Genomic DNA, 56,896 nt, shown 5'->3' on the forward strand with positions numbered 1-56,896 from the left:
CCACGGACGGACTTTTTGCGATTCGATCAAGACTAGAGATACTTCATCATCCCCATGGCCATCGGATGGGGGAGATCCTCATGGGTGGGGTAGATGCGGAAGCGCAGCTCGTAATCCCCGCTGTCTTCGGGAGTGATATCTCCGGCGAAGATCCCCTCCCCGACGTGGGCGCAGGGGATGGTGCCGTGGTGGCGCAGACCGGAGAGCTTGTGCAGCGAAGGGCGCAGCAGGATGGCGTCGACCCGGACATCCTCCGGATCGAGCCCATCCAGATGGGCCCGGATGCGGAAGGTGATCGACTCCCCATGGCGCCACACCGTCTCGCGCGGCATCGCATCGGCCGGCTCGATCGCGACCTGCGGCCAGCTGGCCCGCACCTTCCGCTTCCAGGCGGCCAGCGCCCGTGCTCGGGCGAACGCCCCCTCGACCATCTCCCGCCCGTGGCGCGAGGCGGGGATGTAGAACCGCTCGGTATACTCGGCGACCATGCGATGGGTGTTGAAGCGTGGAATACTCTCGATCATCGCCCGCTTGCAGGTGTAGACCCACTTCTCCGAGTAGCCCTGCTCGTTGCGCTGGTAGTAGGTGGGGATCACCTCATGCTGCAACACGTGGTAGAGCGAGCGTGAATCCTCGGCGTCGTGCAGCTCGGGATCCTCGATGTCGCGTTCGCTGCCGATGACCCAGCCATTGTCCCCGGCATACCCCTCCGGCCACCAGCCGTCGAGCACGCTCAGGTTGGGCGCGCCGTTCATCGCCGCCTTCATTCCGGAGGTGCCGGAGGCCTCCATCGGCCGGCGCGGGTTGTTGAGCCACATGTCGACACCGGAGAGGAGGTAGCGCGCCAGGGTCATGTCGTAACCTTCGAGCATCAGGATCTTGCCGAGGAACTCCGGCTTGCGCGACAACTGGTGGATCCGCCGGATCAGCGCCTGGCCGGGCTCGTCCGCCGGATGGGCCTTGCCGGCGAAGAGGAAGAGCACCGGCCGGCTCTCGTCGCTCAGAATCTCGGCCAGACGGGCCTCGTCGTGGAAGAGCAGCGTCGCCCGCTTGTAGGTGGCAAACCGCCGGGCGAAGCCGATGACCAGCGCCCGACCGTCGAAGTGGCGGGTCATCTCCTGCACCAGTTGCGCGCTCTCGCCGTTGCGTTCCGCCTGCCGGCGCAACAGCTCGTGGATGTAGTTGAGCATCCGCTGCTTGTTGGTGTTCTGGATCCCCCAGAACATCGAATCGGGAATCTCGTGGATGCAGTCCCAGAACTCCCGGTCCATGAAGTGGCTGCGCCATCGGCCGCCGAACTGCAGATCGAAGGCGTTGATCCACTCCTGGGCCAGCCAGGTGGTGAGATGGACGCCGTTGGTCACCGAGGTGACCGGGTTCTCCTTCGGGGTGATCTCCGGCCAGACCTGCTGGAACATCCGTGAGGCGACCTCGCCGTGGAGCCTGGCCACGCCGTTCTGGAAGGCCGAAGTGTGGATGGCCAGCGCCGTCTGGTTGAAGCCATAGTCGCCGTGGCCGAAATCACCCGAGCCGAGCGCGCGCAGCCGCTCGATGGTGATGCCCATCTTCTCGGCGTAGTGGCCCATGTAGGTGTCGAACAGCTCCGGCGGGAAGATGTCGTGCCCGGCCGGCACCGGCGTGTGGGTGGTGAAGATGGTGGAGGCGGCCACCGCCTCCAGCGCGACATCGAACTCCAACCCGGACTCGGCGTGCAGCTCGCGGATCCGTTCGAGCGAGACGAAGGCGGCATGCCCCTCGTTGAGGTGCCACACCGTCGGCGCGATCCCCATCCTGCGCAGCGCACGCACCCCGCCGACGCCCAGGCAGATCTCCTGACGGATGCGGTTCTCGATCCCTCCGCCGTAGAGCTGGTAGGTAATGGCGCGATCCTCGTCGCTGTTGGCCGGAATGTCGGCATCGAGCAGCAGCATGCGGATGTGCCCCACCCGCACCTGCCACACCTTGAGATGGAGCGTCCGCCCGGGAAGCTCGACCGGAACGAAGAGCGTGTCCCCCTGCTCGTCCCGCGCCGGCTCGATGCAGAGATCTTCGAAGCGGGAGGGGAGATCGATGGCGATCTGGTTGCCGTGGATGTCGATCTCCTGGGTGAAGTAGCCCTTGCGGTAGAGCAGACCGACGGCGGTGAAGGGGAGCCCCAGATCGCTGGCCGACTTGCAGTGGTCCCCGGCGAGAATCCCCAACCCGCCGGAGTAGATGGGCAGCGACTCGTGCAGGCCGAACTCGGCGGAGAAGTAGGCGATGCAGTAATGAATCCCGTCACCGTTGTACTGCCGGTTGAACCACTGATGCTCGACATGACGGTAGGAGTCGTAGTCGGCCAACACGCTGTGGAACTGCGACAGGAAGGCGCGATCGGCGGCCACCTCGTCGAGACGCCGCTGGCTCACCCTGCGCAGGAAGAGGCGGGGGTTGTGGCCGGTCAGGTTCCACAACACGTGATCGATCTGGTGGAACAGCGCCCGTGCCTTGTGGTTCCAGGAGAACCACATGTCGTCGGCGATCTCCTCCATACGGGAGAGCGCCTCGGGAATGCGCGGACGGATCTGCAGGTGGTAGCTGGTGCTCTGCGCCTTGTTCAATGTTCGAATCGCAAAAGGTCCCTCCATGGACGTGTGGTCCGGGCGGATCGAAGGGCGCCCCCCTTCTCCTCACCGACCGGATCCACCGGTTGCACTGGAAACTTCCGGATGTGCGCGGCCCTCCCCGGCCACGATGGAGCTCCCTGCTCACCGTCAAACCGCGCCCCGCCCGCCGGAGCGAGCCCCGCTCCGGACACGCACCCGAGCGGGAAACTAGCCGGCGGGCCGCCCCACGTCACCAGCCGCATCCCGCTGCAGGGCCAGAAGCAGCGCGGTCAACGTCCGGTTGACCGGGGCATCGAGCCCGCATGCCCGGGCAGAACGCACCACCTCGCCGTTGAGATCGGCCACTTCGGTCGGGCGGCCACGCTCCAGATCCTGCCAGGCGCTGGGCTTGACCGGCCCCATCTCCCGGGTCACCGCCATGTTGCGCGCCACATCCTCCCCGGTCAGCGCGATGCCCTGCGCATTGGCCACGCGCACCAACTCACCCATCGCCGCCTCGGCGACGGCGGCCAGCTCCGAATCCTCGGCCACCGCGCGGGCGTAGCGCCGGGTGATGGCGCAAATGGCGTTGAAGCCGCAGTTCCACACCATCTTGCGCCACAGCATCAGCCGGCCGTCGGCGACCAGCCGCGCCTCGGTGCCCGCCGCCCGCCAGCAGGCGAGCAACGGCCCGATCGCCGGATGGTCGCCCTGCCAGCGGGCCAGGGAGATATGGCCGGCGGCGGAGTGGAGCACCACGCCGGGGCGCTCGATGCGCGCACCGATGAAGGCGCTGGCCACCGCCACCGCCCAGCCGGGGAAGCGTCCGGCGGTGATCTCGCCGGCACGCACCCCGTTCTGCAGCGTCACCAACAGGGCGTCGCGGTCGACGAAGGGGGCGATCTGATCGAGCAGCGCCGCCAGCCCGGTGGTCTTGCAGCAAAGCAGCCAGACGGAGCAATCGGCCAGCGCCTCGGGTGTGCCGACCGCCTCCACCCGGTAATGGCGCTCCTCCCCGCCAGTACGATGGATCAGCCCGTCGCGCTTGAGCGCCTGCAACTGCGCACCACGGGCGAGGAAACGCACCTTGGCACCGCCGCGCAGCAACTGCGCGCCGTAGTGGCAGCCGACCGCCCCTGCCCCGGCGACGGCCACCGCACCGGGAACCGCTGAGCCCATATTCATCCCCACATACTCATCCCAACTGCAACGCCTCCCCACGCAGGCCGTTGCAGAACGCGGCCGCATCCATCGCCGCCCGTCCCTCCGGCTGCAGCCGGGTGATGCGAAACACCCCACCGCCGCCGCAGCCCACCTCCAGCGCCCCCTCCCTGGTCGGCACGGCCCTCCCAGCAGGCCGCCCCCCCTCTCCGGGAAGGCCGTCGAGCACCTTCAGCCACCTGCCGGCGGAGGGCCCTCCGACGATGCGGCAGCGCGCACCCGGACTCAAGGCGAAACAGCGCACCACCCGATCGACCATACGGGCCGGGCCGCTCCAGTCGATGTTGCGCTCCTCCGGACGGATCCGGGCGGCGTAGCAGACCCCCTCCTCCGGCTGCGGCTCGGGGGTGCGCCCACCCGAAAGCAGACCATCCAGCTCGTCGGCGAGCAACCCGGCGGCGAGCCCGGCCAGCCGTCGGCGCAGCGCCTCCCCGGTGGTCCGCCCGGTGATGGGACAACGTCGCCGGGCGTAGACCGGACCGGTATCGAGCCCCTGCTCCATGCGCATCAGCGAGACACCGGTGGTGCGATCACCGGCCAGCAGCGCCCGCTCGATGGGGGCAGCACCCCGCCAGCGCGGCAGCAGCGAGGCGTGGAGGTTGACCGGCGCGATCGCCGGCGCCTCCAGCCACGGACGGGGAAGCAGCATGCCGAAGGCGACCACCACCAGCAGATCCGGCCGCTTCGCCCGCAACCAGGCGAGCGACGCCTCGTCGTCACGCAGGGCGGCGGGGGTGATGCAATCGATGCCTGCCTTGCATGCCGCCTGCTTGACCGGCGACGGCGACAGACGCATCCCCCGCCCCCGACGCCGGTCGGGCTGGCTGACCACACCGACCAGATCGACCGACGGATGGCGCAACAGCATCTCCAGCGTCGGCAGGGCGAACTGGGGCGTACCGGCGAAGACCACCCGCGCACGCCCTCTCAATGGCGTCCCTCGCGTTGCGCCCGCTTCTTCAATCTCCGCTTGAGCAGCTTCTGCTTCACCGGTTTGATCAGATCGATGAAAAGCCGCCCATCGAGATGGTCGAACTCATGCTGAAGCGCGGTGGCCATCATGCCGTCGTATTCCGCCTCGTGGGTGGCCCCCTGCAGATCCTGCCAACGCACGGCGACCGCCGCCGGACGGAGCACCTCGACAAAGGTGTCCGGAATCGAGAGACACCCCTCTTCGAAGGGACGCTCCTCGCTGCTCCGCCAGAGGATCTCGGGGTTGATCCAGACATGGAGATCGCGCTCCGCCCCCTCCTCCCGCCAGGCGATGTCGGTCACCACGATGCGTCGGTGGACCCCGATCTGGGGGGCGGCCAGGCCGACGCCGGGGGCGTCGTACATCGTCTCGGCCAGATCGTCGGCCAGTCGCCGCACGTCGGGCGCCGTCGGATCGGCGATGGGGGCGCTCACCTTGCGCAGCGCGGGATGGGGATAGATCAGAATGGGACGGACGGCCATGGGCCAATCCTAGGCGGAAGGGCCTCCCGGTCCATCCACCGATGCCGCATCGAGGCGGCCATGGAGGGAGCCTTTGCGACGGGATCACCCCCGCCCTCCCGAACCGCCACTCCGGGCCGGAGCTCCCGCACAGCCTGCCGGTCCCCCTTGATTTTCACCGGAAGTGTCCCTATAGAGTGGATGAACCCGCAAGAGGGCGATATCCACTGCGGCCACCCACCGCAGAGATCCGGTCCTGCAAGGCAGGTACCGGAGATACAAGGAGATTGGGAGTACCCGCCCAACTCTCCTGGAAGCGACAAACGATGCAAGGAGGTAGGAAACGATGACGCTGTTGCGCAGAACACCATGGCAGGAGCTGGAACAACTCAACCGTCAACTCAGCAGCCTGTTCGACGGAACGCCGTTCGCGACGATGACCCATGAGTCCGATGTATGGGTGCCGGCGGTCGATATCCGCGAAACCGACGATGCGCTGCTGGTGCAGGCCGAACTGCCCGGATTGGAGAAAAAGGAGGTCAACCTCGAGATCAAGGAAGGGGTGTTGACCATCTCCGGCGAGCGGCGCTATGAGAAGGACGTCAACGAGGACAACGTCCACCGCATCGAGCGCAGCTACGGCAGATTCTCCCGCAGCTTCAGCCTGCCCAACAACATCGACACCGACAAGGTGCATGCCACGATGAAGAACGGCGTACTGGAGATCCGGCTGCCCAAGCGTGAGAGCGCCAAGGCGCGGGCCATCACCATCCATTGATCCCGGCTTCTCGCGAAAGCCGACATCGTGGCGCAGCCGCGCCGCGCCGACATGGGCGTGGGGATCCACGCCCATGTTTTTTGCGCTCCGCCGATCTATTGCCATGATCCAGCCCCGACCGGAGATGAGAGCGCTGAACACTGAACAATGACGACTTCGCAAGAAGTCGGCATCCGCGGCCAGGACGGCCGCGCAAAGCCGAAGCTTGCGTATGCAAGCGAAGGATTTGTAAGGCAATCGAAGACCGCGCTCTTCGATTGCCGTCAAGCAAAAAGTCCACGGATGGACTTTTTGCGATTCCATCAACAATGACGGCTTCGCATGAAGCCGGCATCCGCGGCCAGGAGAGCCGCGCAAATCAAGAGCCTTCGTAAGCAACCGATTGATTTGTAATGGGATCGAAGACCACGCTCTTCGATCCCCGTCAAGCAAAAAGTCCACGGACGGACTTTTTGCGATTCCACCATTTGCGATTCCATCAACAATTGCACCGCACCGCACTCGAGATCATTCGGGGTGACATCACCACCCTGCATGTGGATGCGATCGTCAACGCCGCCAACACAACGCTGCTCGGAGGAGGCGGCGTAGACGGCGCCATCCACCGGCGGGCCGGCCCCGGGTTGCTGGAGGAGTGCCGTAGAGTGGGCGGATGTCCCACCGGCGAGGCAAGGATCACCAGCGGCCATCGCCTTCCGGCGCGATACGTGATCCACACCGTCGGCCCGGTCTGGCACGGCGGTATGCGGGGAGAGGCGGGGCTGCTCGCCGACTGCTACCGCAACTGCATGGCCCTGGCGGATGCGCACGGCATCCGCTCGATCGCCTTTCCGGCCATCTCTTGCGGTGTCTACCGCTTCCCCGTCGACCGGGCGGCGAAGATCGCGGTGGAGAGTGTGCGCGCCTTCCTGCGCGGGCACCCCTCCTGCGCCGTCGAGCGGGTGTTCTTCGTCGCCTTCGACGACGCGGTGGAGGCGGCGTTGCAGCGGGCGATGATGCAGAGCTGAAGAGACCGCCCCTCCTCCGCGCAGCCGGTCACGACAACCGCAGCAGCCAGCGCACCAGCCGCTGCGTGGTCGGCGAGAAGAGCTTGTCGCTGAAGAAGCTGCCGGCGACCCGCTTGCTCGCCTCCGACCGGGTCGGATAGGGGGCGATCGCCGAGGCCATCGCGCCGATCTTCATCCCCCGGGCCACCGCCACCACCCACGGCTGAAGCAGCTCGCCGGCGTGCTGGCCGACGATGGTGGCGCCGAGGATGCGGCCGCCGCGCGTGGCCACCACCTTGATCAGCCCCTCGCTGCGCCGCTCGGCCTGCGCCCGGTCGTTCTCGGCCAGCGGCAGCCGCAGCACGCGGGCGTCGATCCCCCGATCCCGGGCATCGGCCTCCCGCATGCCGACATGGGCCAGCTCGGGATCGGTGTAGGTGACCCACGGCACCGCGCGGTAGTCGACCTTCGCCGGCAGCTTGAACAGGATGTTGCGCAGGACGATCCCCGCCTGATAGGCGGCCATGTGGGTGAACTGGTAGGGGCCGGCGACATCGCCGACGGCGTAGATGCGCGCATTGCTGCTGCGCAGCCGTCCATCGACGGTGATGCCGCGTCCATCGTAGGCCACACCCGCCGCCTCCAGATTGAGCCCGGCAACATTGGCCCGGCGGCCGGTGGCGATCAGCAGGTGGGAGCCGGTGACGCAGACCTCGCCCGCCTCCGCCGCGCAGCGCACCTCGATCGCCCCCTCCCCGCTCCGCGCCAGCCGCAGATCGCGCCCTCCCTCGTAGAAGACGATCCCCTCACGGCGCAGCCGCTCGATCACCACCTGCGCGCACTCACGGTCGTCCTTCATCAACAGCCGCGCCGCCTCCAGCACCGTCACCCGCGCCCCCAGCCGCCGATGGGCCTGGGCCAGTTCGATGCCGATCGGCCCGCCGCCGACGACCAGCAGGTGGTCGATCGGCTCCCGGTTGTCGAAGATGTTCTCGTTGGTGAAGAAGGCCACCTCCTCCAGCCCCTCGATCGGCGGCACGAAGGGGGCGGAGCCGGTGGCCACGACGAAGTACTTCGCCCGCACCCGCGCCTCCCCCGCCGCCACGGTACGCCCGTCGACGAAGGAGGCATCAGCCTGGAGCACCCGCACCCCCAGCCGTTCGAACCGCTCGACCGAATCGTTGGGGGCGATGGCGGCGATCACCTCGTGGACATGGTCGTGCACCCGCCCCCAGTCGGTGCGCGGCTCCCCCGCCTCGATGCCGAACCGCCCCGCATCGCGCACGCTCTGCGCCGTATGGGCGGCGGCAAGCAGCGCCTTCGACGGCACACAACCGGTGTTGAGGCAGTCGCCCCCCATGGCACCGCGCTCGATCAGCACCACCCGCGCCCCCATCTGCACGGCGCCGGCGGCGACCGACAGCCCGCCGGAGCCGCCGCCGATGACGCAGATGTCGGTCTCGATCGTCTCTGTGCTCATTGTACCCTCCATCTGCGATAGGCGACCGGCAGCAGCGCCAGCACGGCCAACCCGCACAGGGCGGCGATCATCTGCGGGGTGAGCACCGAGGCGGGCGAAAAGGACCCGCCGCGATCGAACACCGCCCCCAGCCCGCTGCCGGCGGTGGCGAAGATGAAGGTCGCAGGGGTGATGCCGATCAGCGTCGCCCAGAAGTAGGTGCGCAGCGGCACCCCGAGGAAGGCCGGCACCAGATTGACCAGCACGAAGGGAAAGAGCGGCACCAGCCGCAGCACCAGCAGGTAGTGGAAGGCGTTCCCGGCGAAGCCGCGCCGCATCCGCTCCACCGCCGGCCCCGCCCGCTCCTGCAGCAGCACCCCGAGCGAGCTGCGGGCGACGAGGAAGATCACCGTCGCGCCGAGTGTCGCCCCGGTCACGGCCAGCGCCCCGCCGAGCCAGGCGCCGAAGAGGAAACCGCCGCCGATGGTCATCACCAGCCCGCCGGGGAGGGAGAGCGCCACCAGCGCAATGTAGAGCAGCAGATAACAGGCGGCGGAAAGCAGCGGTCGCGCGGCGATCCAGTCGAGCAGCAGCCGGCGGTGTTCGGCCAGCGACTGGAAGGTGAGCAGCCGGAGCAGATCGAAGTGGACGGCGAGCAGGGCGGTGCCGATCAGCAGCAGCAGGGGCGAAAGCCGGAGCATGGTGCGCGGAAGTGGGCGGTGCATGCCCCTAAGTCGGTTCGCCGCCGGAATCGTTACGGCCGAGCAGGGCGTGGCACTCCTCCTCGATCCGCTGCTCGATCTGAGCCAGCAGCTCGTCGCGCCTGGCGGCGGCGACGGTGTCGGCGTCGATCGGCGGCAGAAAGCGGAAGGTGACCAGCCCCGGCCGCTTGATAAAGCCCCGCTTGGGCCAGCAGCGACCGCTGTCCAGCGCCAGCGGCAGCAGCGGCACCCGCGCCTTCTGCGCCAGGATCACCCCGCCGGGGCGGTAGGGCAGCTTCTCCCCCGGCCGGCTGCGGCTCCCTTCGGGGAAGATCACCACCCAGCGGCCGTCGGCCAGCCGCCGGCTGCCCTCGACCAGCAGCTGCTTGATCGCCTGCCTCGGGGTGCCGCGGTCGATGGCGATGGTGTCGATCGCCCACAACGCCCAGCCGAAGAAGGGGATGTAAAGCAGGATCCGCTTGAGCACCCAGACATAGGGCGGCACCAGCAGCGGCATGGCGATCGTCTCCAGCGCCGACTGATGCTTGGCCACCACCACGCAGGGGCCGTCGGGGAAGTGTTCCCGCCCCTCGATGCGCAGGCGGATGCCGCAGAGCGCGCGCGCCAGCCACAGGACGGTGGCGCTCCAGCCGCGCGCCACGCGCCACGCCGGCCCCATGCCCCAGGGCCGCACCAGCAGCAGCGCCAGCGAAAAGAGCGGCGTCACGCCGAAGAAGGCGAGGTTGAACAGCGCCGAGCGCAGGATCAGCACGGCGGAAAGAGCCGATCGATGGCCGTGGCCAGATCGGGGAAGACGGGAATGGCCGGATCGAGCGCGTGGACCCGTGCAATCAGCGGCTCGGCCTCGTGGTGGCCGCTGATCACCAGTGCGGCGGCAACACCCGCCGCCCGCGCCGCCTCGATGTCGCGCAGCGAATCGCCGATCATGATGGTGCGCGCAGGTGGGGTGCCGAGCCGGGCCAGCACCTGCTCCACCAGGCCGGGCCTGGGCTTGCGGCAGTCGCAGCCACATCGGGACCGTGGAAGCAGTAGGCGGAGGCGGCGATCCGGCCGCCGGCCTCGGCGACGGCCTGCTCCATCCGGCTGCGGATGCGCCCAAACTGCGCCCGATCGATCATTCCCCTGCCCACCGCCGACTGGTTGCTGGCCACGGCCACCGGGATGCCCATGCGGTGGAGCCGGGCGATCGCCTCCAGCGCGCCGGGCACCGGAATCCACTGCTCGGGCGTCAGGATGTAGTCGGCCGAGTCGTAGTTGATCACCCCGTCGCGATCGAGGATCACCGCATCCCACCGGGTCGTCTGCCGCTGTGTGATCGCCGCACCTCCGTTGCAATCTGGAATCGTCAGTCGCGAGGCTACGAACGCACCGTGCGAAGTCACCCGTTCGATGACATCCGGAACGCGGCGGGCCATGATACGGCCATGCCGCATCATCGCCCCCCTCCTCCCGCCACGCCGCCGCTGCCGACCGGAGAGGCCAACGCGCCGAAGGCCAGGGCCAAGTGAACCACGAACGGCGGTTGCTCGTCGCCATGGCCGCGGCGATCGTCGCCGGTGCGGTCGCCGGCACCCTGTGGGGGCCGCAGATGCGCGCCATCGCCTGGATCGGCCAGCTCTTCCTCACCGCGCTGAAGATGCTGATCGTGCCGCTGGTCGCCGCCAGCATCATCAGCGGCATCACCGCGCTGGGCGATGTGCGCAAGCTCGGGCGGCTGGGCGGAATCACCATCGGCTACTATGTCACCACCACCTTCCTCGCCGTCTCCATCGGACTGCTGATGGCCAACCTGTGGCAGCCGGGGGTCGGCGTGCCGCTGGGCACCGGCCACCATGCGCCCGCCGCCGCGCACGAAATCGGCATCCGGGAGATCATCCTCTCCTTCGTCCACCCCAACATCATCGATGCGGCGGCGAAGATGAAGCTGTTGCCGCTGATCCTCTTCTGCCTGCTCTTCGCCGCCGCGCTGACCACCATCGGTGCGCGCGGCCGCCCGCTGATCGCCCTGTTCGACAGCCTGAACAGCGCGATGATGGTGATGGTCCACTGGCTGATGGTGCTGGCGCCGGTCGGCGTCTTCGCCCTGATCGCATCCAGGCTGGGCGAGGCCGGCGGCGGCGCGGCCTTCGCCGCCCAGCTCGCCGGGCTGGCGCGTTACGCCGCGACGGTGATCAGCGGCCTCTTGCTGCACGCCTGCCTGCTGCTGATCCTGCTCGCCCTGCTCGCCCGCCGCCCGGTGGTCGGCTACCTGCGCCACATCGCCACCGCGCTGCTCACCGCCTTCTCCACCGCCTCCTCCAGCGCCACCCTGCCGCTGACCATGGAGGGGGTGGAGGCCGCCGGCGTCGACGGGCGCGCCCGCCGCTTCGTGCTGCCGCTGGGGGCGACCATCAACATGGACGGCACCGCGCTCTACGAGGCGGTCGCCGCCCTGTTCATCGCCCAGGCCTACGGCATCGATCTGTCGCTGGGGCAGCAGCTGGTGGTGCTGGTCACCGCCGCGATGGCCGCCATCGGCGCCGCCGGCATCCCCGAGGCGGGGCTGGTGACCATGGTGATGGTGCTGGAGGCGGTCGGCCTGCCGCTGGAGGGGATCGGGCTGCTGCTGGCCATCGACTGGTTTCTCGACCGCTGTCGCACCACCATCAATGTCATGGGCGACGCCTGCGGGGCGGCGGTGGTCGGCCGGATGCTCGGCGCGGCGGCCGCTTCTCCGGACTAGCGCTTCGAGGCGGCCGGGGCTGCGCGCTTCTCCCCGGCCCCTTTTCCAACCGCGCGCCTCTTCTCCCCCGGCATCTTCCCGCCGGCCGTGGGCGCAGAAGCGTCCGCCGCAGCCTTCTTCTCCCCCTTCTCCTTACCCGCGGGCATGCCTGCGGCAGGCTTCGGCGCGCGCCAGCTCTTCGCCGCCCGCCCCACCTGCCAGCCGAGCGAGCGGTCGACCAGCACGATCGCCTGGCTGTCGGCACGACGCACATGGGTGGAGACGAAATCGCTGCCCGGCTTACCGACCAGCAGGTCGAGCAACACGCGCCCTCCGCTCCCCTTCAGGGTGAGGCGGTCACCACCATCGGCGACGCGGAAGCGCTGGAAGTAGTCGGGGTTGCGGGTCACCACCCGCTGCGGCCGCATGTCGCGCAGATCGTGCAGCAGCCGCGTCACCAGATCACTGTTGGCCGCCACCGCGCCGTAGCGGTCGCGCACCGTCCACCCCTTCCCCGCACGCTGCAGCCGGACGGTGGCCCCGCCGTGGTTGATGGTGATCGAGGCCACCTCATCCGGGGTAAGCGTCGGCCACGAGGCGACCACCGCGCTGCTGGCGGCATCGAGCACCCGCGCCGGCCGCTGCGCCTGGTGCCAGGCCAGCCCGCCGGCGATGATGATCACCGCCGCGATGGCCAGGTAGCGCTTCACACCACCGTCCCCGCGCGCAGCCGCCAGCGCCAGCGCACAACAGCCGCGATCCCGACCAGCAGCGGCAGCAGGAAGATCCACACCACCTTCCACATCGCGCGGGCGTCGCCATCCAGTTTGGCCAGCGGCCGCTGGGTCACCTGCCGCGCCCGCAGCGCGATCAACCCTTCGTTGCCCGCCACCCAATCGAGCGCGTTGAGGGCGAAGAGGGTGTTGTCGCCATCCATGAAGGTATCCTCAAACAGCGCCGGCGCGCCGAGCACCACCACCCGCTGTGCGTCGCGCCGCTTCGGCCGCGTCGCTTTGCGTTCGGCATCGGTCAGCCCCTCCTTCGGCGGCGCCAGCCGCGCCTGCAGCGGGCCGCCGAGCGCCACCCCCACCACCTGGGGCGATCGCTGCACGCCAGCGAAGAGGGGGGCCATCCTGCGCAGCGGATCGACATCGAACGGCGGCCCGTTCTGCACCGCCGAGGCGGGGCTGCTGCGCATCAACACCGTACAGTCGTGCGCCTGTTCGCTGCAGATCAGCGGCGAGACGAAGGGCATCGCCACTTCGCGCAGCCCGCGGGTGAGCGAATGCGTCGGATTGAGGTCGTGGATCGCCGGCATGAAGGGGTAGTCGACCGCCGAGCGGAACATGAAGATCCCCTGCCGCTGGTTGACCATCACCCGGCCGGCGTCGCGGTCGAAGACCAGCCCGGGGCGGACCACCACACCGAGATCGTCGCGCAGCCAGTCGTTGGCGTAGCGATCGACCGGCTGGACGCGGAAACCGAGATCGAGCTGCGGCACGGCGTTGCCGGCGAGCACCAGCAGCCCGCCGCCGCGCAGGCGCAACTGCTCGATGCGGTAGCGGGCCAGCGTCGAGAGCGGCTTGGTGGCGCCGGCGACGATCAACGCGGCGAGATCCTCGGGCAGCGCCTCGCGCTCGGGGTGGACCACCTCGAAGCGGTAGTCGTCCCCGGCCAACTGACGCAGCCGCCCCATGCGGTCGAGCGGGATCGCGCCGTCATCCTCCATCACCCCGATGGTCCGCTTGCCGCTGCCGGTCACCTGCTTGATCCGGCGGGTAAGGTTGTACTCGAAGCCCGATTCGCTCTGCACCACCGGGATGGTCGCCTTCTTGTCGAGATACTCGACCACCAGCGCCATGTAGCCCTGCTTGATCTGCGCCTGATCGTCCTCCACCACCTGCACCTGCACCCGGGGGATGCCCATCGCGGCCAGCGCCGCCGCAGCGCTGCTGTCGCGATCGGGGTCGATCACCTCGTAGCTGATGTTGGGCGCGGCGTCGTGGTAGCTGGCCAGCATGTCGGTGATGAAGCGGCGCAGCGCGCCGTAGGGCTGCGGCAGGCCGCTGGTGATGTAGGCGCGGATGCGTACCGGCTCCTTGACTCGGCGCAGCACCGCGCGGGTGGCGTCGGAGAGGGTGTAGACCCCATCCTCGGTCCAGTCGAAGCGGAGGTGGGCGGTCCACGCCGCGGCGTAGAGCGCGACCAGCGCCAGCACGAAAAGCGCCAGCGTGGCCCACGCCCGACGACGGATGACCACGCGGCCGTCGGCCTGCCGGTTCACCGCCATCGCCTGCGCTCCAGCTGGAAGACGGTCAACGCCAGGAAGAGCAGCGTCATGACCAGAAAGTAGGCGGCATCCTCCAGCCCGATCACCCCGCGCAACATAGCCCGGTAGTGGGGCAGCGGCAGCACCATGCCGAGCCAGTCCTGCACCTCCGGCGGCAGGGTCAGCGCCGCCTGCGACAACAGGTAGAAACCAAAGAGCAGCGAAAATCCGATGATATAGGCGACCATGGCGTGGCGGGTGAGGGAGGAGGCGTAGAGGGCCACGGCGGCATAACCGGCGGAGAGCAACGCCACCGCCAGGTAACCGGCGGCGATGCGGCCGCCGTCGGGATCGCCGAGCAGCGAGAGCGACCACGGATAAAGCAGGGTGAGCGCGAAGAGCAGCAGCAACTGCAGCAGCAGCGCCAGATATTTGCCGACGACCAGCTGCAGCGAGCTCACCGGCATGGTGGCGAGCAGCTCGAAGGTACCGCCGCGCAACTCGTCGGCGAGCAGCCGCATGGCCATCGCCGGAACGAAGAACATCAGCAGCAGCGGCATCACGCCGAAGAAGCCGCGCATCTCCGCCTGACCCATGAGGAAGAGGCTGTTGCCGAAGAAGAAGCCGCAGGCCAGCAGGAAGGCGATCGCCACCACCGCCCCCTGCGCCGTATCGATGGCCACCCGCAACTCACGGGCGGCGAGCACCCATACCCGCTTCATGAAGACGATCCCTCTCCAGTCAGCCGGTGGAAGACATCCTCCAGCGAGGCGCGCACAGGCCGCATCTCGAGCAGCACGCCGCCGGCATCGGCCACCGCGCGGAACAAGGTGGCGGCCAGCGGCGCCTCGCGATCGTCGCAGGCCAGCTCCAGCAGCAGCCGCCCCTCCTCTTCGCGGCAATCGATACGCAGATCGGGCAGCCGCTGCCGCAGCGCGGCGGTGAGCGCCTCCGCCGCCACATCGACCGCCACCGCATGGAGCAGCGCGCCGCCGCCGGCCTGCGCGGCCAGCTCGGCTGCGGTCCCGATGGCCCGCAGCTCGCTGCGGTCGATGATCATCATCCGATCGCACACCGCCTCCACCTCGGAGAGGATGTGGGAGGAGAGCAGCACCGTCTTGCGCTCGGCCAGCCGTCGGATCAACTGGCGGATCTCGGCGATCTGGTTGGGGTCGAGCCCGGTGGTCGGCTCGTCGAGGATCAGCAGATCGGGGTCGTGCAGCATGCTGCCGGCCAGGCCGACGCGCTGACGGTACCCCTTGGAGAGCTCATCGATGCGCCGGTGGAGCACCTCCTCGATGCGGCAGACGGCGGCCATCTCGCGCACCCGGTCGCGCAGCGTGCCCCCCTCCAGCCCCTGCATACGGCCGATAAAGAGCAGCTGATCGCGCGCGGTGAGATCCCCCCATGCCGGCGCGTTCTCCGGCAGGTAGCCGATCTGCCGCCGCACGGCCATGGCATCGTCGAGCGGCACGCCGCCGACCCGCGCGCTGCCCGAGGAGGGCGGCAGGTAGCAGGAGAGCATCTTCATGGTGGTCGATTTCCCGGCGCCGTTGGGGCCGAGCAGCCCCATCACCTCGCCGCGCCGAATGGAGAAGGAGAGATCGCGCACCGCGAAACGATCCCCGTATTTGCGCGACAATGCATCGGCCTGGATCATCACATCGTGCGCCATCGGCGGGCGAATGTTACCGGGGGTCGCCCCCGCCGCAACCGCCCTCATCCCCTTCGGAGAGGAGATGCGGCCCACGGCCATGATGGAATCGCAAAAAGTCCGTCCTTGGACTCTTTGCTTGACGGGGATCGAAGAGCGCAGTCTTAGATCGCCTTACAAGACAGTCGCTTGCATGCGCAAGCTCCCGTTTTGCGCGGCCGTCCTGGCCGCGATGATGATTTCTTGGGAAACCATCAGCCATACACCGGCTGCGCATGCCGAAGGGAAGCCTCCGAATCAAGCGCCGGCGGCGGAAGAGGAGGGAGGGGGGGCGGAACGGCGCCCGGGGCCTGCCGGCACGGGGGGGCAGTCCGCCCCGAGCTCGTTTGCAACCGCTCCGTCAGCCTTTTGCCCTCTTCCCTCTCCGATCGCCGGCCGCAATGCCCACCCGGCACTCAGCCCGACCGCACCCCAACCCCGTCTCCCCACCGCGTGCCGGGGAGCGAAAAACGCGGCACGCCAACGCCGCGATGATGGTTTCTTGCGAAACCATCACTGTTTCGGATTGAGCTGCTCCTTCACCGCCTGGAACGGCTTGAAGCGGAGCACGTTCCGCGCCGGAATGGTCATCTTCTCCCCCGTCCTGGGGTTGCGCCCCGTATGCGCCTTGCGCTCCTGCATGGTGAACTTGCCGAATCCCTTCAACCGCACCGCATCACCGCTCTTGACCTGCGTCACTACGACGGACTTGAATGCAGCCAGCGCCGCCTCAGCCTGTTCCACGCTCAGACCGCTCCGCTTGGCCATCGCCCTGGCCAGCTCCTTGTCTCCCATCGCCGACGCCGATCCGCTTGAGAGCAGAAGCAGCGCCGATGCAATCACCAATCCTTGCTTCATTCGTCTGCCCATAAGTGACACCTCCCTTGGATCGCGCAACATGCCCCTCCATGGACACGATTGCCCGATGGAAATCGAAGCGGCGTCCCTCCATGGCCGCGCACCAGCCGGAACCCAGGCTCCCCCAGGGAAACCAGACCGCCGGCAACGCGATGCTCCACCGCGTGGGGAGGGGCGTCAACCGTCGATGCCGCACTCCCTTGTTGCGCCGAAGATGCTTCCAGGAGCGTTGCAGCCAGATCCTGCAACATGTGTACAGCGGAGAGGAAGAAAATAATATACCGCCCAACGAGTTGGCCAACGCACCCCTGCGCCCCCCCGAGCACCGTCGCAAGGGAGGGAGTGCGCGCCGGACGCCCGACGACGGCCCTGACCATGAGTATGTCGGGGATCATCGCCGAGACCCGCAGCATGGACGGACCCCTCCGCCTCTGGCAGATTGCGTGTGCACGGTATGAAGGCGGTGCGCCTTGCGGCGGCCAGGACGGTCGCACAAAACCGGAGGTTGCGCATGCAACCGACGGTTTTGTAAGGCGATCGAAAACCGCGCTTTTTCGACCGCCGTGAAGCCAAAAAGTCCACGGAGGGACTTTTTGCATTTCCATCAACCATGCTCCCCCTGATGCTCGCCCTGCTGCTCCTGCTGCTGGTCGCATCCGCCTTCTTCTCCGGCTCGGAGACCGCGCTCACCCGGGCCCGCCGGGTGCGGCTGCGCATGCTGCGCAAACAGGGCAACCGCGGCGCGCACCACGCCGAGGCGCTGCTCAGCCGGCCGGAGAAGATGCTGGCCACCATCCTGCTGGGCAACAACTTCGTCAACATCGCCGCCTCGGCCCTGGCCACCGCCATCTTCGTGCGCCAGTTCGGTGATGCCGGCATCCTCTACTCCACCGTGGCCATGACCCTGTTGGTGCTGATCTTCTCCGAGATTCTGCCCAAGAGCATCGCCGTCGCCCACGCCGAAGCGATCAGCTGTCGGGTGGCCGCGCCGATGCGCGCCGTGCAGTGGCTGTTCGGCCCGCTGTTGCGGATCCTCCTGCTGATCACCAGCGCCATGCGCCGCCTCTTCCAGGTTCCCGAGGGGGAGGAGCGGCCGGTGTTGAGCCATCAGGAGCTGGCGGCGATGATCGACCTGAGCGCGGAGAGCGGCATGCTCGATCGGGCCCGGGAGCAGATGCTCGGCCAGAGCCTGCTGCTGCACACCATCCCGGTGAAGCAGATCATGGCGCCGCGCACCGAAATGATCCTGCTCGACGGCAACAAAAGCGTGGCTGACTGCCTGCGCACCGCGCTGGAGCACCCCCACTCACGCTACCCGGTCTTCCTCGACGACCGCGACCACATCATCGGCATCATCCACCTGCGCACGCTGTTCCAGCTGCGGCACCACAAGACATCGCTGGCCCGCGCCACCACCTGGAAGACGCCGACATTCGTGCCCAACTGCCGCAGCGCGCTGGCCCAACTGCTCGACTTCCAGCGCAACCACGAACACATGGCCATCGTCGTCGACGAACTGGGCGACATCGACGGCATCATCACGCTGGAGGACATCATCGAGGAGATCGTCGGGGACATCCGGGACGAATCGGACATCCCGACCGAAGCGGGGATCTGGCCGCAGCCCGACGGCAGTTACGTCGTCGCCGCCACCGCCAGCCTGCACGAGGTCAACCAGCAGATGGAAATCGCCCTGCCGGAGGCGGGGGCGACCACCATCGGCGGATGGATCATGGAGGTGCTGGGCAGCTTCCCCGACGGCAAGGTCTGCCTGGCGACCGACGACGCCCGGCTGGAGGTGCTGAGCATGGACCATCGCTGGATCAAGCGGGTCCGCATCCAGCGCCGGCCGCGGGACGACGACGCGGCCACGAAGGAGGAGAGGGAGCCCTGACGGCGCGACGCCGCTAGCCGGCCGCCGCCTCACCCCGATCGGGAGCGTCGGCTCCCCCGCCCCGCGGCTGCCGCACCCAGGGGAAGCGGATGGCATACTCCTCGGCCCGGATGTACTGCAGCGCCAGTCGGGTACGCTCGTTGATCACGATCGGCGCCCGCAGGTTGGCGGTGACCCACTCGGCATCGACAAAGGGGTTGAGCACCAGCATCCAGATCGGCACGTCGCCCGGACGCAGGCGGAGCAGCCGGATCTCCTCCGGACTGAGCGCCGGCGGCAGCCCCAGCCGCTCCTGATCCCACGGCGTGAGCACGAACGCCACCTCGACGTTGCTCAACGACTGCAGACAGACGTAGTCGCCGTGCCCCGGATAGATGATCGCGAAGTGCTGATCGTCGGGAAAGCCGGCCAACCCCTGGGGGAAGTAATAGCTTCCCGCTTCGGAGGAGGCTCCTTCCGCCATCGGGGTATGCGCTCCCCGCTCCAACCGGTCACTTCTCTCTTCTGTCGCTATCATGGCCCTCTCCACGCTGCAGCCACGCCATCACACCGGATCCGCTCGCTGCCCTGTTCTCCTTTCTGATCTGCTCGAAAATCTCCAGCCGATGTACCGGGATCTCCGCCGGGGCGTCGATACCGAGGCGGACCACATACTCGTGCCGCACCTCCTGGACCACCACCCGGATGCGCCCGTCGATCCGGATCGCCTCGCCGACCCTGCGGCGCACCACCATCATGGAGGATGGAATCGCAACAAGTCCGTCCATGGGCTTTTCGCGCGGCCGCCCGTGGCCGCAATGATGGAATCGCAACAAGTCCGTCCATGGACTTTTTGCTCGACGGCGATCGACGCGCAGACCGCCTGCGGCCTTCGCACATACCCGACTGCTGCCGCCTGCCGCAACGCAGGGGGGCGCCGCACGCTCATCCCCGCACCCGGCCGCCGTCCACGTCAGCGCAGGAAGTTGACCAGGCTGAGCGAACTCATCGCCGCCACCTGCTTGTAACTCGCCTGCAGAGCGACGTCGGTCAACTGGATATCGGAGACCAGCTTGGGGATGTCCACCGCCTCATGGGTGTTGATCCGCTTGTCGAGCGCCGCCTTCATCTCTTCGTGGGCGGTCTTGATCTTGCGCAACGCCGCCAGCTTCGCCCCGGCGCTGGTGTCGAGCTTCACCACCTCGTCGCGCGCGGTGTTCAGATCGCCCAGCGCCGACTGGATCTGGGCCTGATCGGAGTTGTTCAACCCGTTGTAGAGCTTGATCAAGGCGTTGAAGGTATCCTGGAAGGCGGGGTCGTTGCCCAGCTCGTTGCTCACCACTGTCTGGGTTTCGGTGATCTGCACCGTGCGGGCGTTGGTGCTGCCGTTGTAGGTACTGGTGCCGGTGGAGAGGTTGACCGTCCACGGCTGGGTATCGGTCGCCGTTCCCGAAAAGAGATACTGCCCTTCGAACTGCTGATTGGCATCCTGTACCGCCTGGTCGAGCAGGTGCTTGACCTCGACCGCGGCGGCGGCATGGGTGCCGGCCACATTGGCCGAGGCGTGCTGGACGGCGAGCACCTGGGCGCGGGAGAGCAGCCGCTCCATATCCATCAACGCCACCTGCGTTGCGGAAAGGCGGGACTCCGCCACACCGGCAGCGGTGATGGCATTGGTCTCCACCTTGCGCATCTGACGCAGGTCGAGCGAGATCTTGTAGTCCAGCCCCGCCTGCGCCGGTGTCTGGAAGCGGGTGCCGGCGGCGATGTTGGCGTTGGCCTTGGTTCGGGCCTCCGTCTGGCGGTTGATCCCCTGCAACAGGTTGTTGTAGGGCTGTACCGAAGAGATGCGGACGCTCATCGCAGATCAGACCCCCAACCCTTCGTCCATGACACGGCCGAGCAAGAGCCGGCATCCGCGGCCTCGGCGTACCGCGCAAAATCGAAGCCAACGCTTGCAACCCTACGGTTTCGCTTGGCGATCGAGACCGGAATCGGAACACTCCCCTCCCGGCCGGGAACGGTGCCGCAGCAGCCTGCCCTCACCGGATCAACCCCATCAGCGCATCGAGCATCTGGTTGGTGATCTGAACCACCTTGGCCGACGACTGGTAGGCACGCTGGAACTTGAGCATTTCGATCAACTCCTCATCCATGTTGACCCCGGAGATCGAGTTGCGCTGGCTGGTCAGCGAGTCGTACTCGGCCGAACGATAGGTCTGGTTGCGCTGCGCGTTGGCCACGTCGATGCCGTATTGCGCAGAGAGATCGGAGTAGCGGCTGTGCAGGCTCTGCGGCGTCGTATCGTCGACCGACACCTTGGTCTGCTGCAACGCGAACATCGCCGAAGCAGTCTGATTATCGGCAGCAAAGATCTTGGATGTAGTAGAATCGATGGTGCCGATGTTGATCCGGTCACTGTTGGCCGCCACCGTGCTGTCGAGAGCAAGATCGGCGCCGTCGGCACCATGAAACAGCGCATTGATCTCGTAGGCGGCGAGGAAGTTGGAAGTGTCGTCGGAGAAGCCGATGGTCTGGCCGTTGCCGGCGACCAGCTTCAGCTCGCCGTTGGCCGTGGTGCTGGCGGTGAGCGAGATGGTCGGATTGGGGGCGGTCACCCCGGCGTTGTAGTTGGCCACCGCCTGGTTGATCAGGCCGACCACGCTGGCCGTCGTCGCCGTGCCGCCGTTGTCGGCGCTGTCGTCGAGCTTGAGGACCGCCGGGTCGATGGTGATGGTCAGCCCGCCCGGATTGATCGGCGTCCCAGCCGAGTCGTAGATGTGGATCTTGAAGCTGCCCGCCTTGATCTGATTGGCGAACGGCACCCCGGAGGTGCCGAGCAGGGAGCTGGTCATCCCGAGTGCGGAGAGCAGATTGCTGCTGTCGTTGGCCAACCCCACCGTCTGACCGCCGGTGGCGGCAAGCTGCAACACCCCGCCGCTGGTGCTGGCGGTGAGCGAGATGGTCGGATTGGGGGCGGTCACCCCGGCGTTGTAGTTGGCCACCGCCTGGTTGATCAGGCCGACCACGCTGGCGGTCGTGGCCACCCCCCCATGGGCGGCGCTGTCGTCCAGCACCGTCACCGTCGGATCGATGGTGATGGTCAGCGGCGTGGTGTTGATCTGCGCCCCGGTGGAGTCCCGCAGATAGATCTCGAAGCTGCCGCTCTTGATCTTGGACGCCGCAGGCAGACCGGAGTCGACCAGCGCAGCCGTGGGATGCGACACGCTCTGCAACGCCTTGATCGTGGATTGGCGGGCGGCGGTCGACACCAGCGACGCCTGCCCCGAGATCATCGTCGATCCACGGATGGGGGTCGATCCGTTGCTGTAGATCTGATTGGCGGAGAAGATCAGATTCCTGGCGATGCTGTCGAGCTGGTCGATGTAGACCTGATAGCGGTTGTCCCGCACCTCGATCATCCCGCCGACCGTTCCGCTCTGTGCCATCCCCGAGAGCGGCACCGCCGGAGCGCTGTCCAGCGCGATCTCGTGAAATCCATTGGTGGTGAAGGTGGTTCCGCGCACCAGATGGTGGGCCAGACCGTCCTGCACCAACAGATCCCCGCCCGGGGTCTGGACCAGCGAACTGCCGTCGGGATTGTCCACCCGCTGGATCGGAATCAATGCCGCAAGATCCTGCAACGCCTGCTCCCGCTGATCACGCAGGTCGTTGGCAGGCCCCACCACGCTCTTGCTCGTCTCCTTGCGCACGATCTGGGTGTTGAGCGAGGCGATTCGATCCAGCAACAGGTTGACGTCGGCCAGCTTGGTGTCGATCTGGCCGTCGAGGTTGATCTGCTCGGTGCGCAGCTGAGCCCGCATGCTGGTCAGGGTGGTGACCAGCTCCTGGGTGGCGATCTGCACGTTGGCCTTCTGCGCCGTATCCTGCGGATTGTTGGCCAACTGCTGCCACGAGGCGAAGAAATGGTCGAACGAGGCGGCCAGACCGGTGGCACCCAGGCTGCCGAAGGCGCTCTCCACCGCGGTCAGCGCCTGGGTGATCTGGGTCCACATCGCCTTCTGCCCCGCGCTGTTGCCCAACGAACGCTGGATCGCCAGGTCGACCTGACGGCGTATCTCCGCCATCTGGACCCCGCGGCCGAAGACGAAGCCGCCGCGCTGCTCCGGCGAAGCGGAGGAGAGGATCGGTCGCTGGCGCGAATAGCCTTGCGTGTTGACGTTGGCGATGTTGTGCGCCAGCACATCCATCGCCTGTTGCTGGGTGGTCAGGGCGGTGGCCCCGATATTCAGCGCGCTGGTGATGCTCACGGTGCGATGCCGTCGCGGCGGTAGGTCTGCGGCTTCCTGAGCATGCCGATGCCCTGCAGCAGGTTGGTGGTGACATCGGCGGCCGCCTTGATGCGCAACCGCTCTTCGTCGAGCCGCTGCTGCAGGGCCTCCATCCGCCGATGAAGCCGGCGCCGCAGCGCCTTCAACTCCTCATCCGCCGCCACCTCGTCGAGCAGGCGGGAGAGCGGCAGCGCTCCGGCCACACCATGATCGCCCAACAGCCGGCGGAGCGACCCCTCCAGCCTCGCCATCCTGTCGCGGCAGGCGGCGCGCATCCCGCACAGATCGAGCAGGGCAGCGCCGTCGAACCGGCGCACCGCATCCTCCTCCTGCAGCAGGATCTCCTCCAGCTCGGCGGCACACCGCTCCATCTCCTCAAGATGGGCGCGAAGCCCGGCGACAAGGGAGGCGCGATCGATGGTCAGCTCCATGACCGCTCCGCCAGAGCGTTGCGCACGATGCGCGCCGCCACCCGCCGTTCGTCGATCTCGAAGGTGCCCTGCTCCAGCGCGTCGCGGATCTGCTCGATCCGCTCCAACCGCACCTCGGGCAGATCGGCCAGCAACACGCGGGCCCGCTCATGGAGCGAGGCGGCGTCGGCCACCTTGACCTGATCGCGGCCACGCCCACCGCCCCGCGCCTTGCCCGTCGCCTTGCCCTTGCCGCTGCGGCTGCCCTGTACCGGCGAGGCCGGCGATCCCAATCCCGTGATCCGCACCATCACTCCACCTCCCCTTTGGCGGCCAGCGCGCGGTACTGCGCAGCAGCCGCCTCATGCAGGCTCTTCGACGCCTCGGCCACCGCCTTGCCCGCCACCTCCGCGCCGTCCCGACGCTGTTTCAACTGCGCATAGATGGTGGCGGCGATCCCCAGCGAGCCGCGCCGACCCCCCGCCTCGGCGATCGCCTGATCCATCATCGACCGGTAGCTCTCCTCGGCAAAGCCGTGCGGCAGAACATCGGATTGCGGAACCGACTTGCGCATCTCGCTCATCACCTGCTGCAGGAAGAGCGCCTCGAACTGGAGGCTGACACGCCACAGCCCCTCGTCCCGCCCTTCACGCGGCGGCGGCGCCGGCCGATGCGACGTGACGATCCGATGATGCAGGGCATCCATCCGCGCATCCATCAGAGCACCCGCAACTCGGCGTGGAGCGCACCGGCCGCCTTGATCGCCTGCAGCACGGCGATCAGATCGCTCGGGGTGGCGCCGACGGAGTTGAGCGCATCGACCAGGCTGGCCAACGTCACCTGCCGCTGCAGCACCACCAGCTTCGCCTTCTCCTCCTTGACCTGCACGCCGGTGCGATCGACCACCTGCGTCTGGCCGCCGGCGCCGCTGAAGGCGTTGGGCTGTGACACCTGCGGCGTCTCCGACACCGTGACGCTGATGTTGCCATGGGCCACCGCCACCTTGTCGATCTTCACCTCCTCGCCCATGACGATGGTGCCGGTCCGCTCATCGACCACCACCACCGCATTGTGGTCGGTATTGAGCTCCAGCTGCTCCAGCTCGGCGATCAGGGAGACGGCATCCCCCTTGGGATTCCACACCTCCACCGTGGCGGCATCGACGGCACGGGCCATCCCGGCGCCGAAGTGGAGGTCGATCGCCTTCTTCATCCGCATCACGGTGGTGAAATCGGGCACGCGCAGGCTAAGCGTCACCTTCTCCTGATTCGGACGGATGCTCCTCGGCGCGGCGATCTCCACCTTGGCGCCGTTGGGGATCCGCCCCGCGGTCGGATGGCCCTTGGTGGTCGAGGCCGCCTTGCCGGCGGCGGTGAAGCCGCCGATGGAGATCCCCCCTTGCGCCACCGCATAGACCCGCCCATCCCCTGCGGTGAGCGGAGTGAGCAGCAGCGTTCCGCCGCGCAGGCTCTTGGCATCCCCGAGGCTGGAGACCGTCACGTCGAGGGTCTGCCCCGGCCGGGCGAAGGCCGGCAGCTCGGCGGTGACCATCACCGCCGCCACATTCTTCGGCTTCATGCTGCTGATCTGCTGGCGGATGTTGATCCCGAACCGCTCGAGCATCGCCGCGATGCTGTTGATGGTGAAGGGCGACGAGTTGGAGCTGTCACCAGTGCCGTTGAGGCCGACCACGATGCCGTAACCGAGCAGGGCGTTGCTGCGCACCCCCTCGATGGTGGCCAGATCCTTGATCCGCTCCGCCGCTCCCCACTGCGGCAGGAGCAGCAGCGCCATCACCACGAACCACCGTACCATCATCGTCCTCCCCTCCCGCACTAGAACGGCCAGATGGCGTCCAGCGTCTGGCCCAGCCACCCCTCGTGGGTCACCGTGGCCAACTCGCCGCCGCCGCCGTAGCTGATCACCGCCTGCGCCACCTTCGAGGAGGCGATGGTGTTGTCCGAGGCGATGTCCTGCGGCCGGACCACACCGGAGAAGGTGAGCTCCTGCGGCTGCTGGTTGATGGTCACCTGCCTCCGCCCCTCGATGCGCAGATTGCCGTTGGGATAGACCTCGACCACCACCGCCGTCACGCTGGCGATGAGGGTGTCGGAGTTGTTGGTACTGCCCGAGCCGGCGAACGACTTGGTGTTGCTCACGTCGAATGCCGTACCGGGGGAGAAGTTGGGATTGCGCTTGGAGAAGAGGGAGGTGGAGAGGCCGAAGGCGGCGTTGACGCCGGAGGTGTGGCTGGTGGCCCGATCCTTCTTGGTCCCCATCGAACGGGTGGCGCTGGCCTTCTCCTGCACCAGCACCGTCACCAGATCACCCACGCGCGACGCCTTGGGGTCGGTGAAGAGGCGTGAGCCGGCGTTGTTCCACAACGACCCCTTCTCGGTATGGGAGACCATCGGCGTACGCAGCGCCTGCTCGACGATCGGTCGTTTCGGATCCTTGGTGACGCTGGCGGCGCGCGGCATGCAGCCGCTGACCAGCAGCAGCGCGATCAGGGAAACGACAACCCTCGACACCATCATCCCGCTCCTCCCGAAACCACACGCACCGTACGGGCGTTGATCACCCGCCCCTCCACCTGCCGCTTGCTGCGCAGATTCTCCACCAGCAGCAGATCCCCCCGCGCCGCGGAGCGGAGCGCCTTGCCGACGGTGGTCACCTGCACCGGGCCGAAACGCGCCTCGATGGTGACCAGCTGGCCGCGCCGAATCAGCGGCAGACGATGGGTGTCGGCGAGGAAGAGCGGCGCCCCCCGACGGAGCCGACGCAGCAGACGCAGGCCGTCGACCGCCTCCAGCGAGGAGAAGCCGGCATCATGGCCGGCGATATCCACCCGTCGCAACGTCATCATGCTCGGGTCAAGCACGGTTCGTGCCGGAATGTCCCGACGGGCGACCGCCACCACGGCCATCCAGCGCACCTCCACCGGAACGAACCAGCGCCGGGTGACCACCCCGCTGCCGGGCGCACGCAACTCCTCGGCGATCAAGGAGAAACGCCGGGGGAAGCGATGCAGGCGGGGCAGACGCCAGCGCAGCGGTCCGGTCGTATCCGGCAATGCATCGACCGAGGCCAGCTCGGCCACCGCGCCGTCGTGGGCCACGCCGGCCGCAAAAAATGCACGCAACGACCGCATGGCGGCATTTTCTGCCGCCTCCGCCCACACCGGCAGAAACAGCAGCGCGCCGACGAGCAGCAACAGCAGACGCCGCATCACCCCGCGCCCCACGCCGGCCTAACGCCGCAACTGCGCGGCGGTCTTGAGCATCTCATCCGCCGCCTGGATCGACTTGGAGTTCATCTCGTAGGCCCGTTGACCGGCGATCAGGTTGACCATCTCCTCGACCATGTTGACGTTGGACATCTCCAGCATCCCCTGGCCGATCTCCCCCAGGCCGTTGCTGCCCGGATTGCCGCTGACCGGCGGGCCGGATGCCGGAGTCTCCTGGAACATCGAGTTGCCGAGCAGCTCCAGACCGCCGGGATTGCTGAAGTTGACCGTCTGGATCTGGCCGACGTTGGTCACCTGCCCACCGGGTTGGGTCACCGATACCGTCCCGTCGGCACCGATGTTGATCTGCAAGGCGTCGTTGGGAATGGTGATCGACGGCTGCAACGGGTTGCCGTTGGGATCGACCACCTGGCCGGTGGAGTCGAGGGCGAAGGAGCCGGAACGGGTGTAGGCCGTGGTGCCGTCGGGCAGCAGTACCTGGAAGAAGCCCTGCCCCTTGATGGCCAGATCGAGCGGATTGGAGGTCTGCTGGAAGCTCCCCTCGCTGAAGATCCGCTGGACGCCGACGGTCTGCACCCCGAGACCGATCTGGATGCCGCTGGGCACCTGGGTGCCGGCCGCGCTGGCGTCGGCGCCGGGGCTCTTCACCTGCTGGTACATCAGATCCTGGAAGTTGGCCCGGCCGCGCTTGAAGCCGGCGGTGTTGGCGTTGGCCAGGTTGTTGGAGATTACATCGACGTTGGTGTTCTGTGCGGTCATGCCGGTTGCGGCCGACCAGAGTGCACGCATCATGGTATCATTACCCCCTTGTCATTTCGATTCTTCGCTGCCATCCCGGCGGATCAGCCGACACGGCCGACCCGCTCGCTCAACTGGGTCGCCTGCTGGTTGTAGATCTCGACGATCTTCATCATGTTCTGGAACGACCGAGTGGTATCGACCATCCGGGCCATGGCCAGCACGGCGTTGACATTGGACTGCTCGAGCGCACCGTGGCGTACCACCACCTTCCCCGGCTGCACCGGACGTACCTGATCGGCCGGCGCGGTGAAGAGGGTACCGCCGAGTTTGCGCATCTTGCTGCTGTCGGAGATCTGCACGATGCCGAGGGTGGCGATCCTCGTCCCGTTGACCGCGATGGTCCCATCGCGTGAGGCGGAGACCTCGCCCGACGGGAGGGTGATCGGCGCCCCCGCGCTGTCGAGCACCGGCAGCCCCGACTGGGTGACCAGCTTCCCCCCTTCGCCGAGCATGAAATCGCCGGCGCGGGTGTAACCCTCCGAGCCGTCCTTGAGCCGTACCCGGAAGTATCCATCCCCGCTGATGGCGAAATCGAGCGGGCTGCCGGTCTGACGGATCATCCCTTCGCTGGTGTCGATGTAGCTCATCCCCGGCGCCAGGTAGGCGGAGGGAGGCTGGGCGGAGGAGGCCGCACGCATCGAATCGGTCAGCATGGTGGCAAACGAGTTGCGGTCCGCCTTGAAACCGACCGTATTGACGTTGGCCAGGTTGTTGGCGATCTGGTCCATGCTCAACTGCCGCCGCAGATCGGCGGCGGAACCGGCGATATAGAATCCTCGATCCATGATCGTAGACCGCAAAACATCCGTCCGTGGACCTTTTACCTGACGGGAACCGTCGAACACGGCGGGTGCCGCGCCCCTCCCTGGCCGCGCCGCCGCAACCAGGTACAAGCAGACAACATGCCAACATCGCGCGCCCGGCCGGGACTCGGCGCAACGACTTGGATCTATTGTAGAATCGGAAAGGTTCGGCCTGACTAACCCTGAGCGTAGTGCGCCGATTTTTCCGCCAGCCTTTTGTCTGTGCGGTAAAGAAAGGCGAGCAGCTCGGCCACCAGCTGGTAGGCCTCTTCGGGGATCTCCTCTCCCACCGGTACGCGGGCGAGCAGCTGGACCAGATTGTCATCGCGGTGGATGTGTACCCCCGATGCCCGGGCCAGCTCCATGATGCGGCGCGCCACCTCGCCGAATCCGGCCGCCAGCACCTTCGGCGCACCACCCCGCTCCGGGTCGTAGCCCAACGCCACCGCCGCCTCCCGATCGCGCGCCATCCCCTCCACCCCTCAGGCGACGAAATCCCGTTGCAGCCCGCGCTCCACCGGCAGGCCGGCGATCAACTCCCCCTCCAGCCTCCGATGCCGGCCGAGCCAAGCGAGGAACTCCGGACGCAACAGCTCCGCGGTCTGTTCGTCGGCGGCAAAAAGCCGCAGGCGCAATGCCTCCTGCTCCCCCCCTTCCAGCGCAAAGGCGACCGCACCGAGATGGGCCAGATCGAGCCGGCCGTGGAGCAGGAAACGGCGGGCGTCACCCTGCCGTTCGATCACGCCGCGCGCCTGCCCCCCTCCCCCCTCATCCTCGACCACCATCCGGTTCATGTCCGCGCCGACCAGCCCCTGCAGCCCGCTGCCGTCGAGCCGCATCCATCCCCGCCGCGCACCCCCCTCCGCCCCGTCGTGCGCCGCCGTCGGAGCATCCCCCCCCTCGCGCCCTTTTCCCTTGCCGGTGGAGGCATCGACCTGCTGACGCAACATCTCCATCAGCAGCTGATGGGCCTGATGCTGATTCATGATGCGGAACTGGGCGGGCATCTTCTGCCCCAGGATCTCCAGCCACACCTCACCCATCGGCACGTTGGGCGGCACCTCGGCGCGCAGCCGATAGCCGCCGATGATCAGCAGCGCCGACCCCGGCTCGCCGCCCGGCTCCAGACGGGCTTGCAGTACACTGCCGCTGGGCCACGGCAGAGTGTGGGGGCCCTCGGCGTTCCTGATCCCCTGGGGCATCCCCATCATCTGGGTGCCGAGGATCTCCATCATGGGGAATCTTCTCCCCGCACCGGGTCCATCCCTGGCGCTGCCGCCCCCAAGAGATCAAGGCGATTCATGGCCTCATGACTCCACACTCCGGGCATGGAGACGCAAGAGCAGCTTCACCTGCGCCAGGGGAAGATCGACCTGGCGGGCGATCTCCTCGGCGTCGGCCCCCTCGCGCCGTAGACGCAACACCTGCGCCAGGCGGGCGTCCCCCTTCGCCGCACCGCCGTCGGCCGCAGGGGCGGAGGTGGCCGCCGGCTGCGCCTTTCGTGGGGTCACCACCGAACGGGATGGAGGCGGAGGGGAAGGGCGGGGATCACACAGCTCGGTCAACAACGGCATCAGGGCGTTGAGCTGCTTCGATGCCTCCTGCAGCTCGGCGCTGGCCGCCTCCAGCTTGCGCTCGATCTCCTCCTGCCGCCGGCGCCCCGTGTACCAGAGCCACCACAACCCGATGATGGCCACCACCATCACACCGTCGATCAACACCCCGGCGAGATCCATCCCCGCAGCCGTCACCTCCCGGCCTCCCACCGTTCCCGGCCGCAGCGGCCGCCTCGCACGGCGGTTGCGCAAACAGCCCGATCAACCATGACGACTTCGCACGAAGTCGGCATCTGCGGCCAGGACGGCCGCGCAAAACGGGAGCTTGCGCATGCAGGCAACTGTTTTGTGAGGCGATCGAAAACCGCGCTCTTCGATGCCCGTGAAGCCAACACGTTCATAGACGGGCCTTTTGCGGTCGGATCAGCCATAACAGTCGATATGGCCGTCGGCATCACGCCGAGTCGGCTCCTTGCGCCCCTCGCCCTTCTGCTCCACCACGGACGGCGCCTCCTCCCGGGGGGAGCGGCCGCCATCCTCGCGCCGATCACGCCGGTCGCGCCGCCGCGCGGTGTCACGCCCGGCGACCGGGAGGGGGGCGGCGACCGGCGTGGCGGGGAGAACCTCGCGCTCCATGCCATCGCCTCAATCGCGATCCAGTCCCATGTAGCCGCGCAGCCGCGCGACCATCTGGCTGTGGATCTGCGATACCCGAGATTCGGTCAGCCCCAGCACCAACGCCACCTCCTTCATGTTCAGCTCCTCGTGGTAGTAGAGCGTCAACAACACCGCCTCACGCTTGGGCAGGCGGGCGATCGCCTCCGCCAGCCGGTCCACGAACTGGATCATCGCCGCCTGCTCTTCCGGCATGAATTCCTGATCGGCCGCGATGGCGTCGAGAACACTCAGGGTATCCCCATCGTCGCCGGTGATCGGCAGATCGTCGAAGTGGACCACCGACATCACCCGCACCTGGTCGAGGCGCTTGCGGTACTCCTCGACGCTGATGCCGAGAAAGTCGGCGATCTCGTGCTCATCGGCCGGCCGGCCTTGGCGCTGCTCGACCTCGAGCATCGCCTGCTGCAGCTGACGCGAAACATCACGCAGGCTTCGCGGCATCCAGTCGAACGCGCGCAGGTAGTCGACCATGGCACCGCGCACCCGGTAGGCGATGAAGGTATTGAACTGGATCCCCCGCTCGGGATCGAAGCGGCTGGCTGCATCGAGCAGCCCCAGCACCCCCGCGTCGATCAGGTCGTCCAGCTCCACCGAATCGGGGGTGCGACGCATCAGTTGGCCGGCGTGGTAACGGATCAGCGGCAGATACTCCTCGAGCAGCGCCTCCGGCTGCATCGCATCGGCCTTGGCCGTCTGGTCGTAGGGGTTGCTCATCGCCGCCCAACGGCGCCGATGCGGCACACCGGCGCCATGCCGCCTGCTTCTTGCAAGACCGTCATTCCTGATCGAATCGCAAAAAGTCCATCCGTGGACTTTTTGCTCGACGGGGATCGAAGAGCGCGGTCTTCGATCCCCTTACAAATCCGTCGGTTGCATCCGCAACCTCCGGATTTGCGCGACCGTCCTGGCCGCGGATGCCGGCTTCTTGCGAAGCCGTCATTCCTGATCGAATCGCAAAAAGTCCGTCCGTGGACTTTTTGCTCGACGGAGATCGAAGGGCACGCTCTTCGATTCCCTTGCAAAGGCAACCATCACTCCTCCTCCCCCTGGGGCTCTTCCGCCGCATCCTCCTCCGGCTCCGGCATCCTGGGCAACAGATCGTTCAACCACTTGAGCATCATGCCGATCCAGGCCCCGGCGATCCCCAGGACCGCCATCCGGACCACCGTCTCGTAGAAGCCGATCCCGACCACCATGCAGATGGCAAAACCGATCAACGCACCGCAGGCGCCACCGAAGGCGGCCACGTGCGAGGTACTCAAGCCAACCTGCCGGGTATCGTCCGCCATGGATGATCACACCGCAAAAAGTCCGTCCGTGGACGTTTTGCTTGACGGGGATCGAAGAGCGCGGCCATCCTGGCCGCGATGATGGTTTCTTGCGAAACCGTCATGGATCATCCCGTCCCGTCCATCGCGTCGAGCCCCTCGCTCAGGGCGTGCTCCCAGAAGAACTGCAGCCCGCCGCTGCGCGAGGTGTCGCGCGGCCGGGAGAGGATGGCGTCCATGGTGCGGTTGAGGTGGTCCAACAGCTGCTCCCCGCCCACCTTGTCGAGCAGCTTCTGCGACTGGATCGCCCGCCGCACGTCGGGGTGGGGCGGAAGGTTGCCCACATAGTCGAGATGCACATCGAGATACCTGTCGGCCACGGAGAGCAGGCGGCGGAAGGCGATCTGGGCATCGACCGCCTCCGCCTGGTTGATCAGCACCATGAAGCGGCGCACGTCCCGCATCCGGGAGAGCACCTTGATCAGCGCATAGGCATCGGTGAGCGAGGTGGGATCGGGGGTGAGCACCACCAGCGCGCTCTCCGCGGCGGAGACGAAATAGAGCACGTTGTCGCCGATCCCGGCGGCGGTGTCGATCAACACCAGATCGTAGTCGCGGCCGATGGCGCGCATCTCGTCCAGCATCACCTGCTGCTGGTCGGTGGAGAGCGCGGTCAACTCGTGGAAGCCGCTGCCGCCGGGCAGGACGTCGAATCCGTAACCGGAATGGACCAGGATATCGGAGAGCGACTTGCCGCCGGCGACGACGTCCTGGATCGACCCCGCAGGCGAGATGCCCAGCATCACATCGACGTTGGCCAGCCCGAGGTCGGCGTCGAGCAGCAGCACGCGCATCCCCTTCCGCGCCGCCCGGGCGGCCAGATGGAGCGCGGTGAAGGTCTTGCCCACCCCTCCCTTGCCGCTGGTGACGGCGATGACGCGCGGTGTCTCTTGTTGGTTCATAATCAAACCGCAAAACCTCCGTCCGTGGACGTTTTGCCCGACGGCGATCGAAGTTCGCTGCCTTCGATCATCGCATGACGAAACAGTCGCTTGCAGACACAAGCCCCTGTCCTACGCAGCCATCCATGGCCGCGGGTGGAACCGGTTCGGCCGCCCCCCATCCCCCGATGGAGAGAGCGACTCATCCGGCGAGCAACCTGGTCATCGACTTGGGCGACAACCAGCCCATCTGTCCGGGCACGTCGGTGCCGAAGGTGCAGTAGCAGAGGCGCAGACGGGACGGGACCGCCCAGTTGATCACCTTGCCGCATCGCCGGCTCTCGTCCAGCTTGGTGAAGGCGAGATGGGTCACCCCCAACGCACCGGCCCGCGCCAGCAACGCCGCTCCGTCGGCCTCGTCGAGATTGGCCGGCAACACCATCACCCGCCGACCATCCCCGAACCCGTTCCAGATCGGACGAATACGCCGGGCCGCACCGCCGGAGCGCGGCGACAACCCGGGGTTGTCCACCAGCACCAGTTGAGCCGAGGCCGCCTGCTCCATCGCCCGCGGCAGATCCTCCGGGCCGCGCAGCAGCGCGAACGGCGCCCCCAACACCTCGGCGTAGCTGCGAAAGAGGTCGCTCCCCCCCATCCGTTCGGCATCGGTACTGAACAGCGCCACCCGCACCCCCTTGAGACTGTAGTGGGTGGCCAGCTTGGCGGCCAGCGTCGTCTTGCCGCCACCGGCCGGGCCGGTGAAGATCAGCGTCACCCGGCCCTTGGTCGGGTCGAGCTTCCGCGACCAGCACATCAGCTCCTTGCCGACCGGCGCACCGCGGGCGAAATCGGCGGCCAGCTCCGCGGCGAAGCCGGGCGCCACCCCCTTGGCCAGCAGGCGGTCGAAGGCGGCGCGCTCCTCGGGATCCTCCAGCGCCAGCCGCAACTCCTCCGCCTCGTGCCGCTCCAGGCCGTCGACCAGCCGCTCCAGCCGCCGCACCGAGGCTGCAAGCCACTCCGCCTCCGGGCGGTCCCTCCGCGCCCCCTCCCGTTCCACATCGCGGCCTGCGCCCAAGGCTCCACCGTAGCGGCCTGCAGCCCCCCCTCCCCCGGATCGGGCGGGCGCCTGCTGCGGCTGTTCGTCCAGCGCCGCATGTACCTCCCAGATCTCCCTGCCGGCGGGATCGACGCTCTTCTTGCGGTCGAGGATCACCGCCTCCGGCCCCAGTTCGCGACCGACCAGCGCCAGCGCCTCGTGCAGGCGGGGAGCGGAGAAGATCCGTACCCGCATCAGCGCCGGCTATCCATCGCGCAGGCTCACGGTGCCGTCGGCCTGCACCACCATGTCCGGCGGCACCTCCGCGATCGAGAGCACGGTGATCCGGTCCATCACCTTGAGCAGGGCGTTGGCCAGCGGATAGCGGAGCGTGGCGCTGGTGAGCAACACCGGAGCGTCGATGCCGCGGCTGGCGACAAGATCGTTCAGCCGGGTGACGAAACGCTGCCAGTAGTTGATCTCCAGCGGCAACTGCAGCGACGCCCCCTGCTGGCTGACCCGCTCGGTCATCATCTGCTCGATCTCCCCGTCGATGGTCAACACGTGCAGCTCCCCCTGCTCATCGACCAGCCGGGCGACGATGGTCCGCCCAAGGCGCATGCGGACCATCTCCACCATGGTGGTGAGATCGCGGGGCTCGGACATGGCATCGGCCAGGGTCTCGATGATCAACAGCAGATCGCGGATCGGCACCCATTCGGCCAGCAGCCGGCGCAACACGTTCTGCAGCAGGCCGATCGAGACCGGGTTCGGCACCATCTCCTCCACCACCTTGGGATGGCGCTCCTTGAGCGCATCGACCAGCTCCATCACCTGCACCCGGTCGAGCATCTCGTGGGCGTGCTTGCGCAACACCTCGGTGATGTGGGTGATGATCACCGTCGAGGGCTCCACCACGGTGTAACCGGAGATCTCCGCCTGCTGCCGCTGCTCCGGGCCGATCCAGAGCGCCGGCAGACCGAAGGCCGGCTCGCGCGTGGCCACCCCCTGGACCGGCGGACCGCTCAGATTCCCCTCGAGCGCCAACAGGTTGCGCGGCCGGATCTCGCTGCGCGCCACCTCGGCCCCGCGGATCAACACCCGGTAGTCCCCCACGCCGAGCTGCAGGTTGTCCTTGATGTGCACCGGAGGGAGGATGAAGCCCATATCCTCGGTCAACTGCCGCCGGATGCTCTGCAGCCGATCCAACAGGTTGCCTTCGCCACGCCCTTCGACCATGTCGATCAGCCCGTAGCCCACCTCGATGCGGATCGGATCGACCACCAGCAGATCGGAGAGCGGCGCCTCCTCCACCCTTCCCGGCGCCGCCTCGGGCTCGGCGGCCAATGCCTGCTGCTGCGCCTCCGCCTCCCGCTTCTCCGTCTCACCCTGCAGATACCAGCCGATGATCCCGAGGCCGACAGAAAGAAGGATGAAGGGGACGAAGGGGAAGCCGGGGACGAGGCTGAGCATCGCCACCGCCCCGGATGCGACGTAGTAGAGCTTGGGATAACGGGTGAACTGATCACCCAGCTGCACCTGGATGGTATCACCGGCGCCGGCGCGGGTGATCACGATCCCGGCGGCGGTGGAGATGACCAGCGCCGGAATCTGCGACACCAGGCCGTCGCCCACGGTCAGGATGCTGTAGACATCCATCGCCTCGGAGAGGGGCATCCCCTGCTGCAGCGAGCCGATGATCATCCCCGCGACCAGGTTGATGGCGGTGATGATCAATCCGGCCACGGCGTCGCCCCGGACGAACTTGGCCGCGCCGTCCATCGCCCCGTAGAACTCCGACTCCCGCGCCACCTCCTGGCGCCGCGCCTTGGCGGTCTCCTCGTCGATCAGGCCGGCGTTGAGATCGGCGTCGATGGCCATCTGCTTGCCCGGCATCGCATCGAGGGTGAAGCGGGCGGCCACCTCGGCGATGCGGGTGGAGCCCTTGGTGATCACCACGAAGTTGATCAGCACCAGAATCAGGAAGATGATGATCCCGACCACCGTGTTGCCTCCGACGACGAACTGGCCGAACCCCTCGATGATGTGGCCGGCCGCCTGCGGCCCCTCCTGGCCGTGGAGCAGGATCAGCCGGGTGGTGGCCACGTTGAGCGAGAGGCGGAAGAGGGTGGTCAGCAGCAGGATCGTGGGGAAGGAGCTGAACTCCAGCGGCTTGAGGATGTAGAGCGAGGTCAAAAGGATGACGATGCCGATCGAGAGGTTGACCGCCAGCAGCACATCCATCAGCCAGAGCGGCAGCGGCACCATCATCACCAGCAACACCAGCAGCACCCCGCCGGCGAGCAGGACGTCGGTATGGCGCGCCAACCCGCGCAGCCGCAACGGCATCACCGCTTCAGCCAACCGCTCCTCCTCGGCCCGCGACGCCGGGCTTTGGCCTGTGGCATGAGGCCATCACCGATTCAGCTCCTCGACCTTGGCGACGTAGGCGTCGGTGGCGAGCAACACCCTGGACTTGAAGAGATCGAAGTCGCGCTGCAGCAGCCGCAGCTCCTTCGCCGATGCCCGGAAGGCATACTGCAGGCCGTCCTTGTAGCCGTTGGCGTAGGCCACGCGGATGATGGCGTAGTCCGCCTGCCGCAGCGCCGACCAGGCGTAGCCGGCCCCGAAGCTGCAGGCCGCCACCAGCGCCAGCAGCAACATCGCCGTCCGACCACCCGCATCGCACCAGGAGCGAAGGCGCCTCACGCTCCATCCTCCCTGGTACGCATCCCACGCAACAGGTCGCGAATCGCCGCCAACCGGACCCCGGCCTCCTCGTCCTCGCACGCGCAGATCCTGCGCATCTCCGCCACGCGCAGCTCCCAGTCACGGTGGAGATCGAGCACGCAGCCGTAGAGCTCCTCCAGCGCATCACCGCGGCGCAGAGGAGGTGTCGGCCGGTCGAAGCGACCGGAAGCGATGTTCTCCAGCACCCGCCGGATGCGGAAGAGCGGACCGGCGACCCGGAACGACTCGAAGAGGCCGAAGAGGAGCGTCACCGCCACCACCACCGCGAGCGCCAGCAGCAGATAGGGCCACAGATGCACCACCATCCAGGAGAGGTCGGGCAGAGCATCGAAAGCCACTTCGGCCTCGGAGGAGAAGGGATCGGGCTGGGAGACCTCCTTCCCGAGCAGGGAGAGGATGAAGAGCACCCCGACCGTCGCCGTCACCACCACCGACAGCACCATCAGCGTCAACTTCTTGACGAAACGGTATTGGAAGCGTGGAGCGATCCATACCCGGCGTCGTTGCGCGCTCCCCGGCAAAGCCGATCCCATCGCACCCTCCTTCCATGATCCGACCGCAAAACATCCGTCCGTGGACGTTTCGGCTTCACGGGAATCGAAGAGCACGGTCTTCGGATTCCCTTGCACAACCGTCACTTGCATATGCAAGCTTCGGTTTTGCGCGGCACGCCAGCGCCGCGATGACCGCTTCTTGCGGGGCCATCCTTCCATGGATGGTCCGCTCAGGCGGCCGTGGACGAAACCCCCGTCGATCCCCCGACAAATCGGGAGCATGACCGCATCACCGACGATGCACCACGCATCACAGCATCTGTTTCATCCGGTAGATCTCCGCCAGGATCACCGCCACCGCCTCGAACAGCTCTTCGGGGATCTCCTGGCCGATCTCGACGTGGGCGAACAAGGAACGTGCCAACGGCTTGTTCTCCCGGATCGGCACCCCGTGTTCGAGGGCGATCTCACGGATACGCTGCGCCAGCCGGTCCGCTCCCTTGGCCACCACCACCGGCGCGCCGCTGCCTCCCAATTCATATTTCAGTGCCACCGCATAGTGGGTCGGGTTGGTGATCACGACATCCGCCTTGGGCACGTCCTCCATCATCCGCCGCTGGGCCATCTCACGCTGCAGCTGCTTGATCTTGCTCTTGACCAGCGGATCGCCCTCGGTCTCCTTGTTCTCGTCCTTGATCTCCTTCATCGACATGCGCAGCGAGCGGAGGTACTCCCACCGTTGGTAGAGGACGTCGGCCAGCGCCAGGGCCACGAATAGCGCGGCGACCATCGCCGCCATCCGCACCGTTCCGCGGGCCATGACGGCGCCGATCTGCGCCACATCCATCCGGATCCCCTCCACGGCCAAGGGAAGCATCGAGGCGATGAGGTACCAGCAGATCGCGCCGATCAGCACCAGCTTCAGCACCGACTTGACCAGCTCGGCCAGCCCCTTGGAGGAGAAGAGACGCCCCAGACCGGAGATCGGGTTGATCCGGGAGAACTTGGGTTGCAACGTCTCGAGTGCAAAGACGGGGCCGGTGACCAGCACCGTCACCAGCATCCCGAGCGCCACCACCGGCAGCGCCACCGGCAGGACCATCAGGGCGATCTGGCCGGCCAGCGTGATCAACAGGTCGACCATCCCCTCCGGCGTCCAATCCACGTGGATCGACCCGGCCAGGAAGCGCTCCATCAGCCGGCTGCTGTGGCCGTAGATCCAGCCGCCGACGCCGGTGACCAGCAACGAGGCGATCATCAGGAAGGAGACGGCGGTGGAGGGCTCCTTGCTGTTGGGAACCTGCCCCTTCTCGCGCGCGTCGGAGAGCCGCTTGCTGGTCGGCTCTTCGGTCTGTTGGCTCTTGTCCTGCTCTTCGGCCACCGCGCCTCCCGCTCACTGCCCGGCAAGCTTGCGCATGAAGAGCGGCAAGCTCTCTCCCAGGCCGGTGAAGCCCCCCTGCACGAGGTGGATGAAGGCCGGCAGGGCGACGGCGAAGACGAAAAAGCCGAGCCCGATGGTGATGGGGAAGCTGATGAAGAAGACCTGGATCTGCGGCACGGCCCGCGAGATCAATCCCAGCGCCACATAGACGAAGAAGACCAGGATCATCACCGGCGCCACCAGCTTGACCGCCAGGGCGAACATGGTGGCCACCGCACCGCTGAGCATCTCCCAGCCGGCGAAATGCCACGGCTGCCCCGGCGGGATCAGGACGAAGGAGTCGATCATCGCCTTCAGGAAGAGCAGATGGGTGTCGGTGGCCAGCCAGAGCAGGATGGCCAGCACACTGGCGAACTGGCCGGTGATCGCCCCCTGCGCCTGGGTGGAGGGATCGAAGACGTTGGCCACCGCCATCCCCACCTGGTAGCTCATGATCTGACCGGCGAACTGCACCGAGGTGAAGATCAACCGGGCGAAGAGGGAGAGCATACCGGCAAGCAGGAGCTCCTGCACACCGAGCAGGGCGTAGAGCAGCGGGTCGGCGGGCACCGGCGGGATCTGCGGCAACACCACCGGGAAGACCACCACCATCACGGTGACGATGAAGCCGACCTTGATCTGCGCCGGGACCGCCTGGTGGCCCAACACCGGGATGAAGACCATGATCGTGCCGATACGCAGCAGCATCAGGATCCCCGCCAGGATCTGCTGGTCGGAGGGAAGCGGCGGCGTCACGCTACTCCAGCAGCGTCGGAATCAGCGCGAAGATGCGGCGGGTGAAGTCGACCATCGTGGTGACCATCCACGGCCCGGCGACGATCATGGTGACGAAGACCACGATGATCTTGGGCACGAAGGTCAGCGTCATCTCCTGGATCTGGGTCACCGCCTGGAAGAGGGAGATGAGCACACCGACCACCAGGCCGGTGAGGAGCATCGGCGCCGAGATCAACAGCACCATCTTCAGCGCTTCGCTGCCGAGATGGACGATGGTATCGGGAGTCATGCCAAACGTAGCCCAAGCAAGATCGGTGCCCGGACGCCGGGCGGAATCGGGCGCATGACCCCAACAGGAAAATCCCGAAGAGATCCGCCGTGGGCGGCGGGTGCGGCTACTCCAGCGCCTCCAGCAGGGAGACCACCTCGGCGGAGAGCGGCGCGATGCGGTCTACCTCCTCGATCGCCCCCTGCACATCGCCGCTGTTGTACTTGGCCACCGCGCTGCGCGCCCGGCGGTGCACCTCGGCGTGCGGCCCCTCCAGCTGGACGAAGGCGCTCTTGGAGCCGTACTGCTTCTTGCCCGGGCCGTCGTACCACTTGCCCAGCCGACACTGGTGGTGGTCGACCACCTCGCCCTCGTCGATGTGGCCTCGGCCGAGCACCATGTCGACCAGCCGCTTCTTCCACAGCATGTGGTCGGTCTTGGCCAGCTGGATCACCGCATCGGTGATGGTGTAGTTGCTCATCGAGGCGAGATCGTTGCGCAGCTTGCCGTCCAGCTCGTCGGCGGTCGCCAGCGTCTCGTCGGCCAACCGCTTGAGATCGGCGGCGATGGAGGAGGTGGCGCTCACCCCCTCGGCGATCTCGGCGGATGCCTGCTTCTGCTCGGAGGAGGCGGCCTGCATGATCTGCATCTGCTCGTCCACCTCGAGCATGCCGCGCACGATCTCCTCCATCGAATCGCGCGACTGGCCGAGCGCTGCGGAGGAGCGCTTCACCGTCTGCTCGATCTGCTCGATCGCCTTGACGGTATGCTCGACGGCGACGTTGATCTCCCCGCTCTTCTCGGCGATGTCGTCGGCCGCCGCCCGCGACTGCTTGGAGAGCTCCTTCACCTCGCTGGCCACCACGGCGAAGCCTCGCCCCGCCTCTCCGGCACGCGCCGCCTCGATGGTGGCGTTGAGCGCCAGCAGGTTGGTCTGGTCGGAGATCTTGCGGATGGTGGCCAGCAGCAGCTCGATCTCGCGCGAGGTGGAGGCGAGCTCCTCGACCCGGGCGATGGCCTGCTCCATCTGGGCCACCGTCTCGTTCATCTGGGAGACCGCCTCGTCCAGCGTCCGCTGCCCCGACTCGACATGCTCCTTGGCGTTGGCGCTGATGGAGACCACCTCTTCGGTCCGCTCGGCCATGGTCGCCACCGTCGAGCTCATCTCCTCGGTGGCGGCGGCCATCGCCTCACTGCGTTCGGCCACCTGGCGGGTGGCCTGGTCGAGCTTGCCCATGGCGATGGTGGTCTCGAAACCGGCGGCGGTCGCCTCCACCGTCGTCTTGAGCTCCTGCAGCATGATGTGGTCGAGCCGCTCCATCGCCGCATTGCCCACCGCAGCCAAGGGATGACCGGGCGGCAGACGGTGGGTGAAGTCCCCCGCCTTGAGCGCCTCGAACAACTCGACGATCTGCTGCTGTTCGGCTGCTTCCACACTCCCCTCCTCTGGCGCCGCACCGTGCGCGTCGCGCCGCGTTTCGGGTGCGATTATGTCAAGTGTTGCGCTGCCTGCAAGTATTGATTCCGAGGATGGGATAGAGCGGGCAGAAGCGGATCAGCGCGGTCAGCCCCATCACCGCCCCGACGGCGATCGCCACCATGTTCCACGGCGCGCTCAACCCGGCCAGGGCGCCGACGGCGATCAGCACCAGCCCCACCACACCGCGCAACACCCTGTCGATTCCTCCAACGTTCGCATTCATGATCGTCCTCCTTCCTGTAATCACAAAGCGTCCGTCCATGGACCAGAAGAGCCGCACCCCGACATCGCATATACCCGGGCCGTCGCCTGCTCCACCCGGTCGGATCGGCTGCGCCCCCGTAGAGGCTTCCTTGCACGGGGCGGATCCTCTGCTAGCGTGGGACCGGTTTCCGTGACAATGTCACCGGCTGCCCCCCTTCCGGACGCTGCGGAGCCCTGCCCGCATCGAGCCAGTCGGGGCATACCCCCCTCCTCGTCGATGCATCCCCTCATTCCATAGGAAGGGGCGCGATCGCACCGGATCTCCGCTCTGGACTCGATTCAAGATTCGTGCATGAACTAACCGGAACCTACAGCCCCGTCGTGGTGGCGCTGTCGCTGCTGGTGGCCATCACCTCGGCCTTCGTCGCCATCTCGGTGGTCCCCCGCCTGCACGACCGCCGGGCCGACGGCCGTCGCACCGCCCTGTGGACGCTGGCCTTCGGCCTGAGCCTCGGCACCGGCATCTGGACCATGCACTTCGTCGCCATGCTCGCCTTCCGGCTGCCGGTGGCGGTGCGCTACGACATCACGATCACCGCGGCATCACTCTTCATCGCCATCGGCTTCTGCTCCCTCGGCGCCCTGCCGATGCGGCACGGCGGCGATCTGCGCGACGGCCGCCTGCTGCTGGTCGGAAGCGTGCTCGGCGCCGGCGTGGCGGCGATGCACTACACCGGTATGGCGGCGATGCGGCTGCCGGCGGAGATGCACTACGATACGGCTCTGGTGCTGCTGTCGCTGCTCATCGCCGTCTCCGTCGCCACGGTGGCGCTCTGGATCGCCAACCGGCTGCGCGGAGTCGGGGTGCTCGACGAGTTGCCCTGGAAGACTGCCGCCGCGGTGGTCATGGGGCTGGCGGTGGCGGCGATGCACTACACCGGCATGGCGGCGGTGCACTTCCTCGCTCTCGATGGCCAGCCGGCATCGGGCGGGCTCGACCGGACGCTGATGATCGTCGCGCTGACCGTGATCGCCATGCTGGTGCAGGGCGGCATCCTGATCAGCGCCGCGCTCGATCAGGCGCTGATGGCCCAGCGCAGGCTGCGCCACAGCGAGGCCGAGCGCATGCGCATCCACACCATCGTCGAAACCAGTCCCGACTTCATCGCCATCGTCGATCCGACAGGGAAGATCCGTTACCTCAACCCCGCCGGCCACCATCTGGTCGGCCTGCCGGCGGAGGTGGATCCGCCGCTGCTGCGGGAATGCCTGCACCCCGACGAAGCCGACCGCCTGCAACAGGAGATCCTGCCGCAGCTGCAGCGCGAGGCCCGCTACCAGACCCGCCTCCGGCTGGCCCACCGCGACGGCTCGGAGATCCACACGCTCGCCGCCTTCACCACGCTTCCCGGCGGAGGGAGCGACGCGGGCAGCTTCTCGATCATGGCGCGGGACATCCGGCGGGAGATCGCCCGCCAGGAGAAGATGGAGCACACCCAGCGGCTGGAGAGCCTTGGCGTGCTGGCCGGCGGCATCGCCCACGACTTCAACAACATCCTCACCGCCATCCTGGGCAATGCAGCCATCGCCGAACGCAAGGCGCGTGCAACCAACGAAGATCTGGCCCGATACCTGAGCAACATCGTCCGCTCCAGCGAGCGGGCGGCCGATCTGTGCAAGCAGATGCTGGCCTACTCGGGCAAGGGGAAGTTCGTCGTGCAGCCGCTCGACCTGTCGCAGCTGGTCACCGACATCACCAAGCTGCTTGAGGTCTCCATCGGCAAATCGGTGGTGCTCAAGTACCGGCTGGCCGAGGGGCTGCCGCCGGTGGAGGCCGACGCCGCCCAGATCCAGCAGCTGATCATGAATCTGGTGATCAACGCCTCCGAGGCGATCGGCGAGAAGAGCGGGGTGATCACCGTCACCACCGGGCTGATGCACGCCGATCGCGACTACCTGCGCGAGACCTGCCTCGACGAGGATGTGCCGGAGGGGCGTTATGCCTTCCTCGAGGTCGCCGACACCGGCTGCGGCATGGACGAAGCGACGCGGAAGCGGATCTTCGAACCCTTCTACACCACCAAGTTCACCGGCCGCGGGCTGGGCATGAGCGCAGTGCTCGGCATCGTGCGCGGCCACCACGGCACGATGAAGCTCTACACCGAACCCGGCGCGGGGACCACCTTCAAGGTGTTGCTGCCGGTCTCCACCCGGGTGGAACAGCCATCGGCCGACCCCGCCGCGAATGGAGACGACACCGCCCCCCCATGGCGCGGCGAGGGAACGGTGCTGATCATCGACGATGAGGAGACGGTGCGCACATCGGCGGCGATGATGGTCGAGGCGCTGGGCTTCGACACACTTACCGCCGCCGATGGCAAGGAGGGGGTGGCCTGCTACCGCGCCCACCGAAAGGAGATCGTCGTCGTGCTGCTCGACATGACCATGCCGCGGCTCGACGGCAGGGGCTGCTTCCGCGAACTGCGCCGGATCGACAAGGATGTCCGGGTGATCCTCACCAGCGGCTACAACGAAGAGGAGGTGACCAGCCACTTCGCCGGCAAGGGGCTGGCCGGCTTCATCCAGAAGCCCTACCGGCCGGAGCTGCTGGCCGAGCGGCTGCGCGCCGCGCTCGCCCGCCGCCCTGACTGACCCCCGCCCCGATGCGGCGTGCAACTTCGACGCCGCGCCCTAGCATCCCCGCCGATGAGATACCGGACCATTCGCGGCGTCCACGACGGCCTGCCGGGCGATGTCGCCCGCTGGCGGTGCGTCGAGCAGGCCGCACGCACCCTCTTCTCCCGCTACTGCTTCCAGGAGGTCCGTCTGCCCGTGCTGGAGCAGGCCGCGCTGTTCACCCGATCGGTGGGCGAGGCGACCGACATCGTCGCCAAGGAGATGTACCGCTTCACCGACCGCGGCGGCGAGGAGATCTGTCTGCGGCCGGAGGGGACCGCCGGCGCGGTGCGCGCCTTCCTCCAGGCGGGGTTGGGCAGGTCCGGCGAACAGCGCTGGTTCTACATCGGCCCGATGTTCCGCCGCGAGCGGCCGCAGAAGGGGCGGCTGCGCCAGTTCCAGCAGATCGGGGTCGAGTGGTTCGGCCCGGCTGGACCGATCGCCGACATCGAGCTGCTGACCATGGCCTGGGGGCTGATCGAGACGCTGGGGATCGATGGCGCGCGGCTGGAGCTCAACTCGCTGGGCTGCCCGAGCTGCCGGCCGTGCTACCGCGAGACGCTGGTCGGCTGGCTGCGGGCGCGGCGCGACGCCCTCTGCGCCACCTGCCGGACGCGGGTCGACACCAACCCGATGCGCGTGCTCGACTGCAAGGAGCCCGACTGCCGGCAGGCGCTGCGCGACGCTCCGGTGATGGTGGAGCATCTGTGCGACGCCTGCGACGACCACTTCCGCGCCGTCACCGCCGGACTGGCCGTTCCATACGCCATCAACCCGCACATCGTGCGCGGCCTCGACTACTACAGCCGCACCGCCTTCGAGATCGTCACCGACCGGCTCGGCGCCCAGGGGACGGTGATCGCCGGCGGCAGGTACGACCATCTGGTCGCCGAACTGGGGGGCGCACCGACACCTGCGATCGGCTTCGCGCTGGGGCTGGAGCGGATCGCGCTGCTGCTCGACCCGATCGAGGTGGAGCGCGCGCAGGTTGCGGTGGTCGCCCTGGGGGAGGAGGCGCGCATCCCCTCGATCCGCGCCGCCGAGCGGCTGCGTGCGGCCGGCATCTCCACCATCCACTGCGGCGGCGGCAGCGGCAAACGGCAGTTCAGGATGGCCGACCGGGAGCGGGTGGCCGCCGCGCTAATCCTCGGCACCGACGAGCTGGCACGCGGCCTTTGGAGCGTGCGTGACATGCGCGACGGCAGCCAGCAGACACTCACCCCCGAGGAAGCGATCGCCCGGCTGCGTGATTCATGATGGTTTCGCAAGAAACCATCATCGCGACCATGGAGGGTCGCGCAAATCCGGAGGTTGAAGACGCAACCGACGGATTTGTAAGGGGATCGAAGACCGCGCTCTTCGATCCCCGTCGAGCAAAAAGTCCACGGAGGGACTTTTTGCGATCTGATCATTCATGGAATCGCAAAAAAGTCCCGCCATGGACTTTTTGGACCGGACGAACACAGGGCTGAACGAAAAAGGAAGGCCGAACGAAAAAGGGCCCGCGCCGAAGCGCAGGCCCTTTGCCATCTGGTTGCGGGGGCCGGATTTGAACCGACGACCTTCGGGTTATGAGCCCGACGAGCTACCACTGCTCCACCCCGCGTCCGGGGCGGCGAAGCCTATCGCCCCCACCATTCCTGTCAACCGTCGCATCCCCCTCTCGATCGCAACGCGGGATGTTCCGGCGGTGGATGCGTCACATCATCTCCAGCGGATCGACATCCACCTTGCAGCGCACCCCTGAAGGGAGCCGTCCCAGCCGCTGAAGCAGCGGCGCCAGCGCCCACGGCAACACACGGCGGCTTGCGTCGCGCAGCAACAGCTCGAAGCGGTAGCGGCGGTTGATCCGCTCCAGCACACAGGGGACCGGTCCGGCGAGGCGCACCCCGGGAAGGCGCCCCTCCAGGGCGTCACGTGCGTTGCGTGCCGCCTCCAGCGCCCGCCCCTCCCGCACCGCAGAGTAGACCAGCCGCACCCAGCGGGAGAAGGGAGGAGCGCCAAAGGCCCGGCGGTTGGCCAGCTCCTGGCGAAGGATCGCCCGCGCCTGCTCCTCGCCCAGCCGCTGCAGCCAGGGGTGGTCCGGTTGATAGCTCTGCAGCAGCGTCCGGCCGGGGCGATCGCCGCGACCGGCGCGGCCGATCACCTGGGTCAACTGTTGCCACCACCGCTCCGCGGCGCGCACATCGGGAAGGTTGAGTCCGAGGTCGGCCTGCACCACCCCGACCAGCGTCACCCTTGGGAAGTGGTGTCCCTTGACCACCATCTGGGTTCCGATGAGGCAGTCGATCTCCCCCCCGGCGAAGCGGTCGAGCAGCGAGATCCGCTGTTCCATGGAGGCGGCCGCATCGCGGTCGAGCCGGGCGACACGCAGTTCGGGCAGCGCCTCGGCCAGCAGTTCGACGATGCGCTCGGTTCCGGCGCCCAACGGCACCAGCGCCTGCTCGCCGCACGCCTCGCAGCGGTCGGGAACCCCCCGCTGCCATCCGCAGAGATGGCAGCAGAGCAGCGCGCGGCGGCGGTGGAGGGTGAGCCGGGCGGAGCAGTGGCGACACTCCGGCTGCCCGCCGCAGGCGGTACAATGGAGCGCCGGCGCGTAACCGCGGCGGTTGAGGTAGAGCAGCGACTGGCCGCCGGAGCGTCGGGTCTCCTCCAGCGCCTGCTTGAGCGCGTCGGAGAGGAGCGACCCGCTGCCGCGCATGTCGACCACCTCGGTGGCGACCCCTCCGCCGCCACCCACCCGACGGGGGAGCTCCAGCAACCGGTAGCGCCCCCGCTCCGCCTGCCACCAGCTCTCCACGCTCGGCGTCGCCGAGCCGAGCACCACCGGAATCCCCAGCTCCTGGGCGAGCAACACGGCCATGTCCCGCGCCGAAAAGGGAACCCCCTCCTGCTGCTTGAACGAGGCGTCGTGCTCTTCGTCCACCACGATCAGGCCGAGGCGGGGCAGCGGAAGAAAGAGCGCCGAACGGGTGCCGACCACCGCATCGAGCCGACCCAACCGCATCCGTACGGCATGGCGCGCCCGCGGATCGAGCGCGGAGTGCCACAGCCCCACCCGCCCCAGACGGTGGGCCACCCGAGCCATCCACATCGGCGTCAGACCGATCTCGGGCACCAGCACCAGCACCTGGCCGCCATCGGCGATCACCTGCTCGGCCGCCCGCAGGTAGACCTCGGTCTTGCCCGATCCGGTACAGCCGAAGAGCAGATGGCAGCCGAAGGCGCCGCGGGCGCCCGACAACCGCCCCAAAGCCCGCTCCTGGTCCTGGTTGAGCCGGATCGCGCGCCCCTCCTCCCCCGCGGGAGGAGTGGGGAGCGGGTCGATCACCTCCTCGACCGCCCCCTGCTCCACCGCCCGTCTGAGCCGCCAGCAGGGATGCGGCCCTCCGACCCGCGCACAGAGCCGCTGTTGGGTGCGGATGCGGCGGCCGGTGCCGAAGAGATCGGCCAGCTCGGGATCGAGGGCACGCAACAGTGCCCCGTCGCGCAGACGGTAGCGGCGCCGCCCTTCGTCGCCCGCCCAGGCGAGCACCGTCTCCCAGCGCGCTCCGGGCCGGGCGAGGTAGTAGGCGGCCAGCCGCGCGCTCCAGCGGCGGTAGCCGTCGGGCAGGAGCGGAAGCGCATCGATGCGGTCGGCCACCGGTTTCAGCCCGGCGGCATTCTCGAGATCCACCGCATGAACGCGCTCCACCACCCCCATGCGCTGCGCGGTGGCCCCCAGAGGCACCAGCACGCGAATCCCTGTTTCGGGCCGGCCCAGCCCCTCGGGCCAGAGGTAGGTGAAGGGCTCGGCCAGCGGCGCGAACAGCGCCACATCGACCGCCGGCAGCAGGCGACGCACCTCAACCGCGGTCCGGCACCGTCTCCTCACTGAGGATGCGCCACGGCTCCCCCTCGGCGGCGCGCACCAGATAGAGCCGTTTGGTGGTCCGGTCGCTGTAGTTGTCGGAGCGGTACTCCTGATGGAACTGCACCACCACCACCTCCCCCTCCGGCCATCGGTTGGGGTCGTGGATCATGGTGATGTCGGAGAGCGCCACGCGGATCATCCGCTTGCCGCGGTTGATCCGCCGCTTGTACCACTTCCATTCGGCCAGCCGGAGGCGCCCCGAGCGGAAGGCGGGATGGTAGTGGCGCAGGTAGGCGTCGGTGTCGAGGCTGCTCCAGTCGCGCCGCCACGACTCGATCGCCTCGGCCACCGAGCGGCGCAGCGCCTCCCGCCGCGCCGGATCGTCGAAACGCAGATTCTCCCCCACCACCACCCAGCTCTTGCCGGGGAGGATGCGGGGCGCAAGCCGGATGAGCAGATCGTTGGGCAGGGAGAAGCAGCCCCGGGTGTCGCGCGGCGGACGCCGCCGGACCTGCGGTGCATAGCCGTGCAACCAGATGCCGTGGCCATCCTTGTGGTGGATCCGGTCGAGCGCGTTGGGATAGTCGATGGGGAAGGCGACCGGCCCGTAGCGCGGCGCCAGTTGCGCCCCCTCCAGCCGGCCGACGAAGCGGTAGACGCCGTCGGGGGTGCGGCCGTCCCCTTCGCGCTGCTTGTCCCCGGGGCGGGATCCGGTCACCACATAGCTGTCGACCAGCTTGCGCCATCCTCCGGCACCGTCGCGGACGAAGGCGAATAGGCGCGAGCGCGCCTTGTCCACCAGGAAGACGTTGGCCACGTCGGGACCGAGCTGCAGCAGATCGACCGGACGGTTGAGCCGCCCGACCAGGTCGTCGCGCAGCCGCTCCAGCCGCACCTCCGCCTCACGCAACCAGGGGTCGAGCCGCGCCGAGGCGAGCCTGCGCCGCTCCCGCTCCAGCCCACGGCCGTAGTCGTCGGGCACCCGCCCCAGGGCGCGCAGCGCCGCGCGCCGATGGGCCTCGGCCTCAAGCAACCCGACCAGCGGGTCGTCGGAGGGGGCGCCGTCGAGCAGCCGCAACACCCGCTCCGGCCGGCCCAGCTTCAGCTCCAGCGTGGCACGCAACACCAGCCGCTCCTGCGGGGCGAGCGCCTCCACCCCGGGGGTGTCGCCGCGATCGAGAAACCGCGCCACCGGGCGCCAGGGATCCGCCCCCGCCTCCGCCGGGGCGGCGGGGGCCGCAACGACCAGCATCCACGACAGCAGCCATCCCGCAACCACGGCGGAGCACCCTCGGGGAGCGGGCAGCACGCTTCCCCTCTCCGCCACAACCCCAGCGTTCCTCATCACTTCCGCGTCACCTCCCTGACGATCTTCCATCCCCCCTCCTCCCGGAGCAGCACCAGCTCCTTCCGGTCGACACTGCGGTACCTGCGGGAGCGGTAGGTTTGATCGAAGCGGGCCGTCGCCCGCCCCCCCTCGACCGACAGCCGCAGATGGTCGACCTTCACCGTGATCCTCCCCGCCCGGGCCAGCACCCGCCGCTTGTGCCGCTCCCAGGCGGCCCGGCTGCCGTGCCGCGGATGGAACCGTTTGCTGTAGAAAGAGAAATAGCGTTCGGGATCGCGCGACTCCCACGCCTTGCGCCACGCCTCGACCACCGCCCGGACCCCACCGGACCCCTCCGAGACGCCCGCCGGGGCGGCGGCTCCCTCCCCGCCCCCACCGGCCGGCGGCCGCCTGCCACCCGAGGTGAGGGATGGCGGCTGCGCACCGGTGTCGGCCGCCGCGATGCGATCCTTGCGCCCCGGCGCGGAGGATGGCGCAGGGGCCGGCGGATGCGCGGCGCGGGCCTTCGGCGGCGCCTCCGGCGCCGGCAGCGCGAGCGCGGGCGATGCGTCCGCCCGACGGCTGCCGCCGGCCGGGGTGAAGGGCGGGGCGAGCAGACGGGCGAGCAGCCGCTCCATCGCCGCGCCGTCACCGGCAAGACGGGCGAGCGAGCGGCGGCAGAGCAGCCCGGCCAGCCGATCGCGTTTGACCATACGTTCTGCCGCGTCACGCCGCGCCACCGCGCGGTAGAGCCCCTCGGCCTGCTCCATGTAGAGATCGGCCAGCTCCAGCTGCACCCGGGTGTCGCGCGGGGTGAGTGCCATCACCTTGCGCAGCTCCTCGGCGGCGGCCTCGTAGTCGCCGAGTGAACGGTAGATCGCCGCCAGGTTGTGGTGCGGCTCGGGGTAGTCGGGATGGATGCGGATCACCTGCCGGAAGGCCTCGATCGCCTGCAGGATGCGTCCGTCGTGGGTCTGCAGCACGCCGAGCCGGAACCAGGCGCGCGCATCGTCGGGATTGGCCCGGATCGCCCGATCGAGCGCCTGCTCGTCGTAGGCCGGCGCCGCAACACCGCGCCCCGCGCAGAGGATCAGCAACGCGGCCGCGACCGATGCCAGGCGCGAAATCCCCGCGCCCCCCTCCTCACCGAACCGTTTGCCCGACGAAGGCAACGAGATGGTCGTCGGCGCCCTCACGAACCCTCCATATGACTCGCAAACCTCGGATTTGCGCATCCGTCCATGGCCGCGATGATGGTTTCGCAAGAAACCATCATCGATGCAACAGCGCCGTCAATGGGCGCAGCAGCCGAATCTCTCCATCGCCCAGCCGACGCAGGAAGGCGAGCGTCCGCCGCCGGGGATGGCCGATCACCAGACAGGAGCCGCGGCGGCGGGCGATGTCCACCGCATGGCGCCAGGCGGCGGCGATCGCCCCGTCGTCGTCGACATGGTCGAGGAAGACCTGCCGCTCGGCCCAGCGCAGCCCGGCGCGCCGCGCCTCCTCCGCGGCCACCGATGCGGCCGTGGTGCGCGAATCGACGAAGAAGAGATGGTGGGCGCGGCAGAGGGCCATGACCAGCCGCATGGCGTGACGGTCGGCCGTCAGCAGCGAGCCCATGTGGTTGTTGATCCCGGCGACGAAGGGCACCATGGAGAGATCCCGCTCGAAACGGGCGCGCAACGTGGCATCGTCCATCCCCGTGCGGAGGAAGGAGGAGTCAAGCCGCTCCCGCAATGCCGGGTTCTCCGGCTCCATCGGGAGATGGAGCATCACCGTGCGTCCGGCCCTCCGGGCCTCGCGGGCGGCCCGGGCGGCGTGCGGCGCCTGCGGCAGGACCGAGACGGTCAGCGGAAAGGGAAGGGCCAGCAGCGCGCGCGCCATCTGCAGGTCGTAGCCGACGTCGTCGATGATCAACGCGATCCCTCCACCCCTGCGACCGGGGGCGGCGCGACGGGCGAGAGGCGGCCGGGGCACCATCCGGGCCGGCGGCCCCTGCGGCGGCATGCGCGAGAAGTCCTCGAAGAGCGGTCGGCCGGCCGGACCGAGCAGCGACCGACTCCGGGAGGAAGGCTTCCCGCCGCTCGGGGCGGAGGTCCGCGGTGCGGCCGGCGGCCAGGCCAGCCACAACAGCAGCGCAAGCAGGGCGAGCAGACCGGAGATGACCCACCGTCGCGGCAGCGCGCCCCGACGGCGACGGCGGAAAGCCAATCAGCCGACGCCCCCCCGGCGGAAGGCGACCAGCCCGCGCAACAGGTCGCGCGCCCGCTGCAACTGGACATCGAACTGCAGCCGCTTGCGCATCTTCTCGGAGACCGACCCTCCCTTCGGCTCCCCCTTCTTCTTCGCCGCGGCCGCCTCGCCGTTCTCCAGATGGCCGCGCAGGCTCCGCTCCAGCACCGGTTTGCGCTTGTTGAGCGCCTGCTGCACCTTCTTGTCGATCTTCAACGCCACCTCCTTGACCTCGACGTCCGGGGTGATCCCGAGCGCCTGGATCGAGCGGCCGCTCGGCGTGTAGTAGAGCGCCGTGGTCAGCTTCACCGCCGTCCCGTCGCCCAGCGGCACCACCGACTGCACGCTCCCCTTGCCGAAGCTTCTGGTGCCGATCAGCACCGCGCGGTGGTTGTCCTGCAGCGCCCCACTGACGATCTCCGAAGCGGAGGCGCTGCCCTGGTTGATCAGCACCACCAGCGGCGCGCCCTGCAGGATGTCCCCCCGGGTGGCGGAGAACTGCATGTTGCGCCCCACCCGCGACTTCGTGCTGACGATCTTCCCCCGATCGAGGAAGAGATCGCTGACCGCCACCGCCTGGTTGAGCAGCCCCCCCGGGTTGTTGCGCAGATCGAGCACCGCACCGCGGATGGCACCGCCGGCGCGCCGAGCGAGCTCGGCGAACTGCTTGCGCAGCTCGTCGGAGGTGTGTTCCTGAAACTGGGTGATGCGCAGATAGGCCAGATGGGGGGCGATGAAGTCGCTCTTCACCGACTTGACGTGGATCACCGCCCGGGTGATGGTGAACCGGAGGGTCCGCGCCTCCGAGGCCCGGAAGACGGTCAGGGTCACCTTGGTCCCCGGTTTGCCCCGCATCAGGTCGACCCCCTCCTGCAAGGTGAGCTCGCTAGCCAGCGTATCATCGATGCGGATGATCAGATCGCCCGCCTTCATCCCGGCGCGATCGGCGGGGGTGTCCTCGATCGGGGCCACCACCCGGATCCCCCCCTCGGCCGAGGAGATCTCGATCCCCAGCCCGCCGAAGGCGCCGCTCGTCTCCACCTGCATCTGGTCGAACTGCTTCTTGTTCATGTAGACCGAATGGGGATCGAGCGAGGAGAGCATCCCCGAGAGCGCCCCGTCGATCAGCTCGCGTTCGCTCTTCTCGTGGACGTAGGAGTGCTGCACCAGCCGCATCACCTGGGTGAACTTGCGCAACTGCTGGTAGTCGGTCGCCTGCGCCCGCCCCGCAACCCAGGGCGGAAGCAGCAGCAGGGCGGCGACAGCCAGCCGCGCCGTCGTTCGGGAAAAGATCGGTTGTCGTTTCACGATGGAACCACTCCGTTGATCTACGATGGTCGTACGCGCCACGGGACGGCGGCCCCGCAGAAGGCCGGCGACCGCGCAAAACAGAAGCCTGCGCATGCAGGCGACGGTTTTGCAGGGGAATCGAAGAGGCGCCCCTCGATTCCCGTCGAGCAACAAGTCCATGGACGTCTATTGCGATCCAGTCACAGAATATACCTGCTCAGATCGCTGTCCACCGCCACGTCGGCCAACCGCTCCCGGACGAAGCCGGCATCGACCGTCACCCGCGTCCCCCGCGGCCGGTCGGGGGCATCGAAGCTGACCTGCTCGAGCACCCGCTCCATCAGGGTGTGGAGCCGCCGGGCACCGATGTTCTCGTGCTTCTCGTTGAGCCGCACCGCCATGGCGGCCAGCTCGGCGATGCCGTCGTCGGTGAACTCCACCTCCACCCCTTCGGTGGCCAGAAGTGCGCGATACTGCCTGCAGAGCGACGACTCCGGCTCCACCAGGATCCGGCGGAACTCCTCCTCGCTCAGAGCGTCGAGCGACACCCGAAGCGGGAACCGCCCCTGCATCTCCGGGATCAGGTCCGAGGGGCGGGCCAGATGGAAGGCGCCGGCGGCGATGAAGAGGATGTGGTCGGTGCGCACCATCCCGTAGCGGGTGTTGACGCCGGCCCCCTCCACCAGCGGCAGGAGATCGCGCTGCACCCCCTCGCGCGAGACGTCGCCGTGCATCCCCTCGCGATGGCAGATCTTGTCCATCTCGTCGATGAAGACGATGCCGTAGTTCTCCACCCGGTGGATCGCCTCCTCCCGGATGCGCTCCTCGTCGATCAGCTTGTCGGCCTCCTGGCGGGCCAGCTCCTTGCGCGCCTCGGCCACCGACATCCGCTTCTTCCTCGACCGGCCACCGCCGAGCAGACCGCCGAGCATCTCGCGGATCGAACCGCCCAGCTCCTCCCCCCCTTGCGGGGTGAAGAGGTGCAGCGATGCGGCGGGATGGTGGTCGCGCACCTCGACGGTCACCTGCCGATCGTCGAGCACCCCGGAGCGGAGCCGGGCACGCATCTTCTCCCGCGTCTCGCGGTGGGGGTCGGTGCGGTCGACCTTCTGCAGCCCATCGCCCCCGCCCACGGGATGGGGGATGAGGATGTCGAGCAGCCGCTCCTCGGCCAGCTCCTCCGCCCGCTGCGCCACCCTGGCGCGGTGCTCCTCGCGCACCATGGCCAGCGCGCGGTCGAGCAGGTCGCGGATGATCGATTCGACATCGCGCCCGACGTAGCCCACCTCGGTGTATTTGGTCGCCTCCACCTTGATGAAGGGGGCCCGGGCCAGCCGGGCCAGCCGACGGGCGATCTCGGTCTTGCCCACCCCGGTGGGGCCGATCATCAGGATGTTCTTGGGGGTGATCTCGTCACGCAGCGGCGGATCGATCTGGCGGCGGCGCCAGCGGTTGCGCAGGGCGATCGCCACCGCCCGCTTGGCCTTGCGCTGCCCGACGATGAAGCGATCGAGCTCGGAGACGATCTCCCTCGGCGTCATGATCTCGCACGGATCGCTCACTCCCGCTCCTCCGAGGGCCGGATGGCGCAGACGGTGATCTCGTCGTTGGTGTAGATGCAGGTCTCCGCCGCAATGCGCATCGCCTCGCGCACGATCGCCTCGGCGTCAAGCCCGCTGTGGCGCAGCAGCGCGGTGGCCGCGGCGCGGGCGTAGGGGCCGCCCGAGCCGATCGCCGCCACTCCCTCGTCGGGCTCGAGCACGTCGCCGTTGCCCGAGATGATCAGCGTGCGCGCCTCGTCGGCGACGATCATCATCGCCTCCAGCCGACGCAGCACACGGTCGGTGCGCCACGCCCTGGCCAGCGCCACCGCCGCCCGCGTCAGGCTGCCGCCGTGTTCGTCGAGCTTGGCCTCGAAGCGCTCAAAGAGATTCATCGCATCGGCGGTCGAACCGGCGAAACCGGTCAGGATCCCGCCGTCGCGGATGGCACGCACCTTCCTCGCGCCGTGCTTGACCACCGTCTCCCCCAGCGTCACCTGGCCGTCGCCGGCGATCGCCACCGACCTTCCGCGACGCACACAGCAGATGGTCGTCGCCCTCCACTCCGTCCCCATCCCCGGTTCGGACCGCAACAGCCAACCTCCATGGACCTTTTGCCCCGCGCACGGTGAAGGGTGCGCCCCGATGCCCGTCCGGCCGGGACGGAGATCGGGCGGGGCGGGCGCCATTCTCCCCAAGCCGCCGCCGCTGTCGAATCCCCGACGCCCCCGCCCCTGCTCCGACAAGGCACCGATGAACCGCCACAGGAGGCTCCCCGCCACGCCGCTCCCCGCTGAAGGGCCAGTAGAGGGGCGGCGGCAGGAAGGCCACCGTTGATTTCTCCCCGGCGGATCCGATCATTTGGGCAGGCCACCGCCCGGCCCCCGCCGCGATCCGCCCCGAAGCGCCACCGGCGTGGCGGGCTGTGGGTACCGCTTCGACGGGGCGGCGGCAGGGTTCTTGCTTCGGCACGGTCCGAAGCGCGCGCGATGCGCCCGGCCGTCAACCACATGCAGGAGGGGAGTCAACCGTGGATATCGCAACCGTCATCGGCCTGCTGGTCGCCTTCGGTCTGGTCGCCTTCGCCATCGGCGGCGGCATCGCCAGCTTCATCGATCCGCCGTCGGTGGCCATCGTGGTCGGCGGCACCGTCGGCGTGGTGCTGATCGCCTACCCGTTGGGCGACGTGCTCAAGGTGATCGGCGTGGCGCTGAAGAACTTCATGTACTCCCTGCCTACCGGCCAGGAGACCATCGCCCAGCTGGTCGAGCTGGCCCAGATCGTACGCAAGGAGGGGATCCTCGCGCTGGAGAGCAAGGTCGACGAGGTGGAGAGCGACTTCATGAAGAAAGGGCTGCAGATGGCCATCGACGGCCAGGAGCCCTCCGAGATCGAGGAGATCCTGTTCAACGAGATCGAGAAGCTGAAGGAGCGCCACCAGAAGGGGGCGGACATGTTCACCGCCTTCGGTACCTTCGCCCCGGCGATGGGGATGATCGGCACGCTGGTCGGCCTGGTGCTGATGCTGCAGAACATGTCCGACCCCTCCTCGATCGGCCCCTCGATGTCGATCGCGCTGCTCACCACCTTCTACGGCGCCATCATGGCCAACATCATCTTCATGCCCATGGCCAACAAGCTGAAGTCGCGCAGCAAGGATGAGATCCTGATCTACGAGATCATCCTCACCGGCATCCAGTCGCTGGTCGCCGGTGAGAACCCGCGGGTGATGGAGCAGAAGCTGCACGGCTTCCTGCCGCCGAAAGATCGCGTCTCCTCCTTCGAGTAGCCCCTTCCCCCTCCATGGCCAAGCGTCAGCCCAAGCCGGCACCGGTCCCCCCGCCGAAGGATCTCTCCGCCGGGCTCTTCCTCGAACTGATGATGCAGATGCTCGCCTTCTTCATCATGCTGGTCTCGATGGCGGTGATCGTCGACGAGAAGCGTCTGGCGGCCCTCGGCTCGCTCGCCGGCACCTTCAGCCCGCTGCCGCGCGGCATGAACGTCAACAAGGGGGAGGGGCCGGGCATCCCGGTCAAGGAGATCATCAAGGGACAGACCGCCCCCAAGCGCACCGCCAAGGCGCTGACCAACATCGCCAGGGAGCTGGGTGGCAAGGGGGCCGTCCATGTCCTGCCGCTGGACAAGCGACGGGTGATGGTCCGCTTCCCCGAGCACATCGCCTTCGCCCCCGGCCAGGTGGAGTTGTCGCCCAAGGTGCTGCCCTTCATCGACAAGCTGGCCAAAGAGTTCCAACGACCGGAGATCATCTCCATCCGCATCGAAGGGCACACCGACGACACGCCGGTCAACACCGACCTCTACCCGTCGAACTGGGAGCTGTCGGCGGCGCGGGCGATGAACGTCTTCCTCCGCCTGGCCGACAAGGGGGTGCCGCGCGGGCTGATGGTGGTCGCCGGCATGGGGGACCAACATCCGATCGCCGGCCACCCCGAGCTCGACCGCCGGGTGGACATCATCCTCACCTTCCGCCCGGTGACCGACAAGGAGGCGGAGGGGGCGATCACCCACAAGACCCCCGATGCGCAGACCGCAAGCGACATGAAGCCGAAGATCAAGCCGGTGCGTATCGGGCAGTTCTGACGGCGTCGCAAGAAGCCGGCAGCCGCGGCGTCGGCGTGCGGCGCGAAAGCGGAGGTTGCAGACGCAACCGACGGTCTTGTAAGGGGATCGAAGACCGCGCTCTTCAATCCCCGTCGAGCAAAACGTCCATGGAGGGACGTCTTGCGATTCGTTCAGTTCCGATGGTTTCGCCAAAAACTTGCATCGCATGCGGCCGGGCGGCGGCGCGGCCGGCACGGAGCTAGCCGATGGCCAGACGCAGAAGGCCCCCCGAACCCGAGGTCCTGCCCGACACCGAAGGGTGGATGACCACCTTCGCCGACCTGGTCAGCCTGATGCTCACCTTCTTCATCCTGCTGCTGTCGATGTCTTCGCTCGACAAGACCGGGCTGAAGGATATCGCCAGCTTCTTCCAGAACGCGGTCTCGATC

56 protein-coding genes, 1 tRNA gene and 1 pseudogene (1 of these 58 cut by a window edge) are annotated in these 56,896 nt (G+C 67.9%); 9 read left to right on the forward strand and 49 right to left on the reverse strand.

Going from position 1 to position 56,896, the window contains the following annotated elements; all coding sequences use genetic code 11:
- Positions 1-32: 32 nt before the first annotated feature.
- The 4 genes from D6682_05045 to def all read right to left on the reverse strand — a co-directional run bounded on the left by D6682_05045 (position 33) and on the right by def (position 5,261).
- Positions 33-2,627, reverse strand: a complete 2,595-nt coding sequence (locus D6682_05045; protein ID RMH51124.1) for a glycosyltransferase family 1 protein — start codon at positions 2,625-2,627, stop codon at positions 33-35.
- A gap of 186 nt (positions 2,628-2,813) precedes the next feature.
- The gene (locus tag D6682_05050) at positions 2,814-3,764 is read right to left on the reverse strand and encodes a 2-dehydropantoate 2-reductase (protein ID RMH51125.1); all 951 of its coding nucleotides are present in this window, start codon (positions 3,762-3,764) and stop codon (positions 2,814-2,816) included.
- A gap of 16 nt (positions 3,765-3,780) precedes the next feature.
- Positions 3,781-4,737: a methionyl-tRNA formyltransferase gene (locus tag D6682_05055; protein RMH51126.1), complete on the reverse strand. Its 957-nt coding sequence runs from the start codon at positions 4,735-4,737 to the stop codon at positions 3,781-3,783.
- Positions 4,734-5,261 (reverse strand): peptide deformylase, encoded by a 528-nt coding sequence (def, locus tag D6682_05060; protein RMH51127.1) that lies wholly within the window; start codon positions 5,259-5,261, stop codon positions 4,734-4,736. The genes D6682_05055 and def overlap by 4 nt, the downstream gene beginning before the upstream one ends.
- 325 nt (positions 5,262-5,586) lie before the next feature.
- Between def and D6682_05065 the strand changes: the two genes are divergently transcribed.
- Both D6682_05065 and D6682_05070 read left to right on the forward strand, forming a co-directional pair.
- Positions 5,587-6,018 carry an Hsp20/alpha crystallin family protein gene (locus tag D6682_05065; protein ID RMH51128.1) on the forward strand — a complete coding sequence of 144 codons (432 nt, stop codon included), beginning with the start codon at positions 5,587-5,589 and terminating at the stop codon, positions 6,016-6,018.
- Between the two features lie 392 nt (positions 6,019-6,410).
- A complete protein-coding gene (locus D6682_05070) occupies positions 6,411-7,025 on the forward strand; it encodes an O-acetyl-ADP-ribose deacetylase (GenBank protein ID RMH51129.1) in 615 nt (204 codons plus the stop codon).
- 28 nt (positions 7,026-7,053) lie between these two features.
- On the opposite strand, the gene D6682_05075 is transcribed toward D6682_05070, so the two are convergent.
- From D6682_05075 to D6682_05090, 4 genes and pseudogenes are all read right to left on the reverse strand, one after another.
- Positions 7,054-8,484 carry a dihydrolipoamide dehydrogenase gene (locus D6682_05075; protein ID RMH51130.1) on the reverse strand — a complete coding sequence of 477 codons (1,431 nt, stop codon included), beginning with the start codon at positions 8,482-8,484 and terminating at the stop codon, positions 7,054-7,056.
- Positions 8,481-9,164, reverse strand: a complete 684-nt coding sequence (locus D6682_05080; GenBank protein ID RMH51202.1) for a TVP38/TMEM64 family protein — start codon at positions 9,162-9,164, stop codon at positions 8,481-8,483. The genes D6682_05075 and D6682_05080 overlap by 4 nt, the downstream gene beginning before the upstream one ends.
- Before the next feature lie 28 nt (positions 9,165-9,192).
- On the reverse strand, positions 9,193-9,936 hold the full coding sequence (locus tag D6682_05085; GenBank protein ID RMH51131.1) for a 1-acyl-sn-glycerol-3-phosphate acyltransferase: 744 nt from the start codon (positions 9,934-9,936) through the stop codon (positions 9,193-9,195).
- Positions 9,930-10,600: pseudogene (locus D6682_05090) on the reverse strand (HAD-IIIA family hydrolase). The gene D6682_05085 and the pseudogene D6682_05090 overlap by 7 nt, the downstream one beginning before the upstream one ends.
- Positions 10,601-10,719: 119 nt before the next feature.
- Between D6682_05090 and D6682_05095 the strand changes: the two are divergent.
- Positions 10,720-11,907: a dicarboxylate/amino acid:cation symporter gene (locus tag D6682_05095; protein RMH51203.1), complete on the forward strand. Its 1,188-nt coding sequence runs from the start codon at positions 10,720-10,722 to the stop codon at positions 11,905-11,907.
- On the opposite strand, the gene D6682_05100 is transcribed toward D6682_05095, so the two are convergent.
- The 5 genes from D6682_05100 to D6682_05120 all read right to left on the reverse strand — a co-directional run bounded on the left by D6682_05100 (position 11,904) and on the right by D6682_05120 (position 16,748).
- Positions 11,904-12,782, reverse strand: coding sequence for a DUF4340 domain-containing protein (locus tag D6682_05100; protein RMH51132.1), 879 nt, complete (start codon positions 12,780-12,782; stop codon positions 11,904-11,906). The two genes, D6682_05095 and D6682_05100, sit on opposite strands and share 4 nt — an antisense overlap.
- Positions 12,593-14,176, reverse strand: a complete 1,584-nt coding sequence (locus tag D6682_05105; protein RMH51133.1) for a hypothetical protein — start codon at positions 14,174-14,176, stop codon at positions 12,593-12,595. The genes D6682_05100 and D6682_05105 overlap by 190 nt, the downstream gene beginning before the upstream one ends.
- Complete coding sequence (locus D6682_05110) at positions 14,167-14,877, reverse strand: hypothetical protein (GenBank protein ID RMH51134.1); 711 nt, start codon at positions 14,875-14,877, stop codon at positions 14,167-14,169. The genes D6682_05105 and D6682_05110 overlap by 10 nt, the downstream gene beginning before the upstream one ends.
- Complete coding sequence (locus D6682_05115; protein RMH51204.1) at positions 14,874-15,815, reverse strand: ABC transporter ATP-binding protein; 942 nt, start codon at positions 15,813-15,815, stop codon at positions 14,874-14,876. The genes D6682_05110 and D6682_05115 overlap by 4 nt, the downstream gene beginning before the upstream one ends.
- Before the next feature lie 546 nt (positions 15,816-16,361).
- Complete coding sequence (locus tag D6682_05120; protein RMH51135.1) at positions 16,362-16,748, reverse strand: HU family DNA-binding protein; 387 nt, start codon at positions 16,746-16,748, stop codon at positions 16,362-16,364.
- A 568-nt stretch (positions 16,749-17,316) separates the two neighbouring features.
- On the opposite strand from D6682_05120, the gene D6682_05125 reads away from it, so the two are divergent.
- Positions 17,317-18,600 (forward strand): DUF21 domain-containing protein, encoded by a 1,284-nt coding sequence (locus D6682_05125; GenBank protein RMH51136.1) that lies wholly within the window; start codon positions 17,317-17,319, stop codon positions 18,598-18,600.
- Positions 18,601-18,613: 13 nt separating this feature from the next.
- On the opposite strand, the gene D6682_05130 is transcribed toward D6682_05125, so the two are convergent.
- The 28 genes from D6682_05130 to D6682_05265 form a co-directional block, all read right to left on the reverse strand.
- A complete protein-coding gene (locus D6682_05130) occupies positions 18,614-19,063 on the reverse strand; it encodes a flagellar assembly protein FliW (GenBank protein RMH51205.1) in 450 nt (149 codons plus the stop codon).
- A gap of 28 nt (positions 19,064-19,091) precedes the next feature.
- Positions 19,092-19,337, reverse strand: coding sequence for a carbon storage regulator (locus tag D6682_05135; protein RMH51137.1), 246 nt, complete (start codon positions 19,335-19,337; stop codon positions 19,092-19,094).
- A gap of 215 nt (positions 19,338-19,552) precedes the next feature.
- Positions 19,553-20,440 carry a hypothetical protein gene (locus tag D6682_05140; protein RMH51138.1) on the reverse strand — a complete coding sequence of 296 codons (888 nt, stop codon included), beginning with the start codon at positions 20,438-20,440 and terminating at the stop codon, positions 19,553-19,555.
- Positions 20,441-20,621: 181 nt separating this feature from the next.
- Positions 20,622-22,850, reverse strand: coding sequence for a flagellar hook-associated protein FlgK (gene flgK / locus D6682_05145; GenBank protein RMH51139.1), 2,229 nt, complete (start codon positions 22,848-22,850; stop codon positions 20,622-20,624).
- A complete protein-coding gene (locus tag D6682_05150; GenBank protein ID RMH51140.1) occupies positions 22,847-23,302 on the reverse strand; it encodes a hypothetical protein in 456 nt (151 codons plus the stop codon). Before D6682_05150 ends, flgK begins: the two co-directional genes overlap by 4 nt.
- Positions 23,293-23,589, reverse strand: a complete 297-nt coding sequence (flgM, locus tag D6682_05155) for a flagellar biosynthesis anti-sigma factor FlgM (GenBank protein RMH51141.1) — start codon at positions 23,587-23,589, stop codon at positions 23,293-23,295. The genes D6682_05150 and flgM overlap by 10 nt, the downstream gene beginning before the upstream one ends.
- A 2-nt stretch (positions 23,590-23,591) precedes the next feature.
- Positions 23,592-23,999, reverse strand: coding sequence for a hypothetical protein (locus D6682_05160; GenBank protein ID RMH51142.1), 408 nt, complete (start codon positions 23,997-23,999; stop codon positions 23,592-23,594).
- The gene (locus D6682_05165) at positions 23,999-25,099 is read right to left on the reverse strand and encodes a flagellar basal body P-ring protein FlgI (protein RMH51143.1); all 1,101 of its coding nucleotides are present in this window, start codon (positions 25,097-25,099) and stop codon (positions 23,999-24,001) included. Before D6682_05165 ends, D6682_05160 begins: the two co-directional genes overlap by 1 nt.
- 17 nt (positions 25,100-25,116) lie before the next feature.
- Positions 25,117-25,818 (reverse strand): flagellar basal body L-ring protein FlgH, encoded by a 702-nt coding sequence (locus tag D6682_05170; protein RMH51144.1) that lies wholly within the window; start codon positions 25,816-25,818, stop codon positions 25,117-25,119.
- Entirely contained in the window at positions 25,815-26,525 is a 711-nt protein-coding gene (gene flgA, locus D6682_05175; GenBank protein ID RMH51145.1) for a flagella basal body P-ring formation protein FlgA, read from the reverse strand. The genes D6682_05170 and flgA overlap by 4 nt, the downstream gene beginning before the upstream one ends.
- 6 nt (positions 26,526-26,531) lie before the next feature.
- The gene (flgG, locus tag D6682_05180; protein RMH51146.1) at positions 26,532-27,320 is read right to left on the reverse strand and encodes a flagellar basal-body rod protein FlgG; all 789 of its coding nucleotides are present in this window, start codon (positions 27,318-27,320) and stop codon (positions 26,532-26,534) included.
- 50 nt (positions 27,321-27,370) lie between these two features.
- A complete protein-coding gene (gene flgF, locus D6682_05185; protein RMH51147.1) occupies positions 27,371-28,114 on the reverse strand; it encodes a flagellar basal-body rod protein FlgF in 744 nt (247 codons plus the stop codon).
- Between the two features lie 194 nt (positions 28,115-28,308).
- Positions 28,309-28,602: a hypothetical protein gene (locus D6682_05190; protein RMH51148.1), complete on the reverse strand. Its 294-nt coding sequence runs from the start codon at positions 28,600-28,602 to the stop codon at positions 28,309-28,311.
- 12 nt (positions 28,603-28,614) lie between these two features.
- Complete coding sequence (locus D6682_05195) at positions 28,615-29,367, reverse strand: hypothetical protein (protein ID RMH51149.1); 753 nt, start codon at positions 29,365-29,367, stop codon at positions 28,615-28,617.
- A gap of 72 nt (positions 29,368-29,439) precedes the next feature.
- Entirely contained in the window at positions 29,440-29,940 is a 501-nt protein-coding gene (locus tag D6682_05200) for a hypothetical protein (protein ID RMH51150.1), read from the reverse strand.
- A gap of 171 nt (positions 29,941-30,111) precedes the next feature.
- Positions 30,112-30,324, reverse strand: a complete 213-nt coding sequence (locus tag D6682_05205; protein ID RMH51151.1) for a hypothetical protein — start codon at positions 30,322-30,324, stop codon at positions 30,112-30,114.
- A 9-nt stretch (positions 30,325-30,333) separates the two neighbouring features.
- Entirely contained in the window at positions 30,334-31,080 is a 747-nt protein-coding gene (locus D6682_05210; protein RMH51152.1) for a FliA/WhiG family RNA polymerase sigma factor, read from the reverse strand.
- A gap of 317 nt (positions 31,081-31,397) precedes the next feature.
- Complete coding sequence (locus tag D6682_05215; GenBank protein ID RMH51153.1) at positions 31,398-31,655, reverse strand: hypothetical protein; 258 nt, start codon at positions 31,653-31,655, stop codon at positions 31,398-31,400.
- 107 nt (positions 31,656-31,762) lie between these two features.
- A complete protein-coding gene (locus D6682_05220) occupies positions 31,763-32,596 on the reverse strand; it encodes a MinD/ParA family protein (GenBank protein RMH51154.1) in 834 nt (277 codons plus the stop codon).
- A gap of 181 nt (positions 32,597-32,777) precedes the next feature.
- A complete protein-coding gene (locus D6682_05225) occupies positions 32,778-33,866 on the reverse strand; it encodes a GTP-binding protein (GenBank protein ID RMH51155.1) in 1,089 nt (362 codons plus the stop codon).
- Between the two features lie 9 nt (positions 33,867-33,875).
- On the reverse strand, positions 33,876-35,960 hold the full coding sequence (gene flhA, locus D6682_05230; protein RMH51206.1) for a flagellar biosynthesis protein FlhA: 2,085 nt from the start codon (positions 35,958-35,960) through the stop codon (positions 33,876-33,878).
- Between the two features lie 66 nt (positions 35,961-36,026).
- Entirely contained in the window at positions 36,027-36,275 is a 249-nt protein-coding gene (locus D6682_05235) for a hypothetical protein (protein RMH51156.1), read from the reverse strand.
- A 41-nt stretch (positions 36,276-36,316) separates the two neighbouring features.
- Positions 36,317-36,814, reverse strand: coding sequence for a hypothetical protein (locus D6682_05240; protein RMH51157.1), 498 nt, complete (start codon positions 36,812-36,814; stop codon positions 36,317-36,319).
- A 352-nt stretch (positions 36,815-37,166) separates the two neighbouring features.
- Positions 37,167-38,237 carry a flagellar biosynthesis protein FlhB gene (gene flhB, locus D6682_05245; GenBank protein ID RMH51158.1) on the reverse strand — a complete coding sequence of 357 codons (1,071 nt, stop codon included), beginning with the start codon at positions 38,235-38,237 and terminating at the stop codon, positions 37,167-37,169.
- Between the two features lie 12 nt (positions 38,238-38,249).
- Positions 38,250-39,032 (reverse strand): flagellar biosynthetic protein FliR, encoded by a 783-nt coding sequence (gene fliR, locus D6682_05250; protein RMH51159.1) that lies wholly within the window; start codon positions 39,030-39,032, stop codon positions 38,250-38,252.
- A 1-nt stretch (position 39,033) separates the two neighbouring features.
- Positions 39,034-39,303 (reverse strand): flagellar biosynthetic protein FliQ, encoded by a 270-nt coding sequence (gene fliQ, locus D6682_05255; protein ID RMH51160.1) that lies wholly within the window; start codon positions 39,301-39,303, stop codon positions 39,034-39,036.
- Positions 39,304-39,409: 106 nt separating this feature from the next.
- Positions 39,410-40,717, reverse strand: coding sequence for a hypothetical protein (locus D6682_05260; GenBank protein RMH51161.1), 1,308 nt, complete (start codon positions 40,715-40,717; stop codon positions 39,410-39,412).
- 58 nt (positions 40,718-40,775) lie between these two features.
- Positions 40,776-40,985, reverse strand: a complete 210-nt coding sequence (locus D6682_05265) for a DUF2892 domain-containing protein (GenBank protein RMH51162.1) — start codon at positions 40,983-40,985, stop codon at positions 40,776-40,778.
- Positions 40,986-41,347: 362 nt separating this feature from the next.
- Here D6682_05265 and D6682_05270 point away from each other — a divergent pair, with 362 nt between their 5' ends.
- Positions 41,348-43,618 carry a response regulator gene (locus D6682_05270; GenBank protein ID RMH51163.1) on the forward strand — a complete coding sequence of 757 codons (2,271 nt, stop codon included), beginning with the start codon at positions 41,348-41,350 and terminating at the stop codon, positions 43,616-43,618.
- A 54-nt stretch (positions 43,619-43,672) separates the two neighbouring features.
- Positions 43,673-44,899 (forward strand): histidine--tRNA ligase, encoded by a 1,227-nt coding sequence (locus D6682_05275; protein RMH51164.1) that lies wholly within the window; start codon positions 43,673-43,675, stop codon positions 44,897-44,899.
- A gap of 274 nt (positions 44,900-45,173) precedes the next feature.
- Here D6682_05275 and D6682_05280 read toward each other — a convergent pair.
- The 8 genes from D6682_05280 to hslV all read right to left on the reverse strand — a co-directional run bounded on the left by D6682_05280 (position 45,174) and on the right by hslV (position 54,460).
- Positions 45,174-45,248: transfer RNA gene (locus D6682_05280), tRNA-Met, on the reverse strand.
- A 93-nt stretch (positions 45,249-45,341) separates the two neighbouring features.
- The gene (gene priA, locus D6682_05285; protein ID RMH51207.1) at positions 45,342-47,474 is read right to left on the reverse strand and encodes a primosomal protein N'; all 2,133 of its coding nucleotides are present in this window, start codon (positions 47,472-47,474) and stop codon (positions 45,342-45,344) included.
- 13 nt (positions 47,475-47,487) lie between these two features.
- Complete coding sequence (locus tag D6682_05290) at positions 47,488-48,873, reverse strand: hypothetical protein (GenBank protein RMH51165.1); 1,386 nt, start codon at positions 48,871-48,873, stop codon at positions 47,488-47,490.
- Positions 48,840-50,057 carry a tetratricopeptide repeat protein gene (locus tag D6682_05295; protein ID RMH51166.1) on the reverse strand — a complete coding sequence of 406 codons (1,218 nt, stop codon included), beginning with the start codon at positions 50,055-50,057 and terminating at the stop codon, positions 48,840-48,842. Before D6682_05295 ends, D6682_05290 begins: the two co-directional genes overlap by 34 nt.
- Positions 50,058-50,094: 37 nt before the next feature.
- On the reverse strand, positions 50,095-51,033 hold the full coding sequence (locus D6682_05300; protein RMH51167.1) for a divergent polysaccharide deacetylase family protein: 939 nt from the start codon (positions 51,031-51,033) through the stop codon (positions 50,095-50,097).
- Entirely contained in the window at positions 51,034-52,458 is a 1,425-nt protein-coding gene (locus D6682_05305; protein ID RMH51168.1) for a S41 family peptidase, read from the reverse strand.
- An 86-nt stretch (positions 52,459-52,544) separates the two neighbouring features.
- A complete protein-coding gene (gene hslU, locus D6682_05310; protein RMH51208.1) occupies positions 52,545-53,885 on the reverse strand; it encodes an ATP-dependent protease ATPase subunit HslU in 1,341 nt (446 codons plus the stop codon).
- Positions 53,886-53,902: 17 nt separating this feature from the next.
- A complete protein-coding gene (gene hslV, locus D6682_05315; protein RMH51169.1) occupies positions 53,903-54,460 on the reverse strand; it encodes an ATP-dependent protease subunit HslV in 558 nt (185 codons plus the stop codon).
- A 455-nt stretch (positions 54,461-54,915) separates the two neighbouring features.
- On the opposite strand from hslV, the gene D6682_05320 reads away from it, so the two are divergent.
- The 3 genes from D6682_05320 to D6682_05330 form a co-directional block, all read left to right on the forward strand.
- Positions 54,916-55,674, forward strand: a complete 759-nt coding sequence (locus D6682_05320; GenBank protein ID RMH51170.1) for a motility protein A — start codon at positions 54,916-54,918, stop codon at positions 55,672-55,674.
- Positions 55,675-55,688: 14 nt separating this feature from the next.
- The gene (locus tag D6682_05325; protein RMH51171.1) at positions 55,689-56,486 is read left to right on the forward strand and encodes a flagellar motor protein; all 798 of its coding nucleotides are present in this window, start codon (positions 55,689-55,691) and stop codon (positions 56,484-56,486) included.
- A 227-nt stretch (positions 56,487-56,713) separates the two neighbouring features.
- Positions 56,714-56,896 carry the beginning of a motb protein gene (locus tag D6682_05330; GenBank protein ID RMH51172.1) on the forward strand. 522 nt of this gene lie beyond the right edge of the window, so only the first 183 of its 705 coding nucleotides appear in the window; its start codon is at positions 56,714-56,716; its stop codon lies beyond the right edge, outside the window.

The sequence above is a fragment of the Zetaproteobacteria bacterium genome, assembly GCA_003696765.1.
In the GTDB taxonomy this organism is placed as follows: Bacteria; Pseudomonadota; Zetaproteobacteria; order Mariprofundales; family J009; genus RFFX01.

What these genes read in the sequence shown, in the direction of transcription:
- D6682_05045 (RMH51124.1), bottom strand. Translation starts at nt 2,627, where the DNA reads ATGGAGGGACCTTTTGCGATTCGAACATTGAACAAGGCGCAGAGCACC.
- D6682_05050 (RMH51125.1), bottom strand. Translation starts at nt 3,764, where the DNA reads ATGGGCTCAGCGGTTCCCGGTGCGGTGGCCGTCGCCGGGGCAGGGGCG.
- def (RMH51127.1), bottom strand. Translation starts at nt 5,261, where the DNA reads ATGGCCGTCCGTCCCATTCTGATCTATCCCCATCCCGCGCTGCGCAAG.
- D6682_05065 (RMH51128.1), top strand. Translation starts at nt 5,587, where the DNA reads ATGACGCTGTTGCGCAGAACACCATGGCAGGAGCTGGAACAACTCAAC.
- D6682_05070 (RMH51129.1), top strand. Translation starts at nt 6,411, where the DNA reads ATGGGATCGAAGACCACGCTCTTCGATCCCCGTCAAGCAAAAAGTCCA.
- D6682_05075 (RMH51130.1), bottom strand. Translation starts at nt 8,484, where the DNA reads ATGAGCACAGAGACGATCGAGACCGACATCTGCGTCATCGGCGGCGGC.
- D6682_05080 (RMH51202.1), bottom strand. Translation starts at nt 9,164, where the DNA reads ATGCTCCGGCTTTCGCCCCTGCTGCTGCTGATCGGCACCGCCCTGCTC.
- D6682_05095 (RMH51203.1), top strand. Translation starts at nt 10,720, where the DNA reads ATGGCCGCGGCGATCGTCGCCGGTGCGGTCGCCGGCACCCTGTGGGGG.
- D6682_05105 (RMH51133.1), bottom strand. Translation starts at nt 14,176, where the DNA reads ATGGCGGTGAACCGGCAGGCCGACGGCCGCGTGGTCATCCGTCGTCGG.
- D6682_05110 (RMH51134.1), bottom strand. Translation starts at nt 14,877, where the DNA reads ATGAAGCGGGTATGGGTGCTCGCCGCCCGTGAGTTGCGGGTGGCCATC.
- D6682_05115 (RMH51204.1), bottom strand. Translation starts at nt 15,815, where the DNA reads ATGATCCAGGCCGATGCATTGTCGCGCAAATACGGGGATCGTTTCGCG.
- D6682_05120 (RMH51135.1), bottom strand. Translation starts at nt 16,748, where the DNA reads ATGTTGCGCGATCCAAGGGAGGTGTCACTTATGGGCAGACGAATGAAG.
- D6682_05125 (RMH51136.1), top strand. Translation starts at nt 17,317, where the DNA reads ATGCTCCCCCTGATGCTCGCCCTGCTGCTCCTGCTGCTGGTCGCATCC.
- D6682_05130 (RMH51205.1), bottom strand. Translation starts at nt 19,063, where the DNA reads ATGGCGGAAGGAGCCTCCTCCGAAGCGGGAAGCTATTACTTCCCCCAG.
- D6682_05135 (RMH51137.1), bottom strand. Translation starts at nt 19,337, where the DNA reads ATGATGGTGGTGCGCCGCAGGGTCGGCGAGGCGATCCGGATCGACGGG.
- D6682_05140 (RMH51138.1), bottom strand. Translation starts at nt 20,440, where the DNA reads ATGAGCGTCCGCATCTCTTCGGTACAGCCCTACAACAACCTGTTGCAG.
- D6682_05150 (RMH51140.1), bottom strand. Translation starts at nt 23,302, where the DNA reads ATGGAGCTGACCATCGATCGCGCCTCCCTTGTCGCCGGGCTTCGCGCC.
- D6682_05160 (RMH51142.1), bottom strand. Translation starts at nt 23,999, where the DNA reads ATGGATGCGCGGATGGATGCCCTGCATCATCGGATCGTCACGTCGCAT.
- D6682_05165 (RMH51143.1), bottom strand. Translation starts at nt 25,099, where the DNA reads ATGATGGTACGGTGGTTCGTGGTGATGGCGCTGCTGCTCCTGCCGCAG.
- D6682_05170 (RMH51144.1), bottom strand. Translation starts at nt 25,818, where the DNA reads ATGATGGTGTCGAGGGTTGTCGTTTCCCTGATCGCGCTGCTGCTGGTC.
- flgG (RMH51146.1), bottom strand. Translation starts at nt 27,320, where the DNA reads ATGATGCGTGCACTCTGGTCGGCCGCAACCGGCATGACCGCACAGAAC.
- flgF (RMH51147.1), bottom strand. Translation starts at nt 28,114, where the DNA reads ATGGATCGAGGATTCTATATCGCCGGTTCCGCCGCCGATCTGCGGCGG.
- D6682_05190 (RMH51148.1), bottom strand. Translation starts at nt 28,602, where the DNA reads ATGGCGCGCGATCGGGAGGCGGCGGTGGCGTTGGGCTACGACCCGGAG.
- D6682_05195 (RMH51149.1), bottom strand. Translation starts at nt 29,367, where the DNA reads ATGATGGAGATCCTCGGCACCCAGATGATGGGGATGCCCCAGGGGATC.
- D6682_05205 (RMH51151.1), bottom strand. Translation starts at nt 30,324, where the DNA reads ATGGAGCGCGAGGTTCTCCCCGCCACGCCGGTCGCCGCCCCCCTCCCG.
- D6682_05210 (RMH51152.1), bottom strand. Translation starts at nt 31,080, where the DNA reads ATGAGCAACCCCTACGACCAGACGGCCAAGGCCGATGCGATGCAGCCG.
- D6682_05215 (RMH51153.1), bottom strand. Translation starts at nt 31,655, where the DNA reads ATGGCGGACGATACCCGGCAGGTTGGCTTGAGTACCTCGCACGTGGCC.
- D6682_05220 (RMH51154.1), bottom strand. Translation starts at nt 32,596, where the DNA reads ATGAACCAACAAGAGACACCGCGCGTCATCGCCGTCACCAGCGGCAAG.
- D6682_05225 (RMH51155.1), bottom strand. Translation starts at nt 33,866, where the DNA reads ATGCGGGTACGGATCTTCTCCGCTCCCCGCCTGCACGAGGCGCTGGCG.
- flhA (RMH51206.1), bottom strand. Translation starts at nt 35,960, where the DNA reads ATGCCGTTGCGGCTGCGCGGGTTGGCGCGCCATACCGACGTCCTGCTC.
- D6682_05235 (RMH51156.1), bottom strand. Translation starts at nt 36,275, where the DNA reads ATGTTGCTGCTGGCGCTGGTGGCGGCCTGCAGCTTCGGGGCCGGCTAC.
- fliQ (RMH51160.1), bottom strand. Translation starts at nt 39,303, where the DNA reads ATGACTCCCGATACCATCGTCCATCTCGGCAGCGAAGCGCTGAAGATG.
- D6682_05265 (RMH51162.1), bottom strand. Translation starts at nt 40,985, where the DNA reads ATGAATGCGAACGTTGGAGGAATCGACAGGGTGTTGCGCGGTGTGGTG.
- D6682_05275 (RMH51164.1), top strand. Translation starts at nt 43,673, where the DNA reads ATGAGATACCGGACCATTCGCGGCGTCCACGACGGCCTGCCGGGCGAT.
- D6682_05290 (RMH51165.1), bottom strand. Translation starts at nt 48,873, where the DNA reads ATGGAAGATCGTCAGGGAGGTGACGCGGAAGTGATGAGGAACGCTGGG.
- D6682_05295 (RMH51166.1), bottom strand. Translation starts at nt 50,057, where the DNA reads ATGCGCAAATCCGAGGTTTGCGAGTCATATGGAGGGTTCGTGAGGGCG.
- D6682_05305 (RMH51168.1), bottom strand. Translation starts at nt 52,458, where the DNA reads ATGCGCAGGCTTCTGTTTTGCGCGGTCGCCGGCCTTCTGCGGGGCCGC.
- hslU (RMH51208.1), bottom strand. Translation starts at nt 53,885, where the DNA reads ATGACGCCGAGGGAGATCGTCTCCGAGCTCGATCGCTTCATCGTCGGG.
- hslV (RMH51169.1), bottom strand. Translation starts at nt 54,460, where the DNA reads ATGGGGACGGAGTGGAGGGCGACGACCATCTGCTGTGTGCGTCGCGGA.
- D6682_05325 (RMH51171.1), top strand. Translation starts at nt 55,689, where the DNA reads ATGGCCAAGCGTCAGCCCAAGCCGGCACCGGTCCCCCCGCCGAAGGAT.